Here is a 57,671-nt window from a genome sequence, read left to right as displayed (position 1 = left end):
CGGTCTGACTGGGTCGGGTGCTGGTATCCGCAGCCTGAAGGATCGCGTAGTTGACTTCTGCGGAAGTGATGCGTTTTTAAGCGATGCTGAAGCAGCCAAAATGCCTGCGCCGGTTGTTCACGTAGCGACCTGTAGCGGTGCTGTTGACATTGCTTTCAACGTACCCGGAATTGAATCCGTCAAGTTGGATCCCGAAGTCTTAGCTGATATTTTCCTTGGAAAAATCACTAAATGGAATGATGCAAAGTTGAAAGCAATCAACCCCGGTGTTAAATTCCCCGATATGGCTATCTCAGTAGTTCATCGTTCAGACGGTAGTGGTACTACCTTTATCTTCAGCGACTACATGTCAAAGATCAGCAAAGAATGGAAGGATAACGTTGGCGTTGGAAAGTCCCTGAACTGGCCTACCGGAATGGGTGCCAAAGGAAATCCTGGCGTTGCCGGAACCATCAGCTCGACCGTGGGTGCTATCGGATACATCGGCTCTGACTATGCATTTGCCCAAAAAATCTCTTTTGCGCTGCTGAAAAATGCTGCCGGAAACTATGTGGCTCCTACCATCGCTGCTGTAAGTGCAGCTGGTAATGGTGATATGCCTGCCGACACCCGTATCATGGAAACTAATTCAACAGCTCCTGATGCTTACCCGATCAGTGGATTTACCTGGATCATTCTTTATAAAGAACAAGCATACAACGGACGTTCTTTAGCTCAGGCTGAAGCTACCCTGAAACTGATCGACTGGATGCTGGATCCCGCTGCACAGGCAATTGGTAAAGAATTGAAATATGCACCACTGCCCGAGAAAGTAGTGCAAATTGACAAAGCTATTTTGCGGACCGTGACTTATAACGGAAAACCGATTCTCAAATAGAATGCTTCTAATTCATTTCAATGAACAGCGATAAGATTACAAAATACTTTTTATTTGCAGGATCGTTATTGATTCTGGTTGTTGCAGGCGGTATGGTTTTCTCTCTTGTTGGAGGAGCCATACCGGCTTTTCATAAATTTGGGTGGCATTTTATTGTCTCATCGGATTGGAATCCGACTGAGGGCCGGGAAAATTACGGAGCACTGCCCTTTATTGCCGGTACGTTGATTACTTCTGTACTGGCTTTGTTGATCTCGATACCCATGGCATTTTCGACTTCGTTGTTCGTGGCCGAATACTTCAGAAAAACCCCGGTTGCATCCGTCTTGAGTTCACTGGTGGATTTGTTGGCCGGAATACCCTCCATTGTGTATGGTCTCTGGGGCTTCTACACTCTACGCCCGTTTATCATGCATCTTGGCCTCAGTCCGCAGGGATTTGGCGTTTTTACTTCAGGAATCATCCTGGCTATCATGATTATACCTTACGCGACCTCGCTTAGTAATGAAATCATAACCATGGTGCCTAACGAGTTGAAGGAAGCGGCCTACTCGCTGGGGGCGACACGACTAGAAGTGATTTTTAATGTGATTGTTCCCAATGCCCGTTCCGGAATTGTGGCCAGTTATATTTTGGCTTTCGGACGTGCTTTAGGTGAAACCATGGCTGTTACCATGTTGATTGGTAATGATAATAAGATACCTCATAGTTTATTCGATACAGGAAATACGATGGCTAGTGTCATTGCCAATCAATTTGGTGAAGCAGACGGCCTGAAGTTGAGTTCACTGATAGCCATCGGCCTTTTACTTTTCATTATTACCGCACTGGTAAATACCGCTGGTAAATTTATTATCAAAAGATTGTCCTGACGGATTAACTATTTTCAAACTGTAATGAAATGAAAGTGACAACTATCCGTGATAATTCAAACGCCCGAAATACAAAGAATAATATTTTTCTGGGTGTTGTCATCTTTTTCTCTCTATTGACCGTTTTGCCGATTATCCTTATTGTGGGAGAATTGGTTGTTAAGGGAATTGGGCAGATCAATCTCTCGTTTTTTACAGAAATTGCTCCTGATACGCTCCAGGCGATGGTCGCCAAAGCCAATGGAGAAACCATTCCCGGTGGAATTGCAAACGGTATCACTGGTTCGTTACTGATCGTTGCCCTGGCTGCCGTGATAGCGATTCCGTTTGGCATTATTACCGGAGTTTATCTTTACGAGACCCCGGGTAAACGTTATTCCAATCTTATTCGTGATATCGCTGATGTACTGCAGGGAGTTCCGTCTATTGTGCTGGGCCTCATCGTCTACCTTTGGGTGGTGAAGCATATTACTCATAGCTATTCGGCTCTGGCGGGAAGTGTATCATTGGCCATCATGATGTTGCCCTTAATTATTCGCTCAACAGAGGAAACTCTCAAAATGATTCCCGGAACACTCAAAGAAGCTGCGGTTGCCCTGGGTGTACCTTATCATAAAATCATTCTTCGGGTTTTAATTCCATCCAGCTTTAGTGGATTGCTAACGGGGATCCTGATTTCGATTTCCAGGATTTTGGGTGAAACGGCACCACTGATGTTGACGACCCTGGGAAACCCCCGGATTAACTGGGATATTACTCATCCCACCAGTGCTGTGCCACTATTGATCTGGCAGTTCTATAACGACCCGAACATGGTTGAATTGATTTGGAGTTCTTCTCTCTTCCTGATGGGATTTGTACTCACGTTAAACATCATTTCAAAACGAATTTCGGCAAAGCACAGTATTAATTAACTTTGTAGCAAATGATACTGCCGGTTGGTAGGTGTGACAATAAAATGAAATTTTGAACAGAAAAGCATTTCCGGCTTAAATCGAACAATATCGATGAACGAAAATATTACTGAAGTTAAAAACCCTGTTTTATCCATTCAAGACTTGTCGATTGCATATGACAAGGGAGGTAAGTATGCCGTTAAGAATGTTTCGGTTGACGTAAAACGTGATGCCATTACGGCGATAATGGGACCCTCGGGATGTGGAAAAAGCACATTGTTGAGGGCGATTAACCGGATGCATGAGTTGTATCCGAACATTGTTACTGAAGGGAAAATCATGTTGAATGATGAAGACGTTTATGGGATGTCGACCATCAAGCTCAGGCGGAAGATTGGAATGGTTTTTCAACGCCCGAATCCATTCCCGACGATGAGTATTGCTGACAATGTGATTGCCGGATACAAGCTCAATGGAATTCGTTTGAAGAAAAGTGAGAAAGAAGAGATCGTCGAAACGTCGCTCCGTGATGTGGCTTTGTGGGACGAAGTAAGGGAATCGCTCTTTAAGAAAGGTACTTTCCTTTCGGGTGGACAGCAGCAACGGTTGTGTATTGCCCGGGCGCTGGCATTTAAGCCGGATGTGATTTTATTGGATGAGCCAACTTCAGCGCTCGACCCGGTAGCTACGGCTCGCGTGGAAGATTTGCTGGTCGAGTTGAAGAAAAATTACACCATCGTTTTGGTGACGCATAACATGTCGCAGGCGGCCCGTATTTCAGATAACGCCATGTTTATGTATCTTGGAGAATTGGTGGAATATGACAAAACCAAAACCATGTTCACCAATCCCAAAGATCCGCGTACCGAAGGATACCTTACCGGAAAATTCGGTTAATGAGAAACTGGTGACGCAGTATATTTGGAAAAAGTAACCAACTTAACCAAACGAAAATTCAAACTTTCCTTAAATCGAAAAACAAATGAATGTAAAAAAGGAAAACGCGATACTTGATATTCTTTCCCGTTTTGAGGATATGGCCAACCTTATCCTTCATCAACTCGATCTGATTGAGGGAATAATGAGCCAGGGTGAGACCGAGGTTCCGGACGAGGTTTCGAAAGAGATTAAAAGTAACGAGAAAAAAATCAATAAGCTGGATGTGAAAATCGGCGAAAAAATCATTAACACCATTGTACTGCAAAAGCCCGTTGCTTCCGACTTACGTCAGATGATGGCAATTTATCAGATGGTTAGTGATTTGGAACGAATTGGCGATTTAGTGACCAATATTGCTGGTTCGATACCCCGAATTAAAGATGAAGCGGTATTTGAGCGTTTGTCAGATGTTATATCCAACATGTTGATTTCGAGCGTTAATATGGTTCGGAAGTCGATTCTTTCGTTTATTAATAACGATAAGGAATATGCCATTTGGACCATTAAAAACGATTCGGTGATTGATGAACTTAACCACAAACTTATTAAGAAAACCGTGAAAAAGAGCAGCCTACCCAAGGAGACACAGGATATGTTGCTCAGCTTCATTAATATCAACAGTATTATTTCGAATATAGAACGAATTGCTGATCACGCAACTAACGTAGCCGAAGCATCGATTTACTCACTCGAGGGGACTGATATCCGCCACCAACACATTGATTTGGACGGTGATGATTAATGGCGGGAGCAGGGCATGACAGTGGTGAAGGAGCATGGTCGGCTTAAAACTTATGAAAAATGGCAAAAGATAAACCTCGCATTTTAATTGTTGACGATGAAGAGGACATTTGCGAAATCCTTCAATTTAATTTAGAAAGTGAAGGTTACGAGACTGATGTAGCCTATTCGGCTGAAGATGCCGTGACCAAAAAGCTCAAAAAGTATAACCTGATTTTGCTGGATGTGATGATGGGAAAAATGTCAGGTTTTCGCCTGGCAGAAAAGATACGGAAGGACATGGGCCTGACGGTTCCAATCATTTTTCTCACAGCAAAGGATACTGAGAATGATGTTGTAACAGGCTTCAATATAGGAGCCGACGATTATATTCCAAAACCATTTTCGATAAAAGAGGTGGTGGTACGGGTAAAAGCGGTATTGCGTCGCTCCAGCGGCGAAATACAGCATGTTGAGCCCGTTATTACTTCCGGTAAGTTTAAACTCGACACCGAAGTAAAACGCCTGCTGATTGAAGATAAGAAAATTGATTTGACTCGAAAAGAGTTCGAAGTGATGCGGTTGTTAATGGAAAATGAAGGAAGAATCTTTCCCCGAGAAGATATTCTTAGCCGTGTTTGGAGTGATGATGTGGTGGTGACCGACCGGACCGTTGATGTAAATATTACACGGTTGCGTAAGAAATTGGGAGAGTATGGAAAGTGCATCCGGAATAAGTCGGGTTTTGGCTATTATTTTGAGGTTTAATACTGACAAAATTTAAATACAACGATGTTTACAAAAGACAGTTTTCAGCGGAAATTATTCGTCTATTACTTCTCTCTTTTTGCCGTGTTTACTGCGTCGATACTGATCTATCAGTATCAGCGCGAAAAAGAATACCGAATCGGGCAACTCGATGCTGCACTCGAGAGTTATACCAATCTGACGGACCAATACATTCGTCACGAGGGAATTTATTCCAGCGGCAACTTTGCCAAACTCGATTCACTAAAAGCACTGATTCCGACCAGCGATGTTCGTATTACCGTCATTAATCACGATGGCAAAGTGTTGTACGATAGTTCGGTGAAGGATTATACACACTTGGAGAACCATTTGCATCGTCCTGAGGTACAAAAGTCCATTTACTCTGATTTTGGAGCTAAGCTAAGAGAATCGGCAACTACCGGGAAAGACTATTATTACTATGCCCGTTTCTATCAGGATTATTTTGTTCGGGCGGCTGCTGTGTACAATATGCAAATTCAGCATTTTCTGAAAGCTGAAAAAACATTCATCATCTTCATCCTTTTCCTGTTTTTTGTTATTTGGTTGGTCCTGCGCATCGTTTCGCGCCGTATGGGTGACAGTATTAACAAACTGAAGGATTTTGCGGTGACCATTCGTCGTGGAGGAACTTACGATAGGAATATTCAGTTTCCTGATGATGAACTCGGAGTGATTAGTCACGAAATCATCAAGCTTTATAAGCAGCTACGGAGAACCAAGGATGAGTTGACACAGGAGAAGGAGAAGTTGTTTAGCCACCTTTTTGTTTTGAATGAGGGTGTAGCGTTCTTCTCAGCAGAGAAGAAGACAATGCTGTCAAACAACCACTTTATTCAGTTCATCAATATTATTTCCGAGGAATCGACCATCTCAGCAGAACAGGTATTTCAAATAAAAGCGTTTGAAGCGGTAAATCAGTTCCTGGATGAAACACTCAAATCAGGAACCGAGTTTTTTCTGCACGATTTACCGAGAACGGAAATGAATATTCAGGTTGGTGGACGATATTTTCACGTACAATGCATTGTTTTCCAGGATAAAGCATTTGAGATTATCATTACAGACAATTCCAAACTGGTGAAGCAGCGTTTGATGAAGCAACAAATGACCTCGAACATTGCACACGAGTTAAAAACACCGATTGCTTCAGCAAAAGGGTATCTCGAAACAATTCTCGAGTCAGTGGATCTGGATCCGGAAAAACAGCGCCATTTCATCGAAAAAGCGAATAGTCAGGTAAACCGGCTAACCAAGTTGGTGGGAGACATTGCTCTGTTGAATAAGATTGAAGAAGCAGGAGAGTATTATACTATCGAGAAAGTATCGGTTGGAAAACTGATTTCGGAAGTTGTCGACAGTTTCCAGACGATGATTAACCGGAAAAGTGTGGAGGTGGAGATTGATGTCGATCCGGAGCTGGTTTTAAAAGGAAATTACTCGTTGGTATTTTCCATCTTCCAGAACTTAATGGAAAATGCATTGAACTACGCCGGTGAAAATATTACCATCTCCATAAAGCATTATCTGGAAGATGACAAATTCCACTATTTTGCTTTCTCCGATAATGGTATTGGTATCGCAGAAGAGCACCTTTCGAGAATCTTCGAACGCTTCTACCGGATTGATTCAGGACGTTCTCGCAAATTGGGTGGAACAGGCCTCGGTCTCGCCATCGTGAAACATGCTGTGGTTTATCAAAAAGGCGAGATTACCGTACGTAACCGGAAAGAAGGAGGACTCGAGTTCCTGTTCTCGTTACCTCGTTTTATTGAGACGAAATAATTCATAATATTATTCAGGTGAAGGCTGTCTCGTGAATGGGGCGGCCTTTCTTTTTATCTGTCAAAATTGCATTTTATAGCGACATAATGTCTTGAACCGTAGTTGTTTATCTGTATTTGTGACAGATCCTTTTTTGCTCGCTGAGAATGCTTTGTCAATAAATAGATTGTAAATCAATCCGTTTCCGGAAATCTGTCTTTGGCAAACAGAAAATCCCTTAGGTATGGCACACAACTTGTTTTTTTACGTTGTGAATTTGATTATTGAAATTAGATGTAAGAAATCGAATGTTAAACTAAAGAGTCAGGAGGGTTTATCATGGCAATTGTAAAAGCTAATAACCGAATGTTCCCGTCAGTCCCTTCTTTCTTCGATAATTTTTTATCAAGGGATTGGATGGATTGGACAAATTCTAATTTTGCTGAAATCGACAGCACATTACCTGCCGTCAATATCAAAGAATCGGATGATGACTATCTAATTGAAGTCGCTGCTCCGGGATTGTCCAAAGACGATTTCAAAATCAACCTGGATAATGATCGGTTGACCATTTCTTCTGAAAAGAAAGAAGCAAACAAAACAGAAGAGGACGGTAAATATACGCAGCGCGAATTCAGGTATCAGGCTTTCCAGCGTACGTTCCATTTACCAGGAAATGTGGTAAACAGCGAAAAAATTTCCGCGAAGTACAACGATGGAATATTGTGCGTGACGCTTCCAAAACGGGAAGAAGTGAAGCCGAAACCTGCCAAACAAATTAGAATTTCATAAAGCATTGAAAAGGCCGTCACAATCGACGGCCTTTTTCTATTACAGGTATTACATGTTTGGTTTACAACTAATTACTTTCGATTACCTGTCCTTTCTCCCGGTACAAATCAATCTTCCCATCAAGCAGAACTGCAATCACAGTAACCTGTGAGTCAAGTACCCGCTCGGGAACATCGATATAGACAATGCCCGGTACGTTACTCCAATATTGTTTTCCAATCACTTTCCAGTTGAGCTTGGTACCGTTGCCAACAACCCAGATTCGGTTTATCTTGTTTTTCAATCCCTTAATCATAAGCGGACCTACCGGTTTATACGGTAAGTACAGGTAAAGAATATCACGAGATTTGTTGAGTGCGGTCGGGCCGTAAAAATGTTCGGGTGGAATGCCTGCCCGGGTTCCATAAATTGCTTCCTTGTGTTTAGATGTCCAGCGCCCCAGTTCTTTTAAAATATCAACTTGTTGTTGCGGAATGGTTCCGTCTGCTTTCGGACCAATGTCCAGTAGCAAATTGCCGCCCATGCTGATGCATTCCACCAGCATCCGGATGATTTGATTTGCCGACTTGTAGTTGGTATCGTTGGGCTGGTATCCCCACGAATCATTCATGGTCATGCACAGTTCCCAGTATTTACTGTCAGGTTTCGTAACCGGAAGACCTTGCTCGGGGGTTTCATAATCGCCGTAGCCCTGAATGCGGGAGTTCAGGATGACGTTCTTGTTGTATTTCCTTAAGTCAGCGGCCAGTTCCTTAGCATGCCACTTTTCAGCGGATTGTTCCCAGTCGCCGTCAAACCAAAACAAATCGGGATGGAATTTCTTAGAAAGTTCTTCCAGTTGGCAAAAATTGAACTTAACAAAGCGGTTCCAGCGTACAGAATCGTTAGTATACCGTTTCTTTTCCCGTGTCCAGTTGGGGTAATCCGGGTTGCTCCAGTCGAGTAGCGAGTAATATAGTCCGACCTTTAAACCTTCTTTTCGGGCAGCCTTAACAAAAGGAGCAACCAAATCGCGACCGGCCGGTGTTTTCTTTACTACGTTCAAATCACTGCACTTCGTATCCCACAAGGCAACACCGTCGTGGTGTTTTGTGGTTAGTACGGCATATTTGGCTCCACTCTCCTTAATCAACTTAGCCCATTGTTGCGGATGATAATTGGCGGCCGTAAAACCATTAAGTTGTTTCATGTAATCCGGATACGAAATGTATCCGTTGTAAAACGACCAGCTTTCATCGATTCCATTTACCGCATAAATGCCCCAGTGGATAAAAATACCCAGCTTGGCATCTTTGAACCAGGCTATTCGTTCTGCTTTTTCTTGCGAAGATTCCGCCGTTTGGCCTTTTGCGTTGAGACTGACGAAGAGAAACAGAAGTGAAAATGACAAAAGAATACGATTCATTATAGTGATTTAGTCTCCTCAATTACTGAAAGCAATTTACGGTATTCCGGAATCTTCTTAAAAACTTTTATAAAGTTTGTGTAGGATATGAATTTTATTCCTGATGGAATGAAATGAAGAATACTGAGATTATTATTAACTTTAAGGTTGATATTTAGTGTACTGCGGTAGTTTGTCGTTTTAAGACAAGTTGCCAACGCTTTATTCTCCCCGGGGCGTTTCCCCTCTGGTGTGTGATTCTCATCAAATAGCGTTCGTTTTAAATGGCTAAGTCATGCAAAGGCTGAAAATCATCACCATCGTTTTACTAACCATCTGGCTGGGTACTTCCTGCCGGACGGAGAGAAGCATGTCGGGCATTGTAGGAACACCAATTCCTGGCGAAATTGAGAATTTCCCAGACTGGGCACATGAACTGATGGCCGATACATTGAAGGTGGATATGCCCGATCGTTCGTCAGTTTCGCGCAACCCGATGATTTGGGAGCCAGGTGATGAAAGAGCACCTATGCCGATTATGATTCCTAACGAAACGAAAAGTTTCTATCACTTGAAGATTTATCAGCCTAAAAATAATGATGGTTGGTATTCGCCGGATTATCGTGGAAATTTCTACCGGCAACATGAAGAACCCCGAGATACACTTCAGCAGATTTATTAAATGATGCCGGGTTTTGCTTTTGTAATCCCTTAAAACTATCGCTCCAAACGGTTTAATGTCAAGATTTCTTCTTTCAGAATATCCCTGATATCGACGAAATTGCTCTGTAATTGCAACATGTTCTTTGCGAAAAAGGCAAATATCTCGTTCCATTGCTTTTGCCGGTGCATGTCTACATCGTATTTCCGGGTGTATATACGGCATACATCCTGTCCGTTATCGCGAACAAAGGCAAAATCCCAAATCAATCCTTCCGGGAAACCATCTTCCAGCAACAGCTTGTATTTTTCCACCAGTTCATAGACCTCCAATCGGCGCGCTTCATTTTTATGGTTGATTTCCAGAATGACATCGGCAAACTTGCGCCCGGCCTCAAATTTCATGGCTAGATGGCTGATTTTGGTTCGGTGCAACAGCCATTTCTTTTTGGCACCGGCCAGTTCAGGAAGTTGACTGCAATACTCGTCAAATTCTATCCAAAAGCGCTTAACTAATTCTTTCTTCTCCTCTTTCGTATACATGCAGATGTGGAAATTTCCGCAAAGATAATGTTCCGCAGGCATTTAAGAAACTCTACCGATTGAAGCGTCGGTGTTTGTGCGTTGCACCAATGATTTTGTACATTTAATGGAAAAATATTTTGCGTTATGAAGTCAGTTAATCCGGCAACAGGAGAAGTAATACAGGAATATTCAGAAATGAGTGAAGTCCAGGTAAAGGACGTAATTGAACTCAACCTGGAAGTCTGGAAAGAGTACCGTGAAACGAGGTTTACACAGCGATCTCAATGGATGCAGAATGCTGCTGCATTATTGCGTACCCGGAAAGAGGAATACGCCCGGCTGATTACCGCGGAAATGGGCAAGCGCATTGCCGAGTCGCGCTCCGAAGTGGAAAAGTGCGCCTGGGTTTGCGAATATTATGCGGAACACGCTGAATCGATGCTGGCTGATGAGCTGATGGAATCGGATGCATCGAAAAGCATGGCGGTGTTTAATCCGCTGGGGCCGGTTCTGGCGGTTATGCCGTGGAACTTCCCGTTTTGGCAGGTCTTCCGATTTGCGGCGCCGGCACTTATGGCGGGCAACGCCGGTTTGCTAAAACATGCATCCAACGTGCAAGGCTGTGCTCTGGCCATCGAGCAGGTTTTCAGCGATGCTGGTTTCCCCGAAAATATCTTTCGTTCGCTGATTATTTCTTCATCCAAAGTGGAGGCTGTTATTGCCCATCCGGCGGTGCGGGCGGTTACCCTAACAGGAAGTGAATATGCTGGAAGCCAGGTCGCTTCACTGGCGGGCAAATATCTAAAGAAATCGGTGTTGGAATTGGGCGGTTCCGATCCGTTCATCGTTCTCGCTGATGCCGATTTGGAAGAAGCGGCCAAAGTCGCTGTGGCCTCCCGGATGATTACTTCGGGACAGACCTGTATAGCGGCCAAGCGGTTTATCGTGGAAGAGAACGTTGCTGCACCTTTCCTCGAAAAGGTTAAAACATTAATGGAAGCTTATCAGCCCGGTGATCCCGGAAGTGAAGAAACTTCGCTGGCTCCGCTTGCCCGTCGCGATTTGGTGGATGACATCGAGCAACAGGTGAATAAATCGGTGGAACAGGGAGCTGAGATTATTTCCGGCGGAAGCCGTATACCGGGCATTGGTAATTACTATTCTCCCACTATTTTAACCAATGTAAAAAAGGGAATGCCTGTTTACATGGAAGAGACTTTTGGTCCGGTTGCGGTTGTTCTTCCCGTAAAGGATGAACAGGAAGCCATTGAAGTAGCGAACGATAGTTTGTATGGACTGGGCGCATCGCTCTGGACTTCGGATTTGGAGAAAGGGGAGGAACTGGCCCGAAAGATTGAGGCCGGGGCAATATTTATCAATGGTCTGGTGAAATCCGATCCCCGGTTGCCGTTTGGTGGAATCAAGAATTCCGGGTACGGAAGAGAGCTTTCCGGTTATGGAATTAAAGAATTTGTAAATATTAAGACTGTTTGGATCAAATAGTTGACAAGATTTCTTAAAAAGAAAAGCGGTCCGGAATAGACCGCTTTTTTATTTTTTATCTCTAATTGCTCATTGGGATGGTTCCTTTTTCGGCTGCCTTCTTCAGTTTTTCGTTGGCGAAGATGGCAATTTCCACGCGGCGGTTCAGTGCCCGGTGTTCCGGCGTGTCGTTGGCGACGATAGGCTGTTCTTCTCCATAGCCTTTAGTCGTGATCCGGGAGTAAGCAACATTGTGACCTTCCAGGTAGGTAGAAACGCTCTGGGCCCGACGCTCCGACAGTTTCATGTTGTACTCAGCCGTTCCGGTGTTATCGGTATGTCCTTCCACCAAAATATTTGTATCGTTATACTTATTCAGAATCTGAGAAAGCTTGTCCAGCTGATCTTTTGACTGCTGGCTCAGGGCACTGGAGTTGAGCGCGAAAAGAATACCGGAATCGAAGGTGATTTTGATTCCTTCGCCAACCCGTTCTACTTTGGCACCTTCCAGGTCCTTCTGCATTTCAGCGGCCTGCTTGTCCATGTAGTTACCGATGGCTGCACCGGTTGCTCCACCCACGCCGGCACCGATAATGGCTCCGATAGCAGTGTTACCTGCCAGTTTTCCAATTCCGGCACCTAAAGCAGCCCCTGCACCGGTCCCGATAATGGCACCTTTTCCTGCGTTACTCATGGTTTTACAACCAGTTAACGAAATAGTCAGTAAAAGAATTAATGCCGCATACCTCTTCCCCTTGGAGATAAATAATTTTTGAATGCTCATGGTCTTTCTATTTTATTGTGGTGAGTAAATTTCAGAATATATAACAGTAGAATTGGTCAAATTCCTATTCAATACCATAAAAAAAACCCCGCCTTTTCAGGCGAGGTTCGTGTATGATAAAATCCTGTTAAGATCAGGCTTTTTTCACTTTTTTATAACCGTAGATGGCTGATTTACCCAGCTCTTCTTCGATACGAAGGAGTTGGTTGTATTTTGCCATACGGTCGGAACGGCTCAAAGAACCTGTTTTGATCTGTCCGCTGTTGGTAGCTACCGCGATGTCAGCAATTGTTGAATCTTCGGTTTCACCGGAACGGTGAGAAGTTACACTGGTGTAACCTGCACGGTGAGCCATTTCAATAGCATCCAGCGTTTCGGTCAACGTACCAATCTGGTTTACTTTGATCAGGATAGAGTTGGCAGCATCCAGTTCGATACCTTTCTGCAGGTATTCTACGTTGGTTACGAACAGGTCGTCACCAACCAACTGGCATTTGTCACCCAATTTTGCATTCAGCATTACCCAACCATCCCAGTCGCCTTCGTCGCAACCATCTTCTACTGAATCAATCGGGAATTTCTCAACCAATTCTGCCAGGTAATTAACCTGCTCTTCACGATTACGCTTGGCACCGTTGGCACCTTCGAATTTCGAGTAATCGTAAACACCATCACTGTAAAATTCGGAAGCAGCACAGTCGAGAGCGATAGATACATCACCACCTTCTTCAACACGACCTGGTTTGTAACCAGCGTTTTTGATGGCTTCGATGATGCTGTTCAGTGCATCTTCGGTACCGTCGAGTGCAGGAGCGAAACCACCTTCGTCACCAACTGCGGTGCTGAGGTTACGTTTGCTAAGCACTTTTTTCAGATGATGGAAAACTTCAGCACCCATGCGCAGACCTTCACGGAAAGAAGGAGCACCAACCGGGCGAATCATGAATTCCTGGAAAGCAATCGGAGCATCGGAGTGAGACCCACCGTTGATGATGTTCATCATTGGTACCGGCAAGGTTTTAGCGTTGGTTCCGCCGATGTAGCGATACAATGGCATATCGAGGTACGTAGCAGCAGCTCTTGCTACAGCCAGCGAAACACCCAACATGGCGTTAGCACCCAGTTTAGATTTTGTTTTGGTACCATCGATTTCGAGCAATTTCTTGTCGAGGGCAACCTGATCGAGAGCGCTCATGCCGATTACTTCTTCGGCAATCACGTTATTTACGTTATCAACAGCTTTCAGTACGCCTTTACCGAGGTAACGGCCTTTGTCACCATCACGAAGTTCGAGCGCTTCGTTTTCGCCGGTTGATGCACCTGACGGTACAGCAGCACGACCTACAACACCGCTTTCGAGGGTAACTTCTACTTCAACGGTTGGGTTCCCGCGGGAATCCAGAATTTCTCTTCCGACTACTTTGTAAATCAACATTGTTTTTTGCTGTTTTATGTTCAACATTTTTGTTACTGCCGGACAGACAGTAACGCAATAATTTTTATGCATAATAAATCCTGACAAAGATAAACATTCCCTGTGAATTACGTCTACCTTTTATCGACCGGAAATGAAAATTGAGATTAAGTTAATAAAGAATGGAATTGCCTTAATTTATTGGCATTTTCAAAATTCGTTATGTCAGAATTAGGGTATTTCGATATATAGAAAAATAGATATAAATCGACTATCCGCTTACTCTTCTTTTCGGTGCTTTTTTCCGGGAAGGTAACGATGCACTTCCACCTCCTGAGTGGTTATCAAGCCGCCCTTACCTGACTTTTCCATCATCTCTTCTACGATTGGGATAAAATTGTTCACCCGTTCTCTGGTATCAGTAATATCAATTAAAACGGGAAGATCGCCACCCAGCGCGAATATTTTGATGGTATGAATGGAGTGACTGGGACCAAACGACATGATGCCGCGGAAGACTGTGGCACCCGCCATGCCCTCTTTTCGGGCAGCATACACAATGGCTTCGTATAAGGGTTGACTTTCGTATTTATCGGTTTCACCACATTGAATGCGGAGATTGATCGCTTTTCCGTGCAGTTGCATACGGTTAAATTTTTCGGTTTAACTAAAAATCTGAATAATCAGAAAATAAATCGGACCAGAACAATTCCCAAATAAACGGCCACTATTCCGGCAAACAGGCTTCCGCCTACATTCAGGAAGAGGAACTGCCAAAGTCTTTCGTTGATCAGTGTCAGGTTGTTATAGGCAAATGATGAGAAAGTAGTAAAGCCACCGCAAAAACCGACTGCGAGAAACAGTCGGGCTTCAGGCGTTAACAGGTTACCCCGGCTGGCCATTTCATATACGATTCCAATGATGAGGCTACCCACAACGTTTACAACGAATGTTCCCATCGGAAATGAACTATCCATGAATCTCTCTACGCCTTTTTGCGAAAGAAAACGGGATATACTCCCCAAACCTCCTCCCAAACCTACAATTAGTGCTTCTTTCCACATAACAATACTTTCGGTGAATGGAATTAAGGTGATTAGGATCAGAGTAATCCGTCACTTCTATCCATTCCTGTCCTAACAATTTTACATTTATATAACAATAATCATCTGTAAAAGTAATAAAACAAGTCATGAAAAGAATTATCTTAAACCATTCAAAAGCTTCGTCAATCCTTATTTGAAAAATACGTTATCCGGGGGAAGATAATTCTCCGACAGACTAAACCGAGCATGAAAAGAAGACAAATCTTGCTTTTTATCCTTTTAATTTTCATTGGGTATTCGCTTCGCGCCCAGGAAACAAAGCACCGGCCCAAAATCGGATTGGTGTTGAGTGGAGGTGGTGCCAAAGGCTTTGCTCATGTTGGCGTATTGAAGGTTTTGGAGGAAGCCGGTATTCCAATTGATTATGTGGCCGGTACCAGTATCGGAAGCATCGTTGGGGGATTTTATGCGATGGGGTATGATGCCGACACGCTGGAGAAAATTGTCAAGAGTCAGGATTGGGCTACATTATTGAGTGATCAGGTCGATAGACGATATATCCCGGTTTTTGATAAACATGAACTGGATCGCTATAATTTAAGTTTTCCCATACGCTCTAAACGAATTAGTCTGCCTAGTGGTGCATTGAACGGACAAAACGTACAGGATCTCTTTTCCTATCTGGCACTCGATTACCAAAATGTAACCGACTTTTCTAAACTGCCGCGCTCTTTTCTTTGTGTGGCAGCTGATATTGAAACCGGGAAAGAGGTTGTATTGAAGCATGGGTATCTTCCGCTGGCCATTCGGGCAAGTATGTCTGTTCCAACAGCCTTTTCAGCTGCGGATGTGGATGGGCGGCTTTTAGTGGATGGAGGTATTATCAACAATTTTCCGGTTGACCGATGTAAAGAGATGGGGGCGGACATCATCATTGGCGTTGATATTCAGTATGGCCTGCGCGATAGAAAAGAGTTGCAATCGATTCCGGATGTGGTGAATCAGATGATTAACCTGATGTCATATCAGAAATCTAAAGAAAACAGGAAGCTGGTTGATTATTACATAAAACCAGATATTTCAGGTTTTTCAGCTTCGAGTTTTGATGCTGCTTCGGCTGATGAGCTGATTAAAAGAGGTGAAGCGGCTGCCCGAAAAGTACTGCCACAACTGATCAAATTAAGGGATTCATTGCATTTAAAACCTAATCCCATCAAACCGGAGGCGATACCAAATTTAGACCGCAAACTGATTATCGAGCGAGTGACGGTTGACGGTGCCAAGAGCCAGGGATTGAATTATTTTCTGGGACTGCTGGATCTTGAGCCTCCGCAGGTGATGACTGTTCGTCAGTTACGTGAGGGTATCAAACGAATTTATGGTTCCGGGAATTTTGATTTTGTTCGTTATCGTTTGTTGGGGGACGAAAACAAAACACTCCATTTGACAGTGAAAGAGCGGATCCATGATCGGTTAAATCTGGGAATTCACTACGATACCGATCGGAAGGCTGCATTGTTGATAAATACAACATTTAAAAATAGCCGGAAAACCGGAGCAAAGCTGTCGATGGATGCAATTCTGGCAACAAATCCTGCATTTGCTGTACGATACACCATTGATAATGGTTGGAAACCAGGCCTTTTTGTCGGAGCTAGTATTCATGATGAAACCATTTCTCAATACACAAACGGCGACAAGTCATCATTGGTCAACCTACAATTATATAAAGGACAGCTGGCAACTCACTCGGTTTATTTTGATGCTTTCCGGATTTCGCTCGGCGCTGAGGTGGAGCATTTCAATGTTGAGTCGGTGATTGGTTCAATACCGTCGGATATTGATTTGAATAACCAAACACTTTTAAATTACTATGCACAGATTGATCTGGATCAAATGAATCGGGCTTATTTCCCGACAGTCGGTTGGAAATTTCTGGGAGAGGCGAAAATAGTGACGGATAATGGCTGGCTGTTTAACGAGAGCAATCCGTTTATGCCGGTAAAATTAAGTATCCAGTTGGCGAAATCTTTTGGGTCCCGATTCACAATTCTACCCTCTGTTAAAGGGCGAATTATTGTTGGTTCGGGGGAGCCAATATATTATAAAACCTTTGTGGGAGGAGTGGAGCAGACTGACTATTTGAATGCACAGGTCCCTTTTATCGGACTCAGACGGATGGAGATGATGACCCGTAACGTTGCTGTAGGCGAAATGGACTTTCGTTTTCGTTTTTGGGAAAACATTTACCTGACACTTAATACGAACCTTGGGTTCTATGGTGACGATAACGACTTTTTGTCCAAAGGAGATGTGTTGGCTGGCGGTGGCGTGACTGCCTCGTATGATAGTATGGTAGGCCCCGTAGAGTTAATGATAAGTAGTTCGAATATATCGAAGGAGCCTTCTGTCTTTTTGTCTCTTGGATATTGGTTTTAGTTTGGCCATTTTCGTTGATCAATCTTTGTCTTATTTATATGATTGCAGGCCTGAATTTTTCTGCAATCAGCAAAATTATGTTTTCTCATGAACAGAATATTTATCGCATTATTCCTTCTCTTCGTCTCATCGCAAGTAAAATCACAATCAGATACCCTTTCAACATTACCTGATTTGCCGGAGTTGCAAACGGCTGAGTACAGTTTCTATGTGTATGATGCCACAATGGGGCAGGTAGTCGCTCAGTCTCCTCAAAAAAGTCTGACGCCAGCATCGGTGTTAAAATTGGTGACCACGGCAACGGCTATGCGTTTGCTTGGACCTGACTTTCGGTTTAAAACCCGGTTTGGTTATACTGGAAAGATAGACCATAAGACAGGTACTTTAAAAGGAGATTTGATTATCAAAGGAGGGGCAGACCCCGCTTTTTACTCGGAATATTTTCCGATGGATTACCTTGGCGTATTTGAACAATGGGCGTATCAATTAAAGCAACTCGGGATAAAACAGGTGGATGGTGATATTATTGGTGATGCATCGGCACTTGATGATACGGCTATTCCCGGTGGCTGGATTTGGGAAGATATGGGGAATTATTATGGTGCGGGTGTTTATGGCCTTACGTTTGCCGATAATATGTACCGGATTCATTTTCAATCGCCGGCTGAAGCTGGAAAACAAACCAACGTAATTAAGGTCCAGCCGAAAACTCCCGGTTTTACGTTGGATAATCGAGTCGTATCGTCGGATGAAAAAAGTGACCAATCGTATGTATATGGTGCACCTTATGCACAACAACAGATGGTCATGGGAGCAATTCCGAAAGGGAAGAATGATTTTGTGGTAAAAGGCGCGATGCCTAATCCTCCACTCGAAGCTGCCGATTCGTTACGAAAAGTGATAAATAACTTAGGAATCGAAATTACCGGTGAGGCAAAAGCCAGTTTTACGAGCGTGGATGGTGATTTCCATCAGATGGCAGTGCAGGAGTCTCCAACGTTGCAAAACATCATTGACGTAACGAATCACGAAAGTGTGAATTTGTTTGCTGAGCATCTCCTTCGGGAAATTGGGCGAAAGGTATTCGGAAAGCCGACTTTGGACGAAGGCCTGAAAGCAATTAAGTCATACTGGATGGATCGGGGAATCGATTTGCAGGGATTCTACCAGACTGATGGAAGTGGACTTTCCCGGTCGAATGCCATCTGTACAAAAACTTTGGTTGAGGTGATGTTGAATATGTACCGGGTCCCGGGCGATGAGATATTTTTTGATTCTCTTCCGCTTGCTGGCGAAGATGGTACATTGCAATACTTCTTTCAGGGAACTCCGCTTGATGGGAAGTTACGGGCCAAAACAGGTTCGATGGAACGGGTGAGAAGTTTTGCCGGTGAATTTACAAATCGTAACGGTCACCAATTATTTTTTGCAGTAATTGTAAATAATTTCTCAGGTTCGTCTTATAAAATGGGGAAGAAATTAGAGCCATGGTTGCTTACTTTTTATTAGACTAATTCTAATTAGCACTGTCGTAAGTTTGAGATTTACAGGAGATTGTGAAGGTTTGATTTTTCGAACAAAAATGTGGTTTGTTAGAATTAGATCCTTCTGTTTCATACTTCAATGTTAATTTTACTTTTAATTATTTATTAAATCGGCGTAAATACTTACATTTTCGTTTTGTCTTTTTGTATTTATTTCTACATTTGCCTTTGTAGTTCATAAGCGATAATTGATTAAGGAAATTTATTGCGGACATTGAGCGGTATTTTTGTAATCAACCCCATGACAACCATTCTCTCTGGGAATGGTTTTCTTGCAGCTTATAAAGAAAAAAATTAGATATGATGCGTAAAATAGTAGATAACCTTCTTCTCGTGGTCATTATTATTCTCGTCTATACCGGTTGAGAAAGGTTGACTATTGCATACATCAAAACGAACAAGCCTTTCTCAAGAAAACGAGAAAGGCTTTTTTTTAAACGTAAATCCAGGCATGGAAAAAAAACTGAGAAGCGAAACAACAACCCGCGGGCGTCGTATGGCAGGTGCCCGAAGCCTGTGGAGAGCAAATGGGATGAAAGAGGAGCACTTTGGCAAACCGCTGATTGCCGTTGTCAACTCATTCACCCAGTTTGTGCCCGGACACGCTCATTTGCATGACGTAGGGCAAATGGTAAAGAAAGAGATTGAAAAATTGGGCTGCTTCGCTGCAGAATTCAACACCATTGCAGTTGACGATGGGATAGCCATGGGACATGATGGAATGTTGTATTCATTGCCGTCGCGCGAGATAATCGCCGATAGTGTTGAGTACATGGTTAATGCGCACAAGGCGGACGCGATGATCTGCATCTCCAATTGTGATAAAATCACTCCCGGGATGTTAATGGCCGCAATGCGTTTGAACATTCCGGCCATTTTTGTATCTGGTGGTCCCATGGAAGCCGGCGAGGCGCAAGGCCGCCAGTTCGACCTGGTTGATGCGATGGTAATGGCTGCCGACGATTCGGTGAGCGACAGCGTACTGCTCGATGTGGAGCAAAATGCTTGTCCTACATGTGGTTCCTGTTCAGGAATGTTCACTGCCAATTCGATGAACTGTCTGACAGAGGCATTGGGACTTTCCCTTCCGGGAAACGGAACCGTAGTGGCAACGCATGCCCGCCGGAAAGATTTGTTCATTAAAGGAGCGAAAGCGATTGTCGATATCACTTACGATTATTACCAAAATGGCAATGAAGAAGTATTGCCCCGAAATATTGGTACCCGTGAAGCTTTCATGAATGCGATGACTCTTGACATTGCGATGGGCGGTTCAACCAACACGGTGTTGCACTTGCTGGCAATTGCCCGTGAAGCTGGAGTTGATTTCACGATGAAAGACATGGATGAACTTTCGAGGAGAGTTCCTTGCGTTTGCAAAGTCGCCCCCAACTCGCACTATCATATTCAGGATGTGAACCGTGCGGGAGGTATTCTGGGAATTCTTGGCGAATTGGATCGCGGTGGTTTGCTGAACCGTTCGGTCAGCCGGGTATCCGATAATACGTTGGGTGAAGCCATCGATAAGTGGGACGTTTTGCGTGACACGGCAGTTGCCGAAGCCAGAGAACTTTATTCTGCTGCCCCCGGAAACATTGGTCGCAACCTGGTGATGGGGTCACAACAAATGCACTACGGAAAACTCGATTTGGATCGGGAAGAAGGCTGCGTCCGTGATTTGGAACATGCCTATACCAAAGAAGGCGGACTGGCTGTATTGTTTGGAAATTTAGCCAGAAAAGGATGTATCATTAAAACTGCAGGAGTTGATCCTTCGGTTTTTCAATTCAAGGGAACGGCCCGGGTCTTTGAATCGCAGGATGACGCTATTCGCGGAATTCTTGGCGATGCGGTCCAGGCCGGCGATGTGGTCATTATCCGGTACGAAGGCCCCAAAGGTGGTCCGGGAATGCAGGAAATGCTTTACCCAACTTCATACCTGAAATCAGTTCGACTAGACAAACAATGTGCTTTGGTGACCGACGGTCGTTTTTCCGGAGGAACTTCCGGGTTATCCATAGGACATGTGTCACCTGAAGCCGCTGGCGGTGGTGAAATCGCACTGGTTCGGGATGGAGATCCCATTGAAATAGATATTCCGGCCCGCCGGATTGAATTAATGGTCTCAGAGGAAGAGCTTACCAAACGCCGTACTGAAGAGGAAGCGCGGGGAGCTCAGGCCTATACTCCGAAAGATCGTGACCGGCAGGTCAGCCGGGCACTGAAAGCTTATGCAAGTCTTGTTTCGTCAGCTGACGAAGGAGCAGTAAGATTAATTGATTAACAACTAAATCCAGATAGCCATGACGGCACCATCAAAAGAATTTATGGAAATGAAACAGGAAGCCATCCAGATGACGGGAGCTGAAGCAGTTATCCGTTCGTTGCTGGAAGAAGGAGTTGAAACCATATTTGGCTACCCGGGAGGGGCAATTATGCCGGTGTACGATGCGTTGTACGATTTTGACAAGCAGGTACGGCATATTTTGACAAGGCATGAGCAGGGAGCTGTTCACGCTGCTCAGGGGTACGCCCGTGTAACGGGAAAAGTTGGTGTTTGTTTCGCCACATCCGGACCGGGTGCTACAAACTTAATTACGGGCATTGCCGATGCTATGATCGATTCCACGCCGTTGGTGTGTATTACAGGTCAGGTGGCATCGCCGCTTTTGGGAACCGATGCGTTCCAGGAGTCAGATGTTGTGGGTATTTCGATGCCGGTAACTAAGTGGAACTACCAAATTACCACTCCTGAAGAAATCCCAACTGCTATCGCACAGGCATTTTATATTGCACGTAGCGGCCGTCCGGGACCAGTACTTCTCGATTTGACGAAGGATGCTCAATTCGGAAAGTTCGATTTTTCGTACACCCGTTGTGAGAAAATCAGAAGCTATGTCCCTGAATATCCACTTGATAAAGGGAGCCTGAAGACTGCAGCAGACCTGATTGACGGTGCCAAAAAGCCGTTTCTGCTCTTCGGGCAGGGAGTTATACTTTCCGGTGCCGAGCGTGAATTGCAGGAATTCATCGAAAAAGCCGGGATTCCGGCAGCTGGAACGCTGCTTGGGCTTTCTGCGCTGGATTCCGATCATAAATTGCATACCGGAATGTTGGGGATGCACGGGAATTATGGCCCGAACATCAAAACAAACGAATGCGATGTATTGATTGCTGTTGGGATGCGTTTCGACGACCGGGTAACCGGCGATGTGAAACGATATGCCCGACAGGCGAAAGTGATTCATCTGGAAATAGATCCGTCAGAGATCGATAAGATCATCAAAGCAGATGTAGCCGTTTTGGGCGATGCCAAGAAATCGCTGCGCATGCTGACCCGTTTGGTGAAAAAACAGGAGCATAAAGAGTGGGTGAACGAATTCCACCAGGCAGCAGATATTGAAATGGAGCAGGTCATCCAAAGAGATCTTTTTCCTGCGAAAGCGGGACTGACCATGGGAGAAGTAGTTCGGATGTCTTCTGAACTGACCAATAATCATTCGGTAGTAGTAGCCGATGTGGGTCAGAATCAAATGGCTGCTGCCCGTTATTCGAAATTTTCCCAAACGCGTAGTCACATCAGTTCGGGGGGATTGGGAACCATGGGCTTTGGACTTCCAGCGGCCATTGGTGCTAAAATTGGTGCGCCCGACAGAGACGTAGTTGCTTTTGTTGGTGACGGCGGACTGCAGATGACCATCCAGGAACTGGGAACCATTGCACAGGAACATCTTCCTGTGAAGGTGGTCGTGCTGAATAATCATTTTCTGGGAATGGTACGGCAGTGGCAGCAGCTCTTTTTCGAACGCCGTTATTCATTTACCGAAATGGTGAATCCCAATTTCGTGAAGATAGCTGAAGGCTTTGGAATTCCGGGTAAGCAGGTAACAACCCGCGAGGAATTGCAGGTTGCCATGAAGGAAATGATTGAGCATCCCGGTCCTTATTTGTTGGATGTTCTGGTGGAAAAAGAAGATAATATTTTCCCAATGGTTCCTTCAGGTGCTTCTGTTTCAGATATTTTATTGTCGGCTGAAGAATAATCACTGTTGACCTTTACCGGTTTCGCGAAAGCGGTAAAGAAAGAAACAACGGAATAAAACTCGAATGAGATGAAAGAAGAATTTATCATATCGGCTTACAGCGAAAACCATATTGGTTTGCTGAACCGCATCACCATCATATTTACCCGCCGGAAAGTCAACATCGAAAGTCTGACGGTTTCTGAGTCAGCCTTGCGGGGAATTTCCAAATTCACCATCGTTGTTCGCGAAGAGCGTTCACGTGTGGAGAACATTGTGAAGCAGATTGAAAAGCAGGTGGATGTACTGAAAGCCTATTTCCATATGAACGATGAAATGATCTTCCAGGAAATTGCGTTGTACAAAGTTCCAACCCAGGCACTGATGGAGTCTGACCAGATTGAAAGAATGGTACGGCAACACAATGCCCGAATTCTGGAAATTACCAAAGACTATACGGTAATTGAAAAAACCGGTCATAAGGAGGAAACGCAGGAGCTTTTCGAAGGACTGAACCGTTTTGGCGTACTTCAGTTTATTCGGTCGGGCCGCGTAGCGATTACCCGTTCCTCGAATGAGCGTCTTTCCGAATTCCTTGCTGAGCGTGATGCACTTCTCGCAAGCATTGAAATGAAATCGAATTAGTAAAAAGTTTTATAACAACACCTTTAACAAAATCAGATCAAAATGGCTAAAATGAATTTTGGCGGCGTCGAAGAAAATGTGGTGACCCGCGAAGAATTTCCCCTTGCAAAAGCGCAGGAAGTACTCAAAGAAGAAACCATTGCCGTACTCGGTTACGGTGTACAGGGACCCGGTCAGTCACTAAATCTTCGTGATAACGGATTGAATGTAATTGTCGGACAGCGGAAAAATTCCAAATCATGGGATAAAGCCGTAGCTGACGGTTGGGTACCCGGTGAAACACTTTTCGAACTGGAAGAAGCTTGTGAAAAAGCTACAATTATTCAATACCTGCTATCCGATGCCGGCCAGATTGCTCTTTGGCCTACCGTGAAAAAGCACTTGACTCCCGGTAAAGCGCTTTATTTCTCTCATGGATTTGGCGTAACCTATAAAGAACGTACGGGCATTATTCCTCCGGAAGATGTGGATGTAATTCTGATTGCTCCGAAAGGTTCAGGTACCAGTTTACGCCGTATGTTCCTCGAAGGTCGTGGTCTGAACTCCAGCTACGCTATCTTCCAGGATGCTACCGGAAAAGCAAAGGAACGCGTTGTTGCTTTGGGAATTGGTGTTGGTTCGGGCTACCTGTTCGAAACCACTTTCAAACGCGAAGTATACTCCGACCTGACAGGTGAGCGCGGTACCCTGATGGGAGCCATCCAGGGAATTTTTGCTGCTCAGTACGAAGTGTTGCGTAAAAATGGTCATACACCTTCCGAGGCTTTCAACGAAACGGTTGAAGAGCTGACCCAGAGTTTGATGCCTTTGGTGGCTGAAAACGGAATGGACTGGATGTATGCCAACTGCTCTACCACTGCACAACGTGGTGCGTTGGATTGGTGGAAGAAATTCCGTGATGCAACCCAACCGGTCTTTGAAGAACTGTACAGCGAAGTCGCTGCCGGAAATGAAGCGCAACGTTCTATCGATTCCAACAGTAAGTCAGACTACCGAGTCAAGCTGGAAGCGGAATTGAAGGAATTGCATGATTCTGAAATGTGGAAAGCTGGTGCCACCGTGCGCCAATTGCGTCCCGAAAATAACGGCTGATGCCGAATGATGTATGAATGGAGAGAACCTGGTTCTTTCCATTCTTCATAATAGCAGAAAGCCGGGAATAGTTTGAAAAAGTAAATTAAGAAAATTCAATACAGAAAATCATGGATGATAACAGGGTATATGTATTTGATACCACACTGCGAGACGGAGAGCAGGTACCGGGTTGCCAGCTGAATACGATTGAAAAAATCGAAGTAGCGAAAGCCTTGGAACTGCTAGGGGTTGACGTGATTGAAGCCGGCTTTCCTATTTCTAGCCCTGGCGATTTTCAGTCGGTGGTCGAAATTTCCAAAGCGGTTACCTGGCCTACCATTTGTGCCCTGACCCGTGCAGTGGAAAAAGATATTGACGTGGCTGCCGAAGCGTTGAAATATGCCAAACGCGGACGAATTCACACCGGTATTGGTACGTCGCCTTATCACATCAAATATAAACTGAATTCCAATCAGGATGAGATTGTCGAACGTGCTGTGGCTGCTGTAAAATATGCCAAAAAATACGTTGAAGACGTAGAGTTTTATGCCGAAGATGCCGGCCGGACTGACAATGTTTACCTGGCCAGAGTAATTGAGGCTGTTATTAAAGCCGGCGCCACCGTGGTCAATATTCCGGATACAACCGGATATTGTTTGCCCAACGAATTCGGTGAGAAAATTCGTTTCCTGAAAGAGAACGTAAAGGGAATTGACAAAGCTGTCATTTCAACGCACTGCCACAACGATTTGGGAATGGCTACTGCCAATTCCGTTTCCGGAATTATGAATGGTGCCCGTCAGGTTGAGGTAACGTTAAATGGTATTGGTGAACGTGCGGGAAATACCTCTCTTGAAGAGGTGGTGATGACACTTCGCTCGCATAAGGAGTTGGAGCTGTTTACCAATATCAATACAAAAAATATATACAAAACCAGCCGGTTGGTTTCCAGCCTGATGAATATGCCGGTTCAGCCGAACAAGGCTATTGTGGGGCGGAATGCATTTGCTCATTCAAGTGGTATTCACCAGGATGGGGTACTGAAAAACCGTGAAAACTATGAAATCATTGATCCGGCAGAAGTTGGTATCAATGAATCATCCATTCTGCTGACAGCTCGTAGTGGTCGCGCGGCATTGAAACACCGTTTGGAAATACTGGGCTTCAAACTGGACAAGGCAAAATTGGATGAAGTTTATGAAGATTTCCTGAAGCTAGCTGACAAGAAGAAACAGATAAAAGACGACGATCTGCTGGTATTGTTGGGCGAGCTTGGTAAAGGAGACCGTCGGATTAAACTGGACTTCCTTCAGGTGGTGACCGGAAAAGATCTGGTACCGATGGCTACCGTGAAACTGGACATTGCCGGAGAGAAATTCACCGCTACCGAATCGGGTAACGGACCGGTTGATGCGGCCATTTCTGCCGTAAAGGATATTATTCACCGGAAGGTTGTTTTGGAAGAGTTCCTGATTCAGGCCATTACACGTGGAAGCGATGATATTGGTAAGGTACATATGCAGGTTGAATCCGAAGGCGTTATTTACAACGGCTTTGGCGCCAATACCGATATTGTAACCGCTTCTGTTGAAGCCTTTATCGATGCAGTTAATAAAATTGGAAACGGAACAGGTAATAAAATCTGATTCGCGTTTGTACAGTATTAATTTTGAATGATTTTCAAATGAGTTCAGAAGCAAAAACACTTTTTGATAAGATATGGGATGCTCACGTGGTGGAGCATGTGGAAGCTGGCCCTGATGTGCTTTACATCGATCGTCATTTAATCCATGAAGTGACCAGCCCTGTAGCATTTGGAGGACTGGAGCGTCGTGGATTGAAAGTCTTCCGTCCGGAAAATACCATCGCGACTCCCGACCATAATGTCCCGACCGAAGGTCAGGAACAGCCCATCAAGGAACTGCTTTCGCGTAAACAAGTCGATACGCTTACCGCGAATTGTCAAAAGCATAATATTAACCTGTATGGACTGAATCACCCTTTCCATGGAATTGTTCATGTGATTGGACCGGAACTGGGAATTACCCAACCCGGTATGACCATTGTCTGTGGTGATAGTCATACTTCAACGCACGGAGCTTTCGGAAGTATTGCTTTCGGTATTGGTACCAGTGAAGTGGAAATGGTGTTTGCCAGTCAGTGTATTCTTCAGCCTAAGCCGAAGAAAATGCGCGTCAATGTGGACGGTGAATTGCACAAAGGGGTAACAGCAAAAGATATTGCGCTATATATCATTTCGCAGATTTCAACTTCAGGTGGTACCGGACACTTCATTGAGTACACAGGTTCGGCTATTCGCAGTCTTTCGATGGAAGGACGGATGACCCTTTGTAACATGAGTATTGAAAGTGGTGCCCGTGGTGGAATGATTGCTCCGGATGAAGTTACCTTCGAATACATCAAAGGTCGTGAATTCGCGCCCAAAGGTGAAGAGTGGGAAAAAGAGCTTGCTCGTTGGAAAAGCCTGAAATCGGATGACGATGCCGTATTCGACTCGGAATACAACTTTGATGCAGCCGATATCTCTCCAATGATTACTTACGGCACCAATCCCGGAATGGGTGTCGGTGTCGATGGTAATATTCCTACCGGAGATGACATGGGTAAGAGTGATCGCTTCACCTTCAACAAGTCGTTGGAATATATGGGATTTCATCCCGGAGATCAAATGATGGGTAAAGAGGTCGACTATGTATTCATCGGTAGTTGCACCAATGGTCGTATTGAAGACTTTCGTGCTTTCACTCAGTTTGTAAAAGGAAAGAAAAAAGCCGATAACATAACGGCCTGGCTGGTTCCGGGTTCACACCAGGTGGAAGATCAGATCCGGAAAGAAGGACTGGTGGAAATTCTGGAGGAAGCCGGCTTTGAGCTTCGCCAACCGGGATGCTCAGCTTGTCTGGCTATGAACGAAGACAAAATCCCGGAAGGGAAATATGCCGTTTCCACCTCGAACCGGAACTTCGAAGGACGTCAGGGGCCGGGAGCCCGCACCATGCTGGCTAGTCCCATTATGGCTGCTGCCGCTGCCGTCACTGGCCGTGTAACCGATCCGCGTGAATTTTTGTAATGTGAACTTTGAATTGATTGATTATGCCTATCGATAAATTTGTAAAATTCCGGAGTCCGGCAGTGCCACTGCCCATCGAGAATGTGGATACCGACCAGATTATTCCGGCCCGCTTCCTGAAAGCGGTAGAGCGCAAGGGATTTGGTGATAACCTTTTCCGCGACTGGCGCTACAAAAAAGATAATACGCCGAATCCTGATTTTGTTTTGAATCAGTCCCGCTATAGCGGAAAGATTCTGGTAGCAGGAAAGAATTTCGGAAGCGGTTCGAGCCGTGAACATGCAGCCTGGTCTATTTATGACTATGGTTTCCGTGTGGTGGTATCGAGCTTCTTTGCCGATATTTTTAAGAACAATGCGTTGAATAACGGGTTATTACCAGTGGTGGTATCACCTGAATACCTGGAGAAATTGTTCGAAACCATTGAAGCTAATCCTGAAGCAGAGTTTGAAGTGAACCTGGAAGAGCAGACTTTCACGAACCTCGAAACAGGAGAGACAACTGATTACGAAATCAATGCATATAAAAAGAAATGCCTGTTGAACGGGTATGATGATATCGATTTTCTGGTTACTCTAAAGGATAAAGTGGCCAAATTCGAAGAATCGCTACGATAAAAACACGTGTGACTGATGAGCAGAGCTATGGCAAAAAAAGTGTATATCATGGATACAACCCTGAGGGATGGCGAGCAGACCTCGGGGGTTTCTTTCTCGGAAACCGAGAAGCTGAGCATCGCAAAAATTTTACTCGAAGAGGTCAAGATTGACTATCTGGAGATTGCGTCGGCTCGGGTTTCTGACGGAGAGTTCCGGGCTGCTCAAAAAGTTATCGAATGGGCTGGAAAAGCCGGCTATCGTGATAAGATTGAAATTCTTGGTTTTGTCGATGGTGGAACATCCCTAAACTGGATAAAGGATGCCGGTGGTGAGGTGATGAACCTTTTGACCAAAGGCTCGCATCGGCATTTGACTCAGCAATTGAAAAAAACCACGGAACAGCACATCCAGGATATCCGTGATGCGATCAGTCGTGCCGGAGAAATGGGCATTAAGGTGAACATTTACCTGGAAGACTGGTCGAATGGAATGCGTCACTCTCCCGAGTACGTCGAAAAACTTCTCGACGGATTGAAAGATGAGCCGATTCAACGGGTGATGCTGCCCGATACGCTTGGTATTTTATCGCCACTGGAAGCGTTCGAGTTCTGCCGGATGATGATCGAGAAGTTTCCCAAAATGCATTTCGATTTTCATGCACATAACGATTACGATCTCGCAGTGGCCAATGTTGAGGCGGCGATACGTGCCGGTATCAATTGTGTACATACCACCGTGAACGGGTTGGGCGAACGGGCTGGAAATGCACCGCTGGCCAGTGTTATTGCATTGCTGAATGACCATTTGAAACGTCCGAACTCTGTTAATGAGCGGAAACTGGCGATGGTCAGCCGTTTGGTTGAGAGTTTTTCCGGGGTTCGTATTCCAACGAACAAGCCCGTTATCGGAGAGAATGTCTTCACGCAAACCAGTGGTATTCATGCCGATGGAGATAAAAAGGACAAGTTGTATTTCAACGAGTTGCTTCCCGAGCGTTTTGGGCGTACCCGGAAATATGCTTTAGGTAAAACTTCCGGCAAAGCGAATATTGCCAAAAATCTGGAGGAGATGGGAATTCATCTCGACCCGGATGAACTAAAGAAGGTAACTGAAAAGATCATTGAATTAGGCGATCGGAAAGAATCGGTTACCGCGGAAGATTTACCATACATTCTTTCGGATGTACTAAAAAGCGAATCGATTGTTACGCATATTGAACTGAAGAATTATGCTATTTCGCATGCGCTGGGATTGCGTCCAATGGCAACTGTTCGCATTTCTATTGATGGGAACGAGTACGAGGAGGCAACATCCGGCGACGGTCAGTATGATGCTTTCATGAATGCGTTGCGCAGAATCTATCATAAGCTGAATAAGCCTTTCCCGGCACTAGCCGATTATACGGTAGCCATTCCTCCGGGAGGAAATACAGATGCGCTGGTTGAAACGTTGATTACCTGGCGTATGGGCCGTGAATTTAAAACCCGTGGATTGGACCCTGATCAGACGGCAGCAGCAATCAAAGCGACAATGAAAATGTTAAACATAGTAGAAAACGATAATCAGCTTTTTTGATTCGGATTTCGAAAAAATATGAACCGATAAATATGAAATTAAACGTTGCAGTTTTAGCCGGCGATGGAATCGGACCGGAAATTGTCGAACAAGCCCTTAAGGTAACCAATGCCATTTGTGCCCGGTTCGGACACGAGCTAATCACCAAAACTGGTCTGGTGGGAGCGGTTGCCATCGATGAAACCGGTAATCCGTATCCCGACGAAACACATCAGCTTTGTATGGATTCGGATGCCGTATTGTTCGGTGCCATCGGACATCCGCGCTTCGATAACGATCCTTCGGCAAAAGTGCGTCCGGAGCAGGGCCTTCTGGCTATGCGGAAAAAACTGGGCCTGTATGCCAATATTCGTCCAACAATTACTTTCCCTTCATTGCTTGATATGTCGCCGCTGAGGCGTGATCGTATTGAAGGAGCCGATTTTGTTGCCATTCGTGAATTAACCGGTGGAATTTATTTTGGTCAGCCACAAGGACGTTCTGAAGATGGAAATACGGCTTATGATACCAGTATTTATACACGGCAAGAAATTGAGCGTATCCTGAAACTGGCCTTTGAATTTGCGATGCAACGTCGTAAAAAGCTGACCATCGTCGATAAGGCAAATGTTTTGGCAACCTCGCGGTTATGGCGTACTATTTCGCAGGAAATGGCACCCAAGTATCCTGAAGTGGAAGTAGAATACATGTTTGTGGACAACGCTGCCATGCAGATTATTCAGTGGCCCAAACGCTTCGACGTGATGGTTACCGAGAACATGTTCGGTGATATTCTGACCGATGAAGCCAGTGTGATTTCCGGTTCGCTGGGCTTGTTACCGTCAGCATCGATGGGAATTCACACGTCGGTATTCGAACCCATTCACGGCTCTTATCCACAAGCCGCAGGCAAGAATATTGCTAATCCGTGTGCAACCATTCTTTCGGCTGCTATGATGTTTGAGTATGCATTCAAACTACAGGATGAAGCATCTCTCATTACCGAGGCGGTGAATGCTTCGATTGAAGCAAAAGCCGTTACCGAAGACTTGGCCGGAGAAGGCGGGAAAGCGCTTGGAACCGATGAAGTAGGAGATTGGATTGTCGAGTATATCCGGAAGAAATAGCACTTTTCATTTAACGATAATAATGGCGGGGTAATCATAACTATTGATTATCCCGCTTTTTTCGTATATTAGTTAACAGTAATCAGAAGTATCAAAGTTTACAGGCTTTTACACTTATCAAGAAAATGTGCAATCGGCATATAAATCATCCAAAATCATAAAAAATGTACAGATCTCTAACCTTCTCCGTTCTCTCCCTGGTATTTGTGCTGCTATTCTCAATTGAATCAGTAGCACAGGAGGCCTCAACTGTTGTAGACACAACTGGAGCAAAGAAAAAGTATAAGACGTGGATCGGCGCAAATTATGAAGCCGGGACGGTATTCAAGCTGAATAACTCATTTCCGGCCGGGAATGGTTTCTTTAATTATCATGCTGCAGATATCCGTTTAGGATGGCAAACCAATGGCTCTAAGGTGTGGCATGGTTTGTCTAACTATCCGTATTACGGAATTGGACTTACTTCAGCGTCATTCTTTGATGATGTGAACCAGATTGGACAACCCGCAGCACTCTATTTTTTCTATGGAGGAAATATCAAAAGGTGGAAACGCAGCGGGATAAATTATGAGTGGAGAATGGGATTGTCATCCAATTTTGATTCCAACACGGCTACTACCTGGGAACAGATTATCGGGGCCCGGAAAAATATGTACATGCATTTAGGCTTTGAATATGCCTACCAATTGAGCCAGCGGTTCGATTTGGCGGCAGGCATTGGCTACACTCATTACACCAATGCTCAATTAGCTGTCGACTCGCGGGGACTGAACATGTTTGCTCCTAAAATCGAATTGCGTTATCACCTCTCCGATTCGAGACCCGTCATGGTTCCGGTGCAGAAGAGTAAATATAAGGGCGAAGATGAATTGGTTTTATCCTTCAATGCAGGAGCTAAAGAGATGGAATATAGCCGCTCATTGGCCGAGGAATACTGGGGAAAGAATTTCTTTGTCGGAACTTTTTCAGCTGCATGGTTGAGTGGGATGAGTCGCACGTTGAAGGCCGGTCTTGGCTTTGATATGGGCTACGATGCATCGATGAAAGCGGAAATGATGGTCGACAACGATGTAGAAAAACCGGTTACTGTGGAAGGTTCCGATTATTTTACATTAGGAACATTTGGAACCATTGAGTATGCAATGGATCGTATTAGCCTGGTGGGCGATTTGGGAATTTTCCTGCTGAACAAGGATGTGCCGAAAGCTGAGCCAAGGTTTTATCAGCGGATAGGGGTGAGGTATCATCTCAATAACGATATGTTTGCCGGCGTTCGCTTACGGGCAACAGATTTTTCGCAGGCCGAATTTGTGGAGTGGTCTATCGGTTACCGCTTTCGCTGGAATCGGAAGTGATCCATTTTCATGAAATAGAAAAAGGCATCTGCGAACAACAGATGCCTTTTTTATGCAATAGCGTTATTGATTGAATTTTATTTCTTCAGCAGTGCAGATAGTTCGTTCCGTAAATCTTCTCCGCGAAGATTGTGTGCGATAATTTTTCCAGTCTGGTCTAACAGAATATTGGAAGGAATGGAATTGACTCCGTATAAAGCCGCAGCCGAATTTTTCCAGCCCTGTAAGTCCGATACCTGAGTCCAGGTTAGATTATCGTCTTTAACGGCCTTTAACCATGCATCCTTTTTGGAATCGAGCGATACACCCATGACACTAAATCCATCGTTATGGTATTTTTCCCATACCGAAACTACATTTGGATTTTCCTGTCGACAGGGACCACACCAGGAAGCCCAGAAATCAACCAGAAGGTATTTGTGCTGCTTATACACATCTGAAAGTTTAACCGGCTTACCATTGGCATCATTCATCGTAAAATCAGGAGCCTGCTGACCGACAGCTACCTTTTCGAGCTTTTTAATTCGCATGCTTAGTGTTTGTGCACTGGGCGTCTTCAGTACATCAGCCGAGAAATTCTTCACATAGCTGTTTAATTCACTGGCATCCATTCCATACTGAATTTGTAGTAAGATGTAAGGTGCAACAAACGAATTGGGATTATCCAGCACAAAAGCTTTCTGGATATCGGTTTGTATCTTATACAAGTCGTTTAATTCTTTTTCTATTTTGGCCGTTGCAGTAGTATCGTTCTCCGAGCGTGCCTTAGCATATCTTTGATAATACGATTGCATCCGGTCGGAAATACTATCCACACGAGCATAAAAGTCTCTGAATTCGTCTTGCGCTGCTGAGCCTTTTACGACAACATCTTTCGGATCGTCACTGCTGCCAGTAACGGTAATGTTGCTATTCTCCAGGAAGAAAGGAATGGCATCTCTTCGGCCCGAAGGCGGTATAACGTAATACATTCCAGGAACATCAACGGTTCCTGTAAAGTTGAACTTTCCTTTTTTCATTTGTGTAGAATCAACAGTAATCCAGTTTCCGTCAATTCTCTTCTTAAGTGTCACTGGGCCATCTTTCCAGCCTTTAATGTTTCCATCAACTAAAAAGCCCGGATTGGTGGAACAGGATACGGCAACTACTGCCAGGGCGAATAAGTAAATTAGCTTCTTCATAACGAAACGATTTAATTTCTTGGAAAAACCCCGGACAGCCACTGCGTTGTACGGGTATATTTATATTAAAAATTTGTCTAAACTTAACTATAAACTGTTAGTTAAACAACTGCGATTTTCGAAGGTTTTATCGATTATGTCTTGATTATCATTGTTTAACAATATTTAGCGAAACGTAAGATTGTGAACTATTTATAAAATAGGCTGTTTCGATAATGAAAACTGACAAACCAATTAAACCATGAAAAAAAGAAGAGAATTTATTCAAACTATGCTAGGGCTAACTGCCGGCATGATGCTTCCCTGGCGGAGCTTTGGCAATCCCTCGGCGAATGACAAATGGGGCGAAATTTTACCACAACGAAAACTGGGGAGTACCGGAGAAAATGTAACCATGCTTGGCGTTGGAGGCTACCATGTGGGATGGACGACCGAGCGGGATGCACAAGAGGTAATTGAAGCGGCCATTGAAGGCGGAATCCGTTTTTTTGATACGGCCGAATCATATGCTGACGGCGAAAGTGAGCGTCGTTACGGGAAATATCTGGTACCCAAATACCGCGATGATATTTTCCTGATGACCAAAACCTTTACGCAGGATGCCAAAACCGCACGAGAACATCTTGAAGGATCGCTAAAGCGGCTTCATACAGATCATCTGGATTTATGGCAAATTCATTCTCTGCAGTCACCCGAAGATGTCGATACGCGCATTGCCAATGGTTTATTGGATGTTGTTCGGGAAGCTAAAGAGTCAGGGAAAGCCCGACATATTGGATTTACCGGGCATCAGAACCCATATGCTCATTTGCGCATGCTGGAAAAGACCGGAGGAATGGAACTCTTCAGTACTTGCCAGTTTCCTGTTAATCTGGTCGATTTCGCTTCAGAACATAGCTTTGTCAAGGAAGTAATACCGAAGGCCATCGATAGTAAACTGGCGGTATTGGCGATGAAAACTCTGGCAGATGGTCGTTTCTTTGGCAAGAAGGTGATGAATGGAAATGACGTGTGGAAATCGGATGACCCGGTGGTGCCTGGAAGATTATCGATGCGAGAAGCGCTGTTTTTCTCCTGGTCGATGCCCGTTAGTGTATTGATAACCGGAGCGGAAAATGCCGGCTATATTAAAGAAAAAATAGCGCTGGCAAAGGAATTCAGGAAGATGGATGAAGTGACGCGGGAAACATTGGCAAAAAAAGTGGCTGATTTGGCTGAAGAGGGGAAAGTGGAGTACTATAAGAAAGTTTGAAGCTGAATTCGAAAAAAATGCCAGCCGGTATTGCAAAATAGCTTATTCCGGTTGGCATTTCAATAATCAGAACTATTTTCTATTGATAAGAATGTCGGGATGTTGCTTTAACTCTTTTTTCGGCTCGGGTACCACCAGCCTGATGTCCAAACCGGACGACCATTTTACGATCGGCAACAAATAGTCCGTTTGCATTATCAACGGCCCGGTTGGCTTCAAAATCATGTTCCATTTCCACAAAACCAAATCCCTTGCTCCGGTGTGAGATTTTGTCTCGTACAATTCGCACCGATGTCACATGTCCATATTCTGAAAAAAGTTCGTATAAATCTTCTTCAGATATTCGGTAATCAAGATTTCCAATATAAAGCATCATAATAAGGAATTTAAGATTGGTATAGGCTGTGTTATAAGATTAATATAACCTGTCGAAAGCTACCTGGCTTATTTAACGTGTAACTTTAAAATTAATGAATTTTGTTCTGAATTAAAATGCTTTACGATTACTTTTTGATGAGAATATTTATATGACAACCCGACCTCATACAGATGTGATACGGGTGTGCTAAAAAATAAACGCCGGTAATTACCGGCGTTTTCTAGTATTATAATTAAGGGGTTAAAATCGTAGAATAGCGGCACCTGCAGAATAGCCACCTCCAAAGACAGTAATACCTAAAAGAGCATCTTTTTGTATCGTGTCCATATTTTGAGAGAGGCAAATGCCTGTGCTGGCAGACCCGGTATTTCCAAGCTCCCTGATATTGGTAAATATCTTATCCTCGTTAAGCGAAAGCTGACCGGCCAGATTTTTGATGATGCGGTGATTGGCCTGGTGTGGAATTATCCAATCCAGGTCGTCGACGGCTAATCCACACTGTTCCGACGCTTCTTCCAATGCTACACGCATGTATTGGCAAGCCTGAATGAAAACATCTCTTCCATCGGGCATTTGCAGACCTTCGCGTCCCGGTGTCAGATAAACACCTTCCGGACCTTTACTGATATGTCCCAAACCACGGCTGTAAACGCTCAGAATCTCCGCCGGTTTTTCACCCAAAGGCTCATCACTGATAAATAGCGCCGTGGCTCCGTCTCCCCATAAGTGGCCGCTCTTTTCACAGGTTTCATCGCTAAAAGCAGTGTTGTGCTCAGAGGCGATGACCAGAGCCTGCCTTGATTTTCCCATGGCGAAATAACCTTCGACGACTTCCAGGGCATTGACTAAAGAAGAACAAGCCGATGAAATATATACCACCTGTGCGTCTTTGATATGAAATTCCCGTTGAACAACGTGTCCCATAGTGGCAACTGTGTCATAGGGCGTGTAAGAGGCTCCGACAATCAGATCGACATCCCTGATATCGAAAGGGAGCGATGTAATTGCATTCCGTACGGCTTCAACGGCCATGGTCGTGGTATTCTCCTCTTTCCCCGCTTTCGACCGGGTTTTGATGCCGGTCCGTTCAAATATCCACGTGTCGGATAAGCCATTTACCTTCTCGAAGTATTCATTGGGAACTCTTTCCTTGGGTAAATAATGTGATACTTTGTTTAAAAACATTTTCATATGATGATGGTATATAATAAATATCTATTTGATCTGCGGTCTGATTCCCTGAAACAGAATTTTGATGCAAAGGTTTAGTGTGGTTTGGTAATTTGAGCCAAAACCATCCCTGATGAATACCGGTTCAAAACCTTTAATTGTCGTATGGGCAATGGTAGCTGTGATTTCGGGGTTTTCAATCCGGAAAGTGCCCCGTTTATCACCTTCCTTTAGAATTTTTGTCAAATAAACCTTTTCCTGAAGATCCAGCTCTTTTCTTATTTCTTCAATCCGCGATTGGTTATTCAGAAAATCGGAACGAATGGACCGGTTTCGTCTGACCAGATCTTCGAGAGCTTGCATACGAACTGCCACAAAACGAATGAATTTCTTATCTGGAGAGATATTGGTTTTCATTACGTCTTGCAGTCGGCTGATAATTAGTTCAATTTCGCTCTTGACGACTGCTCTGTAAAGCTCATCACGGGTTTTGTAATACATATAAAGCGTTCTTCTTCCCAATCCCGACGCATGTGCTACATCCATCATGGTTGTTTTCCCGATTCCTTGTTGGGCAAAAAGTCGTTTTGCCACATTTAATATATTACACCGTGTCTCTTCCTTCATAAAACAGAAATTGCACATTATTACTTGTTATGTGCAAAAATAGTGTTTTTGTTGTTTCATTTTCCACTATCGAATACCAAGATAGTAACTGATAATCACGAGATAGCTAATCGGTGTTTTGGTTTTTGTAATTAAATAGCTGTTTGATAATGCTGTATGATGTCTTATTCTTTGTTGAAAAATTTGTGAGGGAATTGATGTGGTATTATCCGTAAAAGGTTAGTTGAAGAATTATAAATGGTATTATTTGTCTAACATAAATTGTGTGTGATATTAGAGTGGCAATAGGGAAATTGATTCGCTGAGGAGGCTGTGTTTATCCGTTGTTTATAATGATTAGGTTGTAGGACATGTAAATAAATAATAATTTATTATTGATAAATTGTTACATAATGTTAAATTCGCAGAAGTTAAAACAAAGACCAAAATATTTATGGGGCGTTTAAGCAAGAAACAAGTGTTTCTGTTAGCACTTTTTATCTTCGCACTAACTCCGTTTCAATACTTATTCGGACAGAGTGATAAGGAACAGGAGCCGGGAGTGCTTAGAGGTCGCATTCTTGATCTCAAGTCAAAAGAACCGATTGAGTATGCTAATATAGCCTTATTTCGTTCCGTTGATTCAGTGTTAATTAATGGGACAGCTTCGGCAAGAAACGGTTCGTTTGTGCTAAAGAATATTCCTTACGGGAAATACTTTATGAAAATTCGTTTTATGGGTTATTCGCCGCGCGTAATGACGAATGTAGAACTTGCTCAAAAACGAAATCCATTTGTCCTTGGAGATTTATTTCTGGAACCGGATGTGAAGCAACTTGGCGAGGTCGATGTTGTTGAACGTACCGGGGGTGTGAGCACCAAACTGGACAAAACGGTGGTGAACGTTGCTAACCGGATGGAAGGAGCCGGAGGAACAGTAGTTGACTTACTGCAACGTGTTCCGTCGGTGAATGTAACGCCCAGCGGTAACCTGACATTGAAGGGTAGCGAAAATTTCCTGGTATTGATTGACGGGAAACCTTCTCCATTGAAAAGCAATGAAGCTCTAAAAAGCATTCCCAGCGACAATGTGCAAAAGGTTGAGGTAATCACCAATCCATCCGCCAAATATGACTCGGATGGAACAGCTGGTATCTTGAATATTATCACGAAAAAAGGCCGGGGCGAAGGATGGAATGGTAACATTACGCTTGCCCACACTCAGATAGGCGGTTATGCTTCCGATTTTATCATTAATCATAAAGCCGGAAAACTAAGCTTTTTTGTTGGGGCCGATCACAACAAACGGAACAGGGAAGGAGATGCAACATCCGTGGTGAAGAACTACCAAAATGGTTATTTGCTTCAAAGTAATCAGGACGGTAGGCGCTATTCCTACCGAAAAAATACTGGTGTTAGGGGCGGCATCGAATTTGCCCCATCGAAAAAAGATGACCTGTTACTGTCGGCAACCGCCGGAACTTACTATGTGTTGAATCATGCCGATTTTGATATGACCTATTCTTCTAACGGGCCTGATTCCTATGATATAAAACGTTTGAGTGTCGGGGAAAACCGAAGACCCGGAGATTACCGGGGAGCCTCGTTGTCGTATTCCCATGCGTTTAACAACAAAGGGCATAAGCTGGAAATCACCGGGCAGTGGAATAATACTTCGTTCGATAACCGGATGCATAATGAGCTGAAAGACGAAGCCGGAAACCTCACCAACTGGATGAAGACGAAGGATTCGCGCAACGACGATGATAGTCGGATTAATCTGGATTATTCTTTGCCGTTAGGCGATAAAAGTAAGTTCGAAGCCGGGTATCAGTTTCGCAAAGAGAAGGAATCTTCTGATTATACGGCAGATTTAACTCAGGCAGGTACCGAGTTGTCCGCTTTTTCGGTTGGGGGCTCAAAAAGCAGTTTGAGCCGTGAGATTCACGCGTTCTACAGCCAGTACCGGAAGAATTGGGAGAAAATGGAACTTCAGCTGGGATTACGAGCTGAACACACGTCGAGATTGCTGAATAGTGTGACCGATAACTGGCAGAAGAAAGTTGATAAGTGGGATTTATTTCCCTCATTTTTCCTCAATTATCATTTGCCCCATAAGCAAACGATGAATCTTGCTTTTTCGCGAAGAATTGATCGGTTGACGACTATTCAAATGGAGGCCAATCCCAGGTGGTTTGATTTTGATTACGTTCAATCAGGAAATCCATTCCTCGATAACGAATACAACAACTCGTTGTCGTTAACTTACTCTAATTCCTTCAAGAGCAATAGTATCACGTTGAAAGGCTATTACGATCACTACACGAATCATATTTTCAAGGTGCAAAGCATTTACGCGGGAACTGTTGTCAATTACAAATTCGAAAATGTGGGAGACGAAGATGCGCTGGGATTGGACGCCACGTTCAGTTTTAAGATGAATAGTTTTTGGACGATGATGCCCATCTTTAATTTCTATAAGTTCAGGGTGAAGACGGAGGGCGAGCTTGCTCCGATTTATGGTACCCGGGGTGATGCCGGAGTGAATATTCGTTGGTCGAATTCGTTCAGAATCAGCGATAATACCTTTTTTCAGATTATGCCCACCTACGGAACCGGTGTGAAGAGACCGCAGGGTAGTAATGAGCATGTTTTTTACACCTATATATCTTTTCGCCAGCAGTTCCTGAAAAAAAGACTGTCGTTAACCTTAATGGCATATGATATTTTCCGTACAACGGATATTGTGACGAAAATTGACGAACCGAAGTTTTACCAAACCACGTCTATGAAGCCAAATTATCCAATCCGCTTGACAATCTCGTACCGTATCAACAATTACAAGCGTGATAAACGGAAACAGGCGACTAAAGTCAATATGGATTAAAACGAAATTTCCCGGTTTTCATTTCGATGCAATAGGAAGTGAGGACCGGGAGTTTTCTTTATTGCCTCAATAATTTAGACGAAAGTTTTTCCGGAGAGATCAGATTAACGGGTAAGAGTTGCGCATGACTGGCTCTCGAAGGGCAAATATCAATTCCTCCACGGCGGGTGTAAACGCAGGTAACCATCAGTTTTTCAGGTTGAAACTTATCCCACAATCGTTTGTAAAGCATTTCGCAAATCTCTTCGTGAAAATGGTTTTCATTCCGAAAGGAAACAATGTATTCCAGCAATCCGGTTGGTTCCGGCAATGTTTCGCCTTCGATGAGCACAAAGGCACTTCCCCAGTCGGGCTGATGGGTTACTTTGCAATTACTGCGTAGAAGATGAGTAGCCAGTTTTAGTTCCTTTTCACCCGATTTTGATGGTTTTAATAACTCCGGATTTTCCGAGAAATCGTTGAACTGAATGCTTTCCAGCTCTAACGTATCTTCCATTACCATGAAATCCTGAAAATCATGACCAGCAACTTCCGATTCTTTATCGAAAAATGCCAGTTTGACTTCGCATTTCAGCAATGCCTCCAGGTCATTTTTAATCATCCCGGTCACCTGTTCAATACCTGATTTCCGATCTTTTCCGTAGGAAGACATGTTGAACGAGTTGAGGTACAGCTTCAACGATTTGCTTTCCACCAGAAATGAACTGTCGGAAGGATAAACCAACTTGAGCAGACCGGTGACTGGTAAACCATTTTCGGTCAGAAATCCCACCTCGTAGGCATGCCATGTATCCAGTCCGATAAATTCAGTTGGCGGCTCGCTGATGCCGTATTGTTCGCGGTTCACCTTGCGGGGAACAGCAACCAGCACTTCAGGTGCATATTGTTTAGGGTAGTCAACTTTTCTGCCCAGCAGCTTGTCTTCGGTCGAGATGGTATTCTTCATGGTAATAGTTTGGTCAAGAAATTTTGTAATTAAACACCCGGTTTGTCACCGAACAGATCGATGTGGATGCGAGGGCAATAACGCCAGCCATGCTGAATAGCCGTTTCGAGCACCCGATGGCTGGTTTTTCCCAAAGTATGGTGGTTACCTCCCAACGGCATCGCCAGAATATCAGAAGGTTCCCATCCGCTGATATGATTCAGAACTTCGTTGTGAATGGACTTTGCATTTTCCGGTCCGGTCATCACAAACTTCAGTTGGAAATCCTTTTCTCCACCGGAATTCCGGCACACATCGATGTACTGCTGAATAACTTCCGGGCACGGCGATTTTTGTGACGGTGCTGCAGCCACTTTTCCTGCCAGCTGTCGAGGCAACTGCATCAGCTTCTCTTCGGTCACCAACGAGTCGCTCAGTTTCGGTGAAATACTGAACAGATCAATGTAACTGGCCAGCTCTTCATCAAACAGGGTTCCATTGGTTTCGATGGTAATGTGAACGTCAAATTCTTCCTTTAGTCGGTGGCAAAGCTCTTTGAGAGACCGGTGCTGAATGGTCGGTTCACCGCCGGTAATCACAACATGGCGCATGTTGCCCAGGTTGTGCCTTACTGTTTCTATGATTTCATCAACCTTCCACAACCAGTTTTTGCTCACATCGAACGAGGAGTCCGGCGTATCGCAGGCGCTCACACCACCTTCCGGCACATTCCACATGCAACGTAGATTACATCCCGACAACCGGATGAAAAGCGAGGCTGTACCTACCAGTTTCCCTTCGCCTTGTATGGTTCCCGGATTTTGCAGGCCGGTAGCCGGCACATCAGCCAGCAACTTACCTTCAGCATCCCGGGTGATAGGGAAAATACCATTGTTGACCAAAAGAAGTGACGCAGCCATGCGAATTTAATTTTCGAGATGGGTATTTGGGAATACTTTCTGCTCTTTCAGTTCCTGCCACCAATCCATGTCATCCCACTCGGTTTGAATGCCTTCACTCAGTTTAATGTCGTCCAGCGTAAAATCAACCAACGCGAAGTCTTCAGTGAATGCTTCGGCGTAACCGGTTTGCGTTTCATGGACTCTTACCGACTGAAGTTGAATATCACCTTCTCCGTTTTTTAGTTCGGTGTTCCGGATGATTTTGTCGATCACATACAGGAACATCAGTGCATATCCTTCTGCCGACGGCGAAACAGGAATTTCCGCTACCCGCTGGTTGATTTGATAGATGGCTCCTTTAATTTCCGGTTTCTCTCCCTGCCAAAGTGAATAAGCATGATCGAAACTGTTGATGAATTCGCCCACCTTGCTCAGGAGGATGAAATCGAGCACCATATATCCTTTATCCAGCTTGTTCGATTTAATGAACACTTCCACTTCATACGAATGTCCGTGAATGTTTTCGCGGCACAACTTCGATGAACAATTACGCACAATATGGGCTCCTTCGAACCGGAATTTTTTTCTGATAATCATTTCTCTGTCTTTTATTTTTCCAACAACGGATCAGTATAACCGGCTTCCTCAAACGCTTTCGCGCGAAGCAGACAACTGTCACACGTTCCACACGATTTTTCGCCACCCCGGTAGCACGACCAGGTGAGGCCAAAATCAACTCCCAATTCCATTCCGAGACGGATTTCGTCAGCTTTCGTTTTATCGATAAACGGGGCATGAACATGAATGGGATCATCCATCTCAGCACCGCAAACCGTTCCCTTATTGATGGCTGCTTCCATAGCATCGATGAATTCCTGACGGCAATCTACGTAGCCTGAATAATCTACCTGGCTAACCCCGATAAAAATATCGCGGGAACCAATGGCTTCGGCATACGAAGCTGCAACCGACAGAAAGACCATATTTCGGGCCGGAACATAAGTAACGGGAATATCGGTGCGTGTAACGTCTCCGTTTTCAACCTCGATGGATTGGTCGGTCAGCGCTGAGCCGCCCCACAAATCCAGTCGCATATTGACAATGTGATGTTCTTTTACTCCGGCACTTTTGGCTGTTTCTCGTGCGCTTTGCAACTCACGTTCATGGCGCTGACCATAGTCGAACGAAAGTGCATACACATCAAAACCCTGTGATTTGGCCAGGTGTAAAGCTACCGATGAATCGAGACCGCCGGATAAAAGGACAATTGCTTTTTTCATATTCTGATATAATTAAGACATATCCAAAATCATCAGAAGTCGGAAACCTTATTCCTGAAAAAGCAATAAACATACGAGGTAACATCCGAACATATAGTTCGAAGAGGGAGGGAAAATCTTCTCTCTCGATGGGCCCTAGTTTTGTTTATAGACAGGATGGTTTCGAACTGTCTGTTGATTCAATCAACTGCGCAAAGTTAGGAAAGATTTGGCTTCCTGCAAGCCGCTTCCGAGAGTAAAAGAGCACGAAAAATGGGCCGTAAAGAAGTGGTATTTCTTCGCGGCCCATCGGTTACCTGTTTCAGCGGGCTACTTGCTCTCCTCGTTTTCCAGCGCACTGATTTTTCCGTAATAACTGATAGAATTGCGGTTATTGCTGTTGATAGTAAGTGTTCCATAGCCATCGTTGCTTACCGAAAGTGTTAGCGAGTAACTATCGCTGGTATCATTCACGGTTGCTTTTATCAGGTAGCCTTTGCCCTTCTTTTGTGGTGTGATGGTAATTTTTTTAGGTTTGCCATCAAATTTTATTCCTCCCGATCCGCCGTAAGGTACGCTATAAGCCCGGCCGAAGAACGGCATATCTGCCTGAATACTGTCGGGATAGAATTTGGTAAAGTTGGGGTTGGTCGTTAAGTCCACTGATTTACCTCCCATGGGCAAAGCCTGTCGTGCGACAAACTGAAACTGTTTTGAGTTCACCAGTTTTTCTGTTTGTTCTTTCTGTTTCTGCTTTTTATCCTGTTTTTGTGGATTCTCAGCGGCATACACCGAAGCTCCCAGCAACGCTAGTGTTATCAATAATGCTACGATTCTTCCTTTCATCATTATGTGTGTTTTTTGAATTCGTTGACTCTACTTGTACACCCCCAAAGGATGTGCCACGAAGTTGATTGATAACATTAATTATGAATTAATTCGGAGATTTAAGGAACGCAACCTATAAGTTACGAAAAACATTGTTTTTATCCTTCATTTCAAGAGAGGAATCAAATAATACTTCCTATTAAAATTAAGAAAGTAGATATTCTTATAATTAAACTTTTTAAAAGTTTCCATTTCAATAAAATCCTGATGTAAATTTGAGTGAATGTGAAAAATGATGCTGAAAAAACGTGAGAATAATTGGAATGGCTAGTGTTCGAAAGACGGTTTGGTGTGTAACATGGATATGTGGTATTTTACTCTTTGTCAGCCATGTTTATGCAGGAAACAAATCAAAAATCAAATCCGGAGAAGTTTTCAAAAGCCGGATAATGAGTCCTGTTCGCTCGTTTCATCCTAAAACCTACGTTTGTTATCGTGCTTCGAAGCCCCTTAAGATCGATGGGAAATTGAATGAAGAAGCCTGGCAAAGTGCCGAATGGACAGACGATTTTCAGGACATTGAAGGTGGTTCACAACCGGTTCCCCGATTTCGCACCCGAGCTAAAATGCTTTGGAATGATAATTTTTTATACGTGGCGGCTGAGTTGGAAGAGCCCAACGTTTGGGCCAATATAACACAGCGGGATGCAGTCATTTTTCACGATAACGATTTTGAGGTGTTCATTGATCCGGATGGCGACACGCACAACTACACCGAATATGAGATGAATGCACTGAATACGGTGTGGGATTTATTGCTGGAGCAGCCATACCGCGATCGCAATTTTGTATTGAATAATTACGATTTGAAAGGACTCATTTCGGCTGTTTTGGTAGATGGAACATTGAATAATCCTTCTGACAAGGATAAAAAGTGGACGGTAGAAATTGCTTTCCCGTTAAGTGCTTACGCTGAATTGAAAGCCAGGCCGGCTGACGGAGTGCAATGGCGTATAAACTTTTCGCGTGTGGAATGGCAGATTGAAAAAGTTGATGGAAAATATCAGAAGAAAGTAAATCCGGCTACCGGTTTATCGTATCCCGAAGATAACTGGGTGTGGTCGCCGCAGGGAGTGGTCAATATGCATTTGCCCGAAATGTGGGGCTTTGTTCAGTTTTCAGATATTCCTTCAGGAGAAGGGAAAACGTCCTTCAAATGGAATCGTGATGAAGAGGTAAAATGGGCTTTGCGACAGGTTTATTACGCACAACGGAGGTATGTCTCATCCAATCGTCGTTATGCATCAGATGTCAATCAGTTTGCGGATATTGAGAAGGCACCCGGTTCTTTTGATGTGAAAATATATACAACTCCTGAGATGTATGAGGCGGTAATTCAATCACCTTTTTCGGGAAAGAATTGGCACATCAATCAGGAAGGGCGGACGTGGAGCGATTAGTAACTAACCAAATGATAAACTATGGACAAACGAACTTTTCTGAAAACCATCGGGGCTGTGGCGGCCGGCGTTACCTTTTCGGGGAACCAATTGCTGGCCGGGAATGCAGAACCTAAGCGTCGGAAAACAGAAGGAAATCAGCTTTGGCTTTGGATTGGAGGCAAGAGTGACTGGACTGACGAACAGCTCAAGGACACTTATGCCAAAATCAAAGAATACGGATTCGATGGTGTGTGTTCCAATGGTGATTTGGACTATTTCAAACGACTGGCTCCGATCACAAAATCCCTGGGGATCCAGCTTCATGCCTGGTATGTCACTATGAATCATCCGGGCGATAAAGAAGCCCAGGAAGATCCCGAATGGTATCAGGTGAGTCGCGAAGGATATTCATGCCTGAAGAAACGGCCGTATGTTGAGTATTACCAGTGGCTGTGTCCTTCGCAGGAAGCGGTTTATCAGTACATCGAAAGTCAGGTGATGGCCCGCGCAGCAATTGATGGAGTCGACGCGGTTCACCTCGATTACATCCGCTACCCGGATGTGATTTTACCAATAGATTTGCAGCCCAAATACAATTTGGTTCAGGATCACGAATTTCCGGAGTATGATTACTGCTATTGCGATACCTGCAAGCAAAAGTTCAAGGAAGAGTACGATCAGGATTTGGACGAAATGAAAGATCCGACGAAGAGCAAAGACTGGCGGCAGTTCCGTTACGATAGAATAACCCGTTTGGTGAACAGGTTGACAGAAAAAGTGCACGGGCAGGGAAAGAAGATTTCTGCGGCAGTTTTTCCGTACCCGGATTTGGCGCGTACTATTTGCCGGCAGTCGTGGGACGATTGGAACCTGGATATGTTCTTCCCGATGATATACAACAACTTTTACAACGAAGATGCGCGTTGGGTGGGGAAAGCTACCCGAAAAGGTGTCCGCGATTTGAAAGGAAAAGCGGGATTGATTTCCGGCCTGTTTTTACCCGCTTTTAAAACTGATGCAGAAATGGAAAGTGCTATTCATTTTGCGAAAAAGAATGGAGCTGCCGGCATCGCCATATTTGATTACAATGGAATGAAGGACAATCACTGGAATTTACTGAAGACCCTGAGTTAATTCGTTTATATACGTTTATTGCAGTAACAAAAAGCGGCACTGGATGAGCATACAGTGCCGCTAATTTTTTATTTTTTCAGAAGGCTGATTGCATCGGTCAAGGTGTTTTGACCATCTTTCCACAAAGCATAGTTAAATCCCGGATGAATACAGTAAGCGCCCGTTTCTCCTGCTTTGTTAATGGCGATGTACCCGATTTGAAATTTCTCGTAACCCGGAATCTTTTCTGCAATTCGGTGAACGGCTTCCTCACAGGCCTGTTGAGGGCTCATCCCGTTTCGCATCAGTTCCACGACCAGAAAACTACCAACGGTTTTCATTACCAGCTCACCCATCCCGGTTGAGGCGGCTCCTCCCACTTCGTTATCGCAGAATAATCCGGCTCCAATAATGGGGGAATCGCCAACGCGGCCATGCATTTTAAAAGCGGCTCCGCTGGTGGTGCAGGCTCCGGAGAGGTCGCCGTTGGTATCGATGGCCAGCATGGAAATGGTGTCATGGTTCTCGATGTTGATCACTGGCTCATACTTCGATTTCTTTTTCCACTCTTCCCAGGCCTCACGGGCTTTATCGGTAAGAAGGTTTTGCTTCTTAAAACCTTTTTCCAGTGCAAACTGCAAAGCACCTTCGCCCGAGAGCATCACGTGGGGCGTATCTTCCATCACTTTCCGGGCCACCGAAACCGGGTGAACAATGTCTTGCAAAAATGTAACCGAGCCAGCATTTCCTTTTTCGTCCATGATGCAGGCGTCTAGCGTGACACAGCCGTCGCGATCGGGATAGCCGCCTAAACCAACAGTCATGATGTTGGGATCGGCTTCGGGAACACGTGCACCAGCTTCCACGGCGTCCAGCGAACGGCCACCTTTCTGCAGAATTTTTGCTGCTGCTTCGTTAGCTGGCAGTCCGTGTTTCCATGTCGAAATGATGATAGGTTTTCCTTTCAATGGTGTTGAGGAAGTTGATTTTTCCGCTGCAACGGAAACCTTTTGATTGAGAAGTAATCCGGACGTTGCGACAACTGAACCGGCTAAAAATTTTCTTCGTGAAATCATAAGTCGTCATTCATTTTTATACTCGAAATGCAACTTATGTAGAATTTTTCTAAAGTGTATTAGTTTTAAAAAGGATTTGCGTAATTAATATGTCAATTACTGAGGATGTAGTAGGCTTAGTAAAAAGAAATTGGTATTTTTTAGAAACGAAAGATTAAAACGTAACCAAATCATTTCAAAATGCAGAATCGTATGTTTACCAGTTATCGAGGTGCACTTATCCGTGGGATTATTGCATTGATTGCCGGCGGATTGGCAGTGTTTGTTCCCAATATTACTTTGCAAAGTATTGTTGTTTATATCGGGTTGCTTATCCTGTTAGGAGGATTGGTGTCTTTATTATTTGCGCTGAGAAGTAAAAACCCTTCCGGGCGGAATATGCTGATGACACAGGCTGTATTCAATTTGATAATCGGAATTCTGTTTGTGGCGCTTCCGGCTACCATGGTGAAAATATTTGTCATTGTTCTAGGTGTAGGATTCCTGTTTATTGGTATTTTCCAATTGATGGGCGCTTTAAATACGCGACACGATTACGGTTGGTCGTGGATTTATTTTATCATTTCAATATTAATGATCATTGCTGGAGCCGTCATGCTGACAAATCCGTTTAGCAGCGCCGAAACCATTCTTACATTCATTGGCGTGTTAATGTTGATTTACGGTGTGTCTGAGTTATACATGGCTTGGAAATTAAGTAGTAAACCGAAAACATATCAAGGCCGGGAGGTCGAGGACACACATTTTAAGGAGTTGTAACTGTCAGATAACCAACTAAGATTTCTTTTTTTACTTTGCTTTTCGGGAAAACTTAAGGAAATTTTAAGAAAGACGGGGCAGGAAACCTTCAGGAAATTAAGACGTTTCAGGCGAAAATCGCTATATTCAATCGCTGAAAGTGCTTAACATCGATTCTCTAATCCTATTTCTGAAACGCCATGATTCTTGCCCGTGTACTGGCATATCTGCCATTGGTTCTACTAACCGCCTGCCACTCTCCTTCGTATGATGCCGTTGAAGAGGAGCATGGCAATCTGACTGCTTTTGTCAATCCGTTAATTGGAACAGGAGATGCAACGACTCCTTCGTCGAAAAAATTTGGTGGAGGCAATTATAGTCATGCACAAGTGATTCCCGGTGTTGGGTTTCCTTTTGGAATGACGCAGTGGACTCCTCAAACACGAGTTTCGGAAGCACATTGTCTGGCCCCGTATTATTACGCTGATACAAAGATACAGGGATTTAGGGGTAGCCATTGGATGAGCGGCTCGTGTACCCAGGATTATGGCAGTATGACCATTATGCCGTTGTCGGGAAAAGTAATTCCGGACGTGAAGCAAAGAGCCTCCTCTTTTTCGCACGAACGTGAAACAGCCAAAGCGAATTACTACCAGGTCTTTCTGGACGATTATAAGGTGAATGCAGAAGTAACGGCCGAAAATCACTCTTCTGTTTTGCGGTTTACCTGGATGACCAATTCAGCAAAGTACATTCTCATCAATCCAAACTCCGACGAAGGTCAGGGCTTTGTTGAAGTGGATACCGCCAGGAATGAAATCAGGTGCTATAATCCGGTCCATCGCATCTACCAGGGACTGGGGGAGCCGGCCGGTTTTAATGGTTGGTTTGTTATTAAGTTGCCTGAAAAGATTACTGATTTTGGTGTTTGGAAAGGAGATTCGATTCTTTCAGGTGTTACTACCGTGAAGAATGAAAAGAATATCGGGGCCTGGATAAAGTTATCGCAGCCAGCAGGCGAGTCAATCAGTCTGAAAGTCGGAGCATCTTTCACTTCGTTTGCTGCTGCAGAAGATAATCTGGAAATGGAGATTGGTGAGCACAACTTTGATTACGTCCGGAAAGAAGGTCGCCAAATCTGGAATCATGTGCTGCAGCGGGTTGATGTGACCGGTGGCACGGACAAAGACAAAGAGAAGTTTTATACCGCTTTATACCACAGTATGTTGTTGCCGCGTCAGTTTTCTGACGACAGCGGCACATTTCCCAAATTCGACAAACAATATCAGACCGAAACCGATAAGACTTTTGTATACTACGGAGACTTCTCGATGTGGGACACTTTTCGTGCCGAACATCCGTTGCTCGATTTGCTGCAACCCGGTCGGAGCCACGATATGATGGAGTCGTTGCTGGAAAAAGGGTTCAGTGGTGGTTGGCTGCCGATTTTTCCGGCGTGGAACAATTACACTTCCGAGATGATTGGGGATCATGCCGTCGCGACGTTAGCAGACGCAGCCATGAAAGGCATTATCGATTTAACGGATGATGATTACGAACTTCTACGGAAGAATGCCATGGAAACGCCTGCTGATTCAGCTGACTATATTAACGGGAAAGGTCGCCGGGCACTCACCAGTTATTTGAAATACGGCTACATTCCATTGGAGGATGAGGTGAAAGATGCGTATCATCACCGCGAGCAGGTTTCGCGTACGCTGGAATACGCCTACGATGATTTCGCACTAAGCCAGGTTGCAGGTTTGGTCGGTGAGCGGAAAGACAAGAAACTCTTCCGGAAACGGTCGATGAACTATAAAAATGTATTTGACCCGACAGTGAAAAGTGTTCGCGGGCGCCATGCCGATGGTGCATGGAGCAAGGATTTTGACCGTGAAAAGAGCGCTTCGTTTATCTCAGAAGGAACGCCGTGGCAGTACACTTGGTTTGTTCCACAGGATATTGGCGGTTTGATGAAACTGATGGGCGGTGAAAAGGAATTCAATCATCAACTCGATGAATTTTTTGCCAAAGGGCAATACTGGCATGGAAACGAACCGGGGCATCAGATTCCGTTTCTGTACAATTATTCCGGACAACCATGGAAAACACAGGAGCATGTGGCACAAATCCGTCACGATGAATACAGTAACGGACCAGGTGGCTTGAGCGGTAATGACGATGCCGGTCAGATATCGGCCTGGTATGTTTTCAGCTGCATGGGCTTATACCAGGTTTGTCCATCGGTTCCGGAGTATGTGCTTTTCACACCAGCATTCGATAAAATCACACTAAATCTGGAGAACGGAAATAAGTTTACTATTCTGGCACCGGGCGCTTCTTCCGGTAAGCTGTATATTCAGTCGGTGAAATTGAACGGAAAAGTATACCGCAAGAACTATATCCGGCATTCCGATATCGTGAAAGGAGGCGTGCTGGAAATGAAACTGGGAGATACGCCGAACAAGAAATGGGGAACGGCCCGTAGCGATCGTCCTTTTTCGTTGGAATGGTAATAGAATATTATACCCTACTATACCGCTTGATATAAATTAGAAATTGTAGCTGACGGGGAGGAGTCATTTATTTTGGGTCGCTTTTCGATAATGCGAGTGAACGTAGTAAATGGTTTGTTATTGTTTAAAATCAGTATAAGTTATCGGAAAGTCGTATCTTCGTATAAGTGAATTTGCTTTTTCCTTTTTGGATACGGCTAAAAAAACCTGATTTATGACACCCCGTTTACTAATCTTGTTGGCCGTCCTATGCCTGTTTGGTCCCCCTAAAGCCACAGCGCAGAAAAAGAACTTGTTTGTTCTGGATGGACGAGCCTCCACGGATAGGAATGTTTCGGAGGGTATCCGTATTACCATTTTTAATGAAACGGATAATAAAGCCCTGCCCGGAATTGACCTTGATGACCGTGGTTATTTCCACATCACACTCTCTTATCAGAAGAAGTACTTAGTTGGCTTTCAGTATGAAGGCTATTTCACCAAAATTTTCGAAGTCTCGACAATTGTGCCTGAAGAGGTTTGGTCGGTTGATCCCTATTTCAAACCGTTCCGTTTCCAGGTCATTCTCCATCCGGCTGTCGAGGGATTACATCCCGAATTCAGCCGGAAGCCTATTGCTAAAATTCATTACTCGAAGGACGTAGATGGATTTATGGCGGAAGCAATTTACAGCGATAAAAAAATTCATCATCAGATTGAAAAAGCTGTCGCTGAAAATATAGAGCGAAAAGTAGATGCTCAGTTGGCACGGGCGGAGGAGTATCAGACCCAGGGACAATGGGCGCTGGCCATGGCAGCGATTAAACAGGCGAAGGATTTGGATCCCCGGGATTCAGACTTGAAGAAAAAGATTCGCGATGCCGAGAAGGAAGTAAAGTCTAACGAAAAGGAACCGGATACATCCAAACAGCAATATGCCATGTATATCAGCGAAGGCGACACCCGGTTCAACGAAAAATCGTTTGACGACGCCAAAAGCGCTTACCAAAAGGCATTAAAACTGGTGCCTGGCGATTCTTTGGCGCAAGCCAAACTCAGATTGGTCGATGAGCATTTGCAGGCGATGGCTGATGAGAAGGCGCGGTTGTTTGCCGAAGCCGCTGCTAAAGACAAAGCTTTTAGTCAGGCCATGAACAAGGCAGACAGTCTTTTTGGCCTGAAGGAATACCCTAATGCAAAACTGGCTTATCAGCAGGCGCTGAAGATTTTGCCCAGCAGCGAAGAACCGCATCGGCAGATTGCCGAAATCAACCGTTTGATTGCCCGGAATGCTTCGCTGGCAGCAGCTTTTACCGGTGCAGTTTCCAGGGGAAATCAACAGCTGGAGGCGAAGAACTATCGCTCGGCAGTCGATATTTTTAACGAAGCATTGAGCATGAAGCCCGATGATGCAACCGTGACCGCGCTTCGCGATTCGGCTTCGGTGCTATTGAAAAATCAGCAGGAGCAGCAACGAGCATTGGCCGAGGCCAGAGCGAAAGAAGAGCATTTTCGGAGTTTGATGGAGCAGGGCGATCAGGCTTTTGCAGCAGCCAGCTATGAACAGGCTGCTAATTTCTTTGGTCAGGCCTATAGTCTGAAAAAGGATTCGGTTGCCCGGGAAAAAGGTTTGAAAGCACAGCACATGCTGAATCAGCAACAACTGGCTGCAGCCTCCCAGTCTTCTGCACCATCGGTTGTTAGTACTGTTGCGTCAAAGCCGACACATGTTTCTACCGATTACCAGAAACAGATTACTCAGGCAGAACAGGCCTTTAAGCGAGGTGAGTGGTCGGGAGCCCGTTTTTACTATTTCGAAGCGCTGAAGGAAAAGCCCGGAGACGCCTATGCCGAAAAGCAGGTGAACGAATGTGACAAATTGATTGCAGCGCACATTACCGCTGATATGCAACAAAAATACCTGGCTTTCATTGCTAACGGCGATAACAGTTTTTTGCAGGAAAATTACGCAAATGCGCGTCTGAATTACCGAAAGGCATTAGATATCAAACCCTGGGAAAAATATCCACGTCGTAAGATGGAGGCGATTGACCGCGCCATGCAGGATTGGAAATCGGATGAACAGCGCCGGCAGTTTACTGCTGCCATCGAAAAAGCTGATGATGCCTTTGATAAGGGAGAATATGCAGTGGCTCGTTTCTATTACCGGCGGGCAGCTAATATAAAAGCTGACACAGTGGCCGACGAGCGTTTGAAGGAAATTGCCTCCATTATTGCAGGGGCACGGCAAAGCAGCATCGACAATCTATATAAAGAGGAAATTCGCAAAGCGGATACCGCCTTTCATCAAAAAAATCCTACGGTGGCAAGGTTTTATTATCAGAAAGCCTTGCAGTTAAAACCGGATGAAACTTATCCGCAGGAGCAACTGAAGAAAATTCAGGCAGCCGATTAGTTCGCTTTCTGTTGGTGGTTAATTTAGTAACAATAAAAGCCCTGTCGGAAACGGCAGGGCTTTTTCGGTTGTTTGGAAAGCGAAGTCAGGCATGATGGGCCATCGGACGTTTCGAGAACTTCAACACAGTAGGGTGTACCAACTGGTCGAAATCGCGGTAAGCCATCCGAATCAGTTCGATGTGCGTTCCGGCATTGAACGCAATCATTTTATCTTCCGAAAGGCTGTGTGCTACATAAACACGCATGTCGTAGAGGTTGCCGAACGGAGGCATAGCACCTGGTTCGCAGTCGGGGAAACGGCTTTTGAATTCCATTTCCGAAGCCAGTTCAACCAGGTGGGCTCCTGTGGCAATTTTCAGCTGGTCGAGGTCGATCTTAAACGATGCGGGCAACACCGCCATTGACATTTCGCCATCGACTTTTACCACTACAGTTTTGGCCATCTCCTTTCCGGGAATGTGGGTGGTTGCGGCCACCCGTTGGGCGTTGAACGCCATGGAATGGCTGATGGTCTCGTAATGGATGTGGTGGCTGTCGAGGTACTCTTTTAACTTTTTTGCAGGCATGATGAATCCTCCTTTTATTGATTGGTAAAGCATGTGTTCCTGTTTGTCGGGTTCGGCTGTTCTGTCAGGCGAACCTGCCTGCTACATCCGGGTGCGGTAAAAGAGAGAAGTACATGCCGCACATGCCGGGGAGAAGGATGGCTTTGAGTATTCGGGCTGGTTAGTTGCTTTGATTGAGAGTATGGTTAAGTTACGAAAAAATACGGTTTGGAGGCAACTGCGTAAGAATAAGAGGATATGCCGGCATGGAATTTTTTATAGAACAATATTGATCATTATGTATTGTCTTTTACTCCAAAATGCCTTATCTTTTTTATAAATATCGTTTGTCGTTAGTGTGCACTGAATTTAATGAGATAATATGAATTGCGTTTTTCGTGAATTGCTCTGGTATTCAGACTAATGAAATTTGAAAAATCAATTTTAACTTTTTAAACAACAGGTTAGTGGAAGCTACGTGCTTCAAATGCACCGCCCCGGAGCCATTGGCACCCGGGGCGGTTTTTCTTTGTCGGTACAGCTAGCGGAGACCTGTCTGATGATTCGTTTAAAAATCCTTTTTCTCACGCTTGGCTTTCTTCGCCTTGCGTTTTTCTTTCAGATTCATTTCCGGTTCTTTCCTTGAAAGTCGGTTTTTGTCCGGAGCTTTTTCTTTTACCATGGTTATCCAAAATTAAAATGATTGAATAATAGTTGATGGTATCATCTGCCGGTGTTCTTTGAAAATCTGTCTGCCGGCTTAGTCAAATTTAAGTGGAAAAATTGCATGTTGTACCAGTGCTGATTGAATTTTTTTTATGCTGTTTAATGATATGAATCCATTGAAAAATTTGGTCGTTAAGGGTTGTGTTATACCGAAAAGCCTCCGTAACTTATACGAATGGGAAAGGCCGAAAAACATAAGTATTTGGGTGAGAAACGGAAACTTTCGTATATCACTGGTTCGGTAAAAGGAATACAGCGTGAGCGGAATCAAGACCGTGTGTACATACTGGATGAGCCGGGATACCATTTGTTCATCATCTTCGATGGAGTCAGTTCTTATCCTGAAAGTTACCGCTACATCGAAACTTTTATGGAATTTCTGGAAGAGTATCATCATGAGTGGCTCGGCAAGGAAAAGAACGGATTGGGGCAATTGCTTTATTTGGCTTATCTGCATTGCCGGAAGACGTTTGTTGCCGGCAGTACAACCATTTCGGCGCTTTTTATCCCTGATGAGAAACAGTTGCCCGAGATGATTAGTATTGGTGATTCACGGATTTACGCTTTTCGCAGAAAAAATATGGTCAGTTTGACCGAGGATGACAATGTTCCGGAAATGCCGAATATTCTTACCCGTTGGGTGGGACATGACTACCTCTCGGCAGAAGACTTCAGACCTGTAGAGGTCGCTATTGACAAACAGTTTCTTCTTTGTTCCGATGGTTTTTACAGCGTTATGGAACAAAGCCATGAGGCTTTTTACCCTACATTGAAGTTGCCGGAGCTGGAACGGGTGAGAGAAGAGCTGCATCGCCTGATGGAGGGAAACAACAGCGATGATGCTTCATATATCCTGGTAAGGATGGGATAGAAGAAAAGGCCGGAGTCCCCAATAATTCCGGTATAACCTTGATGCGAAAGATGGCATCGCTTGTGTATCAACTAAAAATATGAATCCGAAATGAAGCCTGTTATTGATTACACCGAATTTGGCTGCATCTCCATCGATGGACAACGTTATGAACATGATGTAGTCATTCGCCTCGACGGCTCGGTCGAGAAGCGAAAAAAGAACCTCTCGAAAGAAAAGTATGGTACCTCACACCGGGTTTCGCTCGACGAAGCCCACCATCTCTATGAAGCGGGAGCCGAACGGATGATTGTGGGGGCAGGGCAGTACGATCAGGTCACCTTTTCTGAGGATGCCATTCAGTATTTGAGCGATCAAAATTGCTTACTCATTGTACTACCCACGCCTAAAGCCATTAAGTACTGGAACAAATACGACAAACCAGCATGTGGAATGTTCCATACTACGTGCTAAAGCTGACAAGCAGGATGTAAACCAGAAATTTTCAGGCAAAAAAAGAGGTACCCAAAACTGGATACCCATTGAATTGTGGAGCTGCGGGGAATCGAACCCCGGTCCAAACGAGGAAGCAATACGCTTTCTACATGCTTAGCTCTGACTTGATTTTCGAGTGTCGGCAGGATCAAAGCCACCAACCGGCACCTTAGCTCCTTTCATTTCACAGGCTGCGCGGAGCAAACTGCCTGCTATTCCCGATTTTTCTGCACCTCCGGTTCGGGCCGCTTCAGGACGTTAGCACCCGGGAGATGTCTCGTTCCAGCATCTAATGCCGGAAGATGCTTATCTACTATTATTCGATTAAGCTGCGAGAGCGTAATTGTTTTCGCCAATTAAGAGTCTGGAAATTGAGATTATCGAGCCAACCTCCAAAGCTCGGCATGCTTACGCACCTCTTCATCCCGCTGTCAAAACCAGTCAGCCCCGAGATGCGGGATACAAAAGTACAAAATATTGCAGAGATGTCAACGTGTAACCGTCGAAAAGAAAAGAGGAAAACAGACTTACAAATTTTTCAGGTTGCGAATTGTTTCGGTCGGATTTTCAGAACCAAAAACAAAGCTTCCGGCTACCAGAACATTGGCTCCTGCTTCGAACAGTTTTTTCCCGGTTTCGTAGTTTACACCACCATCCACTTCAATCAATGTATTGGTGTTTCTTTTTTCGATGAGTTGCCGCAGTTGCGATACCTTGTGGTAGGTATGTTCAATGAATTTTTGTCCTCCGAATCCGGGATTGACCGACATCAGTAACACCATGTCCAGTTCCTGAATGATATCTTCCAGTAAATGAATGGGAGTGTGCGGATTCAGGCAGACACTGGCGCGCATTCCTTCATCCTTAATGGACTGAACGGTACGATGCAGGTGTGTGCACGCTTCGTAATGAACCGTAAGGATATCGGCACCTGCTTTTTTAAATGCTTTGATGTACCGGTCAGGATCAACAATCATTAAATGCACATCCAACGGTTTATTGGCTATTTTATTGATCTGATCGATTACCGGAATTCCGAAAGAGATATTGGGCACAAAAACACCATCCATTACATCGCAATGAATGTAATCGGCATCACTTTGATTCAACATTTCGATTTCGTTTCCCAATCGGGTAAAATCAGAAGCCAGAATGGACGGTGCTATCAGTTTTTCCATGGATTTATTCAAGATAATTTATACCGTTGCTAACGGAATTTTCGGTTGATTGTTCACCAAACCAGACGAGTTAATGTTCAACTCAGTCTTTTAACAATGACACAAATATAGTTGAAATCTGCAGGGAAATAAAAAAGCCGGTAAGTACCGGCTTTCATAATATTTTTGGTTACCCCAGATAGGATTTCAGTAACCGGTTCCGGTACTGATTTTTCAGTTTCTTGATGGCTTTTTCCTTTATTTGCCTAACGCGCTCACGAGTCAAGTCAAATTCCTGACCAATTTCTTCGAGCGTGTGTGGGCGATATCCGTTCAACCCGAAATAATAACGGAGTACTTCAGCTTCCCGCTCACCCAGTGTTGCCAATGAGCGCTCAATTTCTTCCCGAAGTGATTCGCCAATGAGCTTCGTATCCGGACTTGGAGAATCATCGCTGAACATGATGTCATACAGGTTATTGCCAGTATTCTCATCTTCTTTTAGAGGAGCATCCATCGAAACGTGATGGTTGCTGGCATTCATGGAATCTTCCACTACTTTGGGGTGCAGATCCAGAATTTTAGCTACTTCTTCAGGCGATGGCTCACGTTGAAACTCTTGCTCGAGTTGAGCAAAGGTTTTGTTAATCTTGTTGATAGAGCCAATCTTGTTCAACGGCAATCGCACAATGCGTGATTGTTCGGCTAATGCCTGAAGGATAGATTGACGTATCCACCAAACGGCATAGGAAATAAATTTAAAACCCCTGGTTTCATCAAAACGTTGTGCTGCTTTGATGAGTCCGAGGTTACCTTCGTTAATTAAATCGGGA

Annotated in this window: 50 protein-coding genes and 1 other RNA gene (2 of these 51 only partly in view); 31 read left to right on the top strand and 20 right to left on the bottom strand. The window is 44.5% G+C overall.

The window, feature by feature from the left end:
• The 8 genes from pstS to T426_RS0121970 all read left to right on the top strand — a co-directional run.
• Positions 1 to 877, top strand: partial view of a phosphate ABC transporter substrate-binding protein PstS gene (gene pstS, locus T426_RS0122005; RefSeq protein ID WP_025863544.1) — the 3' portion only. 197 nt of this gene lie to the left of the window's left edge; the window shows 877 of its 1,074 coding nt (coding positions 198-1,074); its start codon lies off the left edge, out of view; it ends in the stop codon at positions 875 to 877.
• A 20-nt stretch (positions 878 to 897) separates the two neighbouring features.
• Entirely contained in the window at positions 898 to 1,749 is an 852-nt protein-coding gene (gene pstC, locus T426_RS0122000) for a phosphate ABC transporter permease subunit PstC (RefSeq protein WP_025863545.1), read from the top strand.
• Positions 1,750 to 1,778: 29 nt separating this feature from the next.
• Positions 1,779 to 2,663, top strand: a complete 885-nt coding sequence (gene pstA, locus T426_RS0121995; RefSeq protein WP_036984285.1) for a phosphate ABC transporter permease PstA — start codon at positions 1,779 to 1,781, stop codon at positions 2,661 to 2,663.
• Between the two features lie 93 nt (positions 2,664 to 2,756).
• Positions 2,757 to 3,542, top strand: coding sequence for a phosphate ABC transporter ATP-binding protein PstB (gene pstB, locus T426_RS0121990; RefSeq protein WP_025863547.1), 786 nt, complete (start codon positions 2,757 to 2,759; stop codon positions 3,540 to 3,542).
• Between the two features lie 85 nt (positions 3,543 to 3,627).
• Complete coding sequence (phoU, locus tag T426_RS0121985; RefSeq protein WP_025863548.1) at positions 3,628 to 4,326, top strand: phosphate signaling complex protein PhoU; 699 nt, start codon at positions 3,628 to 3,630, stop codon at positions 4,324 to 4,326.
• Between the two features lie 59 nt (positions 4,327 to 4,385).
• Positions 4,386 to 5,072, top strand: coding sequence for a two-component system response regulator PhoB (gene phoB / locus T426_RS0121980; RefSeq protein ID WP_025863549.1), 687 nt, complete (start codon positions 4,386 to 4,388; stop codon positions 5,070 to 5,072).
• 24 nt (positions 5,073 to 5,096) lie between these two features.
• Entirely contained in the window at positions 5,097 to 6,878 is a 1,782-nt protein-coding gene (gene phoR / locus T426_RS0121975) for a sensor histidine kinase (RefSeq protein ID WP_025863550.1), read from the top strand.
• Positions 6,879 to 7,274: 396 nt separating this feature from the next.
• Entirely contained in the window at positions 7,275 to 7,649 is a 375-nt protein-coding gene (locus T426_RS0121970) for an Hsp20/alpha crystallin family protein (RefSeq protein WP_234406506.1), read from the top strand.
• A 67-nt stretch (positions 7,650 to 7,716) separates the two neighbouring features.
• On the opposite strand, the gene T426_RS0121965 is transcribed toward T426_RS0121970, so the two are convergent.
• A complete protein-coding gene (locus T426_RS0121965) occupies positions 7,717 to 9,054 on the bottom strand; it encodes an alpha-L-fucosidase (protein ID WP_025863552.1) in 1,338 nt (445 codons plus the stop codon).
• Between the two features lie 274 nt (positions 9,055 to 9,328).
• Here T426_RS0121965 and T426_RS0121960 point away from each other — a divergent pair, with 274 nt between their 5' ends.
• The gene (locus T426_RS0121960) at positions 9,329 to 9,715 is read left to right on the top strand and encodes a hypothetical protein (protein WP_025863553.1); all 387 of its coding nucleotides are present in this window, start codon (positions 9,329 to 9,331) and stop codon (positions 9,713 to 9,715) included.
• Positions 9,716 to 9,750: 35 nt separating this feature from the next.
• On the opposite strand, the gene T426_RS0121955 is transcribed toward T426_RS0121960, so the two are convergent.
• Positions 9,751 to 10,236, bottom strand: a complete 486-nt coding sequence (locus T426_RS0121955) for a DUF4268 domain-containing protein (RefSeq protein WP_025863554.1) — start codon at positions 10,234 to 10,236, stop codon at positions 9,751 to 9,753.
• A gap of 126 nt (positions 10,237 to 10,362) precedes the next feature.
• On the opposite strand from T426_RS0121955, the gene T426_RS0121950 reads away from it, so the two are divergent.
• A complete protein-coding gene (locus T426_RS0121950) occupies positions 10,363 to 11,721 on the top strand; it encodes an NAD-dependent succinate-semialdehyde dehydrogenase (RefSeq protein WP_025863555.1) in 1,359 nt (452 codons plus the stop codon).
• Positions 11,722 to 11,782: 61 nt separating this feature from the next.
• Here T426_RS0121950 and T426_RS0121945 read toward each other — a convergent pair whose 3' ends face one another.
• The 4 genes from T426_RS0121945 to crcB form a co-directional block, all read right to left on the bottom strand.
• A complete protein-coding gene (locus T426_RS0121945; protein WP_051538593.1) occupies positions 11,783 to 12,484 on the bottom strand; it encodes a YiaD family glycine zipper/OmpA-like lipoprotein in 702 nt (233 codons plus the stop codon).
• 133 nt (positions 12,485 to 12,617) lie between these two features.
• Entirely contained in the window at positions 12,618 to 13,919 is a 1,302-nt protein-coding gene (gene eno, locus T426_RS0121940; protein WP_025863557.1) for a phosphopyruvate hydratase, read from the bottom strand.
• Positions 13,920 to 14,177: 258 nt separating this feature from the next.
• Positions 14,178 to 14,543 (bottom strand): DUF190 domain-containing protein, encoded by a 366-nt coding sequence (locus T426_RS0121935; RefSeq protein WP_025863558.1) that lies wholly within the window; start codon positions 14,541 to 14,543, stop codon positions 14,178 to 14,180.
• Between the two features lie 38 nt (positions 14,544 to 14,581).
• On the bottom strand, positions 14,582 to 14,962 hold the full coding sequence (gene crcB / locus T426_RS0121930) for a fluoride efflux transporter CrcB (RefSeq protein ID WP_025863559.1): 381 nt from the start codon (positions 14,960 to 14,962) through the stop codon (positions 14,582 to 14,584).
• Positions 14,963 to 15,190: 228 nt separating this feature from the next.
• Here crcB and T426_RS0121925 point away from each other — a divergent pair, with 228 nt between their 5' ends.
• The 12 genes from T426_RS0121925 to T426_RS0121870 all read left to right on the top strand — a co-directional run bounded on the left by T426_RS0121925 (position 15,191) and on the right by T426_RS0121870 (position 32,394).
• The gene (locus tag T426_RS0121925; protein WP_027586288.1) at positions 15,191 to 17,383 is read left to right on the top strand and encodes a patatin-like phospholipase family protein; all 2,193 of its coding nucleotides are present in this window, start codon (positions 15,191 to 15,193) and stop codon (positions 17,381 to 17,383) included.
• An 87-nt stretch (positions 17,384 to 17,470) separates the two neighbouring features.
• Positions 17,471 to 18,892 (top strand): D-alanyl-D-alanine carboxypeptidase/D-alanyl-D-alanine endopeptidase, encoded by a 1,422-nt coding sequence (dacB, locus tag T426_RS0121920; protein ID WP_025863562.1) that lies wholly within the window; start codon positions 17,471 to 17,473, stop codon positions 18,890 to 18,892.
• A gap of 486 nt (positions 18,893 to 19,378) precedes the next feature.
• Complete coding sequence (ilvD, locus tag T426_RS0121915) at positions 19,379 to 21,211, top strand: dihydroxy-acid dehydratase (protein WP_025863563.1); 1,833 nt, start codon at positions 19,379 to 19,381, stop codon at positions 21,209 to 21,211.
• Positions 21,212 to 21,230: 19 nt separating this feature from the next.
• Positions 21,231 to 22,970, top strand: a complete 1,740-nt coding sequence (ilvB, locus tag T426_RS0121910; protein WP_025863564.1) for a biosynthetic-type acetolactate synthase large subunit — start codon at positions 21,231 to 21,233, stop codon at positions 22,968 to 22,970.
• A 69-nt stretch (positions 22,971 to 23,039) separates the two neighbouring features.
• Entirely contained in the window at positions 23,040 to 23,594 is a 555-nt protein-coding gene (ilvN, locus tag T426_RS0121905) for an acetolactate synthase small subunit (protein ID WP_025863565.1), read from the top strand.
• Between the two features lie 42 nt (positions 23,595 to 23,636).
• Entirely contained in the window at positions 23,637 to 24,686 is a 1,050-nt protein-coding gene (gene ilvC / locus T426_RS0121900) for a ketol-acid reductoisomerase (protein ID WP_025863566.1), read from the top strand.
• Between the two features lie 110 nt (positions 24,687 to 24,796).
• Positions 24,797 to 26,314 carry a 2-isopropylmalate synthase gene (locus tag T426_RS0121895; protein ID WP_025863567.1) on the top strand — a complete coding sequence of 506 codons (1,518 nt, stop codon included), beginning with the start codon at positions 24,797 to 24,799 and terminating at the stop codon, positions 26,312 to 26,314.
• 38 nt (positions 26,315 to 26,352) lie between these two features.
• Positions 26,353 to 27,759: a 3-isopropylmalate dehydratase large subunit gene (leuC, locus tag T426_RS0121890; protein ID WP_025863568.1), complete on the top strand. Its 1,407-nt coding sequence runs from the start codon at positions 26,353 to 26,355 to the stop codon at positions 27,757 to 27,759.
• Positions 27,760 to 27,782: 23 nt separating this feature from the next.
• Complete coding sequence (leuD, locus tag T426_RS0121885; protein WP_025863569.1) at positions 27,783 to 28,376, top strand: 3-isopropylmalate dehydratase small subunit; 594 nt, start codon at positions 27,783 to 27,785, stop codon at positions 28,374 to 28,376.
• 48 nt (positions 28,377 to 28,424) lie between these two features.
• Complete coding sequence (locus T426_RS0121880; RefSeq protein WP_234406508.1) at positions 28,425 to 29,933, top strand: alpha-isopropylmalate synthase regulatory domain-containing protein; 1,509 nt, start codon at positions 28,425 to 28,427, stop codon at positions 29,931 to 29,933.
• Positions 29,934 to 29,965: 32 nt separating this feature from the next.
• Positions 29,966 to 31,039, top strand: coding sequence for a 3-isopropylmalate dehydrogenase (gene leuB, locus T426_RS0121875; protein ID WP_025863571.1), 1,074 nt, complete (start codon positions 29,966 to 29,968; stop codon positions 31,037 to 31,039).
• Positions 31,040 to 31,203: 164 nt separating this feature from the next.
• Positions 31,204 to 32,394 (top strand): hypothetical protein, encoded by a 1,191-nt coding sequence (locus tag T426_RS0121870; protein ID WP_027586286.1) that lies wholly within the window; start codon positions 31,204 to 31,206, stop codon positions 32,392 to 32,394.
• 77 nt (positions 32,395 to 32,471) lie between these two features.
• Here the strand turns inward: T426_RS0121870 and T426_RS0121865 are convergent, their stop codons facing one another.
• Positions 32,472 to 33,575: a TlpA disulfide reductase family protein gene (locus tag T426_RS0121865; RefSeq protein ID WP_027586285.1), complete on the bottom strand. Its 1,104-nt coding sequence runs from the start codon at positions 33,573 to 33,575 to the stop codon at positions 32,472 to 32,474.
• A gap of 241 nt (positions 33,576 to 33,816) precedes the next feature.
• Between T426_RS0121865 and T426_RS0121860 the strand changes: the two genes are divergently transcribed.
• Positions 33,817 to 34,827: an aldo/keto reductase gene (locus T426_RS0121860; RefSeq protein WP_025863574.1), complete on the top strand. Its 1,011-nt coding sequence runs from the start codon at positions 33,817 to 33,819 to the stop codon at positions 34,825 to 34,827.
• Between the two features lie 79 nt (positions 34,828 to 34,906).
• On the opposite strand, the gene T426_RS24740 is transcribed toward T426_RS0121860, so the two are convergent.
• From T426_RS24740 to T426_RS24735, 3 genes are all read right to left on the bottom strand, one after another.
• The gene (locus T426_RS24740; protein ID WP_025863575.1) at positions 34,907 to 35,203 is read right to left on the bottom strand and encodes an RNA recognition motif domain-containing protein; all 297 of its coding nucleotides are present in this window, start codon (positions 35,201 to 35,203) and stop codon (positions 34,907 to 34,909) included.
• Positions 35,204 to 35,446: 243 nt separating this feature from the next.
• A complete protein-coding gene (locus T426_RS0121850) occupies positions 35,447 to 36,397 on the bottom strand; it encodes a 3-oxoacyl-ACP synthase III family protein (protein ID WP_199898477.1) in 951 nt (316 codons plus the stop codon).
• Positions 36,398 to 36,421: 24 nt separating this feature from the next.
• On the bottom strand, positions 36,422 to 36,970 hold the full coding sequence (locus tag T426_RS24735) for a TetR/AcrR family transcriptional regulator (protein WP_159103297.1): 549 nt from the start codon (positions 36,968 to 36,970) through the stop codon (positions 36,422 to 36,424).
• A 466-nt stretch (positions 36,971 to 37,436) separates the two neighbouring features.
• Here T426_RS24735 and T426_RS0121840 point away from each other — a divergent pair, with 466 nt between their 5' ends.
• Positions 37,437 to 39,869, top strand: coding sequence for a TonB-dependent receptor (locus T426_RS0121840; RefSeq protein WP_025863578.1), 2,433 nt, complete (start codon positions 37,437 to 37,439; stop codon positions 39,867 to 39,869).
• 58 nt (positions 39,870 to 39,927) lie between these two features.
• Here the strand turns inward: T426_RS0121840 and T426_RS0121835 are convergent, their stop codons facing one another.
• The 5 genes from T426_RS0121835 to T426_RS0121815 form a co-directional block, all read right to left on the bottom strand.
• Positions 39,928 to 40,815: a 7-cyano-7-deazaguanine reductase gene (locus T426_RS0121835; RefSeq protein ID WP_036984289.1), complete on the bottom strand. Its 888-nt coding sequence runs from the start codon at positions 40,813 to 40,815 to the stop codon at positions 39,928 to 39,930.
• Between the two features lie 29 nt (positions 40,816 to 40,844).
• Positions 40,845 to 41,714: a 7-carboxy-7-deazaguanine synthase QueE gene (locus tag T426_RS0121830; RefSeq protein ID WP_036985527.1), complete on the bottom strand. Its 870-nt coding sequence runs from the start codon at positions 41,712 to 41,714 to the stop codon at positions 40,845 to 40,847.
• Positions 41,715 to 41,720: 6 nt separating this feature from the next.
• Positions 41,721 to 42,293 carry a 6-pyruvoyl trahydropterin synthase family protein gene (locus T426_RS0121825; protein ID WP_025863580.1) on the bottom strand — a complete coding sequence of 191 codons (573 nt, stop codon included), beginning with the start codon at positions 42,291 to 42,293 and terminating at the stop codon, positions 41,721 to 41,723.
• A gap of 11 nt (positions 42,294 to 42,304) precedes the next feature.
• Positions 42,305 to 42,976, bottom strand: a complete 672-nt coding sequence (gene queC, locus T426_RS0121820; protein WP_025863581.1) for a 7-cyano-7-deazaguanine synthase QueC — start codon at positions 42,974 to 42,976, stop codon at positions 42,305 to 42,307.
• 309 nt (positions 42,977 to 43,285) lie between these two features.
• On the bottom strand, positions 43,286 to 43,804 hold the full coding sequence (locus T426_RS0121815) for a DUF4251 domain-containing protein (protein WP_051538599.1): 519 nt from the start codon (positions 43,802 to 43,804) through the stop codon (positions 43,286 to 43,288).
• Between the two features lie 302 nt (positions 43,805 to 44,106).
• Here T426_RS0121815 and T426_RS0121810 point away from each other — a divergent pair, with 302 nt between their 5' ends.
• Together T426_RS0121810 and T426_RS24730 are read left to right on the top strand one after the other, a co-directional pair.
• A complete protein-coding gene (locus tag T426_RS0121810; RefSeq protein ID WP_025863583.1) occupies positions 44,107 to 45,243 on the top strand; it encodes a carbohydrate-binding family 9-like protein in 1,137 nt (378 codons plus the stop codon).
• Between the two features lie 21 nt (positions 45,244 to 45,264).
• Positions 45,265 to 46,359, top strand: coding sequence for a glycoside hydrolase family protein (locus tag T426_RS24730; RefSeq protein ID WP_025863584.1), 1,095 nt, complete (start codon positions 45,265 to 45,267; stop codon positions 46,357 to 46,359).
• Positions 46,360 to 46,427: 68 nt separating this feature from the next.
• Here the strand turns inward: T426_RS24730 and T426_RS24725 are convergent, their stop codons facing one another.
• Positions 46,428 to 47,414 (bottom strand): isoaspartyl peptidase/L-asparaginase family protein, encoded by a 987-nt coding sequence (locus tag T426_RS24725; protein WP_025863585.1) that lies wholly within the window; start codon positions 47,412 to 47,414, stop codon positions 46,428 to 46,430.
• Positions 47,415 to 47,594: 180 nt separating this feature from the next.
• On the opposite strand from T426_RS24725, the gene T426_RS0121795 reads away from it, so the two are divergent.
• From T426_RS0121795 to T426_RS0121785, 3 genes are all read left to right on the top strand, one after another.
• On the top strand, positions 47,595 to 48,173 hold the full coding sequence (locus T426_RS0121795; RefSeq protein ID WP_025863586.1) for an HdeD family acid-resistance protein: 579 nt from the start codon (positions 47,595 to 47,597) through the stop codon (positions 48,171 to 48,173).
• A 179-nt stretch (positions 48,174 to 48,352) separates the two neighbouring features.
• A complete protein-coding gene (locus T426_RS24720) occupies positions 48,353 to 50,668 on the top strand; it encodes a GH92 family glycosyl hydrolase (RefSeq protein ID WP_025863587.1) in 2,316 nt (771 codons plus the stop codon).
• 214 nt (positions 50,669 to 50,882) lie between these two features.
• Complete coding sequence (locus T426_RS0121785; protein ID WP_027586282.1) at positions 50,883 to 53,063, top strand: tetratricopeptide repeat protein; 2,181 nt, start codon at positions 50,883 to 50,885, stop codon at positions 53,061 to 53,063.
• A gap of 85 nt (positions 53,064 to 53,148) precedes the next feature.
• On the opposite strand, the gene T426_RS0121780 is transcribed toward T426_RS0121785, so the two are convergent.
• On the bottom strand, positions 53,149 to 53,631 hold the full coding sequence (locus T426_RS0121780) for an aminoacyl-tRNA deacylase (protein ID WP_025863590.1): 483 nt from the start codon (positions 53,629 to 53,631) through the stop codon (positions 53,149 to 53,151).
• Positions 53,632 to 54,511: 880 nt separating this feature from the next.
• Here T426_RS0121780 and T426_RS0121770 point away from each other — a divergent pair.
• Both T426_RS0121770 and T426_RS0121765 read left to right on the top strand, forming a co-directional pair.
• A complete protein-coding gene (locus T426_RS0121770) occupies positions 54,512 to 55,207 on the top strand; it encodes a PP2C family protein-serine/threonine phosphatase (protein WP_025863591.1) in 696 nt (231 codons plus the stop codon).
• 90 nt (positions 55,208 to 55,297) lie between these two features.
• Positions 55,298 to 55,660, top strand: coding sequence for an Mth938-like domain-containing protein (locus T426_RS0121765; protein WP_025863592.1), 363 nt, complete (start codon positions 55,298 to 55,300; stop codon positions 55,658 to 55,660).
• Between the two features lie 73 nt (positions 55,661 to 55,733).
• Here T426_RS0121765 and ssrA read toward each other — a convergent pair.
• The 3 genes from ssrA to T426_RS0121755 form a co-directional block, all read right to left on the bottom strand.
• Positions 55,734 to 56,130: a transfer-messenger RNA gene (gene ssrA, locus T426_RS25665) on the bottom strand.
• Between the two features lie 78 nt (positions 56,131 to 56,208).
• Complete coding sequence (rpe, locus tag T426_RS0121760; protein WP_025863593.1) at positions 56,209 to 56,859, bottom strand: ribulose-phosphate 3-epimerase; 651 nt, start codon at positions 56,857 to 56,859, stop codon at positions 56,209 to 56,211.
• A gap of 169 nt (positions 56,860 to 57,028) precedes the next feature.
• Positions 57,029 to 57,671: the 3' portion of a sigma-70 family RNA polymerase sigma factor gene (locus tag T426_RS0121755; RefSeq protein WP_025863594.1), read on the bottom strand. 227 nt of this gene lie beyond the right edge of the window; only the last 643 of its 870 coding nucleotides appear in the window; its start codon lies beyond the right edge, outside the window — the gene reads right to left on this strand; it ends in the stop codon at positions 57,029 to 57,031.

It is taken from the genome of Prolixibacter bellariivorans ATCC BAA-1284 (assembly GCF_000621705.1).
GTDB classification, from domain to species: Bacteria; Bacteroidota; Bacteroidia; order Bacteroidales; family Prolixibacteraceae; genus Prolixibacter; species Prolixibacter bellariivorans.
Note: the sequence above shows the minus strand (reverse complement) of the source record. Positions and strands in the feature narration are given on the sequence as shown.

Bases quoted from the DNA above. Each gene is read 5' to 3' on its own strand.
- pstC (WP_025863545.1), top strand. From the start codon at position 898: ATGAACAGCGATAAGATTACAAAATACTTTTTATTTGCAGGATCGTTA.
- pstA (WP_036984285.1), top strand. From the start codon at position 1,779: ATGAAAGTGACAACTATCCGTGATAATTCAAACGCCCGAAATACAAAG.
- pstB (WP_025863547.1), top strand. From the start codon at position 2,757: ATGAACGAAAATATTACTGAAGTTAAAAACCCTGTTTTATCCATTCAA.
- phoU (WP_025863548.1), top strand. From the start codon at position 3,628: ATGAATGTAAAAAAGGAAAACGCGATACTTGATATTCTTTCCCGTTTT.
- phoB (WP_025863549.1), top strand. From the start codon at position 4,386: ATGGCAAAAGATAAACCTCGCATTTTAATTGTTGACGATGAAGAGGAC.
- phoR (WP_025863550.1), top strand. From the start codon at position 5,097: ATGTTTACAAAAGACAGTTTTCAGCGGAAATTATTCGTCTATTACTTC.
- T426_RS0121970 (WP_234406506.1), top strand. From the start codon at position 7,275: ATGGATTGGACAAATTCTAATTTTGCTGAAATCGACAGCACATTACCT.
- T426_RS0121965 (WP_025863552.1), bottom strand. From the start codon at position 9,054: ATGAATCGTATTCTTTTGTCATTTTCACTTCTGTTTCTCTTCGTCAGT.
- T426_RS0121960 (WP_025863553.1), top strand. From the start codon at position 9,329: ATGCAAAGGCTGAAAATCATCACCATCGTTTTACTAACCATCTGGCTG.
- T426_RS0121955 (WP_025863554.1), bottom strand. From the start codon at position 10,236: ATGTATACGAAAGAGGAGAAGAAAGAATTAGTTAAGCGCTTTTGGATA.
- T426_RS0121950 (WP_025863555.1), top strand. From the start codon at position 10,363: ATGAAGTCAGTTAATCCGGCAACAGGAGAAGTAATACAGGAATATTCA.
- T426_RS0121945 (WP_051538593.1), bottom strand. From the start codon at position 12,484: ATGAGCATTCAAAAATTATTTATCTCCAAGGGGAAGAGGTATGCGGCA.
- eno (WP_025863557.1), bottom strand. From the start codon at position 13,919: ATGTTGATTTACAAAGTAGTCGGAAGAGAAATTCTGGATTCCCGCGGG.
- T426_RS0121935 (WP_025863558.1), bottom strand. From the start codon at position 14,543: ATGCAACTGCACGGAAAAGCGATCAATCTCCGCATTCAATGTGGTGAA.
- crcB (WP_025863559.1), bottom strand. From the start codon at position 14,962: ATGTGGAAAGAAGCACTAATTGTAGGTTTGGGAGGAGGTTTGGGGAGT.
- T426_RS0121925 (WP_027586288.1), top strand. From the start codon at position 15,191: ATGAAAAGAAGACAAATCTTGCTTTTTATCCTTTTAATTTTCATTGGG.
- dacB (WP_025863562.1), top strand. From the start codon at position 17,471: ATGAACAGAATATTTATCGCATTATTCCTTCTCTTCGTCTCATCGCAA.
- ilvD (WP_025863563.1), top strand. From the start codon at position 19,379: ATGGAAAAAAAACTGAGAAGCGAAACAACAACCCGCGGGCGTCGTATG.
- ilvB (WP_025863564.1), top strand. From the start codon at position 21,231: ATGACGGCACCATCAAAAGAATTTATGGAAATGAAACAGGAAGCCATC.
- ilvN (WP_025863565.1), top strand. From the start codon at position 23,040: ATGAAAGAAGAATTTATCATATCGGCTTACAGCGAAAACCATATTGGT.
- ilvC (WP_025863566.1), top strand. From the start codon at position 23,637: ATGGCTAAAATGAATTTTGGCGGCGTCGAAGAAAATGTGGTGACCCGC.
- T426_RS0121895 (WP_025863567.1), top strand. From the start codon at position 24,797: ATGGATGATAACAGGGTATATGTATTTGATACCACACTGCGAGACGGA.
- leuC (WP_025863568.1), top strand. From the start codon at position 26,353: ATGAGTTCAGAAGCAAAAACACTTTTTGATAAGATATGGGATGCTCAC.
- leuD (WP_025863569.1), top strand. From the start codon at position 27,783: ATGCCTATCGATAAATTTGTAAAATTCCGGAGTCCGGCAGTGCCACTG.
- T426_RS0121880 (WP_234406508.1), top strand. From the start codon at position 28,425: ATGGATACAACCCTGAGGGATGGCGAGCAGACCTCGGGGGTTTCTTTC.
- leuB (WP_025863571.1), top strand. From the start codon at position 29,966: ATGAAATTAAACGTTGCAGTTTTAGCCGGCGATGGAATCGGACCGGAA.
- T426_RS0121870 (WP_027586286.1), top strand. From the start codon at position 31,204: ATGTACAGATCTCTAACCTTCTCCGTTCTCTCCCTGGTATTTGTGCTG.
- T426_RS0121865 (WP_027586285.1), bottom strand. From the start codon at position 33,575: ATGAAGAAGCTAATTTACTTATTCGCCCTGGCAGTAGTTGCCGTATCC.
- T426_RS0121860 (WP_025863574.1), top strand. From the start codon at position 33,817: ATGAAAAAAAGAAGAGAATTTATTCAAACTATGCTAGGGCTAACTGCC.
- T426_RS24740 (WP_025863575.1), bottom strand. From the start codon at position 35,203: ATGATGCTTTATATTGGAAATCTTGATTACCGAATATCTGAAGAAGAT.
- T426_RS0121850 (WP_199898477.1), bottom strand. From the start codon at position 36,397: ATGAAAATGTTTTTAAACAAAGTATCACATTATTTACCCAAGGAAAGA.
- T426_RS0121840 (WP_025863578.1), top strand. From the start codon at position 37,437: ATGGGGCGTTTAAGCAAGAAACAAGTGTTTCTGTTAGCACTTTTTATC.
- T426_RS0121835 (WP_036984289.1), bottom strand. From the start codon at position 40,815: ATGAAGAATACCATCTCGACCGAAGACAAGCTGCTGGGCAGAAAAGTT.
- T426_RS0121830 (WP_036985527.1), bottom strand. From the start codon at position 41,714: ATGGCTGCGTCACTTCTTTTGGTCAACAATGGTATTTTCCCTATCACC.
- T426_RS0121825 (WP_025863580.1), bottom strand. From the start codon at position 42,293: ATGATTATCAGAAAAAAATTCCGGTTCGAAGGAGCCCATATTGTGCGT.
- queC (WP_025863581.1), bottom strand. From the start codon at position 42,976: ATGAAAAAAGCAATTGTCCTTTTATCCGGCGGTCTCGATTCATCGGTA.
- T426_RS0121815 (WP_051538599.1), bottom strand. From the start codon at position 43,804: ATGATGAAAGGAAGAATCGTAGCATTATTGATAACACTAGCGTTGCTG.
- T426_RS0121810 (WP_025863583.1), top strand. From the start codon at position 44,107: ATGGCTAGTGTTCGAAAGACGGTTTGGTGTGTAACATGGATATGTGGT.
- T426_RS24730 (WP_025863584.1), top strand. From the start codon at position 45,265: ATGGACAAACGAACTTTTCTGAAAACCATCGGGGCTGTGGCGGCCGGC.
- T426_RS24725 (WP_025863585.1), bottom strand. From the start codon at position 47,414: ATGATTTCACGAAGAAAATTTTTAGCCGGTTCAGTTGTCGCAACGTCC.
- T426_RS0121795 (WP_025863586.1), top strand. From the start codon at position 47,595: ATGCAGAATCGTATGTTTACCAGTTATCGAGGTGCACTTATCCGTGGG.
- T426_RS24720 (WP_025863587.1), top strand. From the start codon at position 48,353: ATGATTCTTGCCCGTGTACTGGCATATCTGCCATTGGTTCTACTAACC.
- T426_RS0121785 (WP_027586282.1), top strand. From the start codon at position 50,883: ATGACACCCCGTTTACTAATCTTGTTGGCCGTCCTATGCCTGTTTGGT.
- T426_RS0121780 (WP_025863590.1), bottom strand. From the start codon at position 53,631: ATGCCTGCAAAAAAGTTAAAAGAGTACCTCGACAGCCACCACATCCAT.
- T426_RS0121770 (WP_025863591.1), top strand. From the start codon at position 54,512: ATGGGAAAGGCCGAAAAACATAAGTATTTGGGTGAGAAACGGAAACTT.
- T426_RS0121765 (WP_025863592.1), top strand. From the start codon at position 55,298: ATGAAGCCTGTTATTGATTACACCGAATTTGGCTGCATCTCCATCGAT.
- rpe (WP_025863593.1), bottom strand. From the start codon at position 56,859: ATGGAAAAACTGATAGCACCGTCCATTCTGGCTTCTGATTTTACCCGA.